Origin of the sequence: Paenibacillus sp. OK003 (assembly GCF_900109515.1) — a bacterium.
Taxonomy (GTDB): Bacteria; Bacillota; Bacilli; order Paenibacillales; family Paenibacillaceae; genus Paenibacillus; species Paenibacillus marchantiae.
On record NZ_FOBD01000026.1, the window covers coordinates 1 to 57,671 of the forward strand.

The following is a 57,671-nucleotide window of genomic DNA, read 5'->3' on the forward strand; positions in this document are numbered from 1 at the left end:
TGCTGATGCCATTTTTTTCGGCTACTGATGCTTTTCCTAAGGAGAATTTCCAATTCAACACATTTAGGAGCTTGACATCATACCGCTGGACTTCTCAACATGTATTTTAGTATAGATAAGCTTTCAAAAAACATTTTAGAACGATCATTCTCAATATTACAAAAAAACAGTTAGATCTAACTTGCTATTTAGAATAGCATTTCTAGAACGAACAGTAAAGAATTATTTTCTGTCTATAAAATATGTTGTTGTGGGAATGAAGAACTATCGTTTTTCCAGACATGCGATACAAGTTCTTTATAACGTTAACAGAATAAGAACCTGTATCACTAAAACAAATCAGCCTTTGTGGAGACAACTCCCTCTTTGCCATCCAAGGTGTAACTCCACTTTCAATCTAAAACGGATAATGTCATATCCATAATATTTGTTAATTTTTGCTGATCCGTAGTGGTCTTAACCAACGTACGTATCCCCACCCATGCATTCATCAAATAATGAGAAATAACTACAGGATCAATGTCAGCCTTGATTTCACCCTTTTGCTGGCCTTCCAGAACAAGGTTTCTCAAGAATTCCTCTGTTCGCAAGTAACTCTCATTAACCAAGGATGCAACTTCAGGATCCAATACGCCCAGTTCTACGCCTGAGTTTACAAGAAAACATCCTAAAGGTTGTCCTTCATTTCTTATTGTTGACTCAAACAATGCTCGAATGATCTCTTTGATTGGTTTTTGTGTATCAATCAGAAAGCTCATTTTGTTGGTCTGCTTCGTTTCATATCGTTCAAGAGCTTTCATAAACAGAGCATGCTTATCCCCAAATGTATCATAGATACTTCTGCGGTGAATGCCCATAAATCCAACCAAATCCTGCATTGAAGTTTTCTCATATCCTTGGGCCCAGAACAATTGTATGGCTTTATCTAATACTTCATTAACTTCAAATTCTTTGGATCTTGCCATCCTCATCACCTCGAATCATCATTATACATTGGAGTGAACCATCGGCATACTAAAAATGAACAAGTGCATAGATTACAGGGATGACATGCGCAAAAGAAGATTTATTTTTTCACAACGTCATCCATGGCTTGAACAGCTAATTCGAATGCCTTGATTCTTCTTCTTAAAAGCGTCTTTTGAGGGCTGCCCGCTTTGGACTTATTATAACTGTTCTCAAGTGATGGGAATAATCCAATCAGAACATTTCGAGCTTCTGCTAACTCTTCCTTGGTGTACTGATGAGCTTCTTGATTCCAAACCGTTTCCAGCATTGCCAAACCAATGTTTAAGGCATTGAGTCGTTTATTTAATAAAGTAGTGTTATTCCCTTTCTGAGTCAAATTAGTCAAGGCGTTTTCGGATTTGCGTATGGTCGATTGGAAAGCTTGAATGGATAGCAATTTTTCTTCTTCTGATACATTTTCCATGTAGTGCTAACCTCTCCTTTTCTCATGCATACAACTAATTTACATTTCCCGCGAGGTGCGATCAATAATATAACGGGCAAAAACTACCGCAGGTTTCAATGTTAACTGTCTTTTTCACCGTAGCAGATGGATAAATTAAAAATCCCGCCCTAGACATTTTGTCCAGAACGGGACGTACATGTTAAATTAATCGTTTGCGTTTTCCTTGGTCAACAGCTTCAATTCAGCAGGGATTGATTTTTCTACCTGCTTGCCGCTCAGCACATCCAGAGCAGCTTGCACCGCCAGCTGGCCAATCAGTACGGGCTGCTGAGCGACTGTTGCTGTCAACTTTCCGTCCTTAATGGATTTGATCGCATCATCATTGCCGTCAAATCCAATCACGGGAATGTCTTTACCAGAACTTTGGATCGCTTCGATCGCCCCCAATGCCATCTCGTCGTTATGGGCAAATACCGCCTGCACGTCAGGATTGCCCTGCAGCAGATTCTCCATCACATTCAAACCTTTGGAACGATCAAAATCGGCAGACTGCTTCGCAACCACATTAAGTTTTTGGTCAGCAATCTCGTGGAAACCTTTCCCCCGCTCTCTTGTTGCGGAAGCTCCGGGTACACCCTCAAGTTCAATCACTTTTGCTCCCTCGCCAAGCTGTTTTACGAAATATTCCGCCGCCATTTGTCCACCTTTGACGTTATCGGATGCGACCAATGCTGCCACGTCGCCTTTGTCTGCGGAACGGTCCAATGTAATTACTGGAATACCCACGCTATTGGCCGATTGAACAGCCGTTGAGATTGCCGCGGAATCCGCAGGGTTAATCAGCAGAGCATCCACGCCCTGTTGAATCAGGTCGTCCACATCATTGGTTTGTTTGGCTGAATCATTCTGAGCGTCAACCACGATGACCTGAATTCCTTGTTTTTTGGCTTCCGCAACGACTCCGTCCTTGAGGGAAACAAAGAATGGATTATTCAACGTGGAAACTGACAGGCCGATTTTTTTCTGTCCATTGCTTCCGGCAGAGTCGGGCTTAGCCCAACCCGGAGGCTCCAGAGAGCATCCTGCCAGAACGATCATCATTACGCTTACAAGCAATATGGTTAGTTTTTTCATGTTCGCTTCTCTCCTTAAGCCGTTTTCTTGCGGTCCAGCAGGACAGCGATGGCAATAACGACACCTTTTACAACCATTTGATAAAACGAGTTCACTCCGAGCAGGTTCAAACCATTGTTCAACACGCCGATAATCAGCACCCCAATCAGTGTGCCTACGATCCGTCCTCTACCACCTGATAGGCTTGTTCCACCCAGAACAACAGCAGCAATAGCATCCAGTTCATATGAAGTACCAGCCGTTGGCTGTGCCGAATTCAGACGAGAAGTCAGGATCGCGCCTGCCAGCGCTGACAGCATACCTACCAGGGAGTAAATCATGATTTTTACGCGATGCACTTTAATGCCTGAGATGATAGATGCTTTCTCATTGCCACCAAGCGCGTACGTTTTACGGCCGAAAGAAGTTTTGTGCAAAATCGTCCACAGAATGACGAAAGTAATGAGCATTGTGATTGCTGGAACCGGTATGCCTAGCATATAACCACGACCGAACAGTTGGAACAGCAGGCTATCACCCAATCCGGTAATCGGATTACCGTTCGTATATACCAGCGTCAATCCACGGAACACCGTCATCGTCGCCAATGTAGCAATAAATGGAGCCATCTTGCCTTTTGTTATCATAAGTCCGTTCACCATACCCATGACACCGCCGAGCGCAACCCCGATAATGATCGACAGAATCGGATCCAGGCCAGATAGCATCATATTGGCTACAAAGGCGCTAGATAAAGCCAGAATGGAGCCCACCGACAAGTCGATGCCACCTGTCAGAATGACAAATGTCATGCCAAAGGCAATCAGAGCGTTAATCGAAACCTGACGCAATAGATTTAATATATTAAGCGGTTCCAAAAAGCTTGGATTCAATACCGACACGATGATAATCAGAATGATCAGTCCGAGCAACGGACCTAATTTCTGTGTTAGATTCGTCAAGCGGAAACCGCTTTTGGCGGGTTGGTTTTCCTGCAAAGTTGTCATATCATTGTCCCCCTGTAGCCAATGTCATAATGTTTTCCTGTGTTGCCTCTTCTTTTGCCAGTTCACCGCTAATGCGTCCCTCATGCACAACCGCGATTCGATCGCTCATGCCAAGCACTTCAGGCAGCTCGGAAGATACCATAATGATGGCAACTCCGCGGTCAGTCAGCTCGTTCATTAACTGATAAATCTCTCGTTTGGCACCAACGTCCACGCCCCGTGTCGGCTCATCCAGGATGAGCACACTTGGGCCAATGCCGACCCATTTGGCGATAACCACCTTCTGCTGGTTGCCCCCTGACAGGTTTCGTGCTGCCGTCTCAGAGGACTGCGTCTTGATTTGCAAACGTTTGATGAGCGTATCTACGAATTCCTGTTCTTTCTGAGTCGAGATGAACCCCTTACTTGAGAAGCTGAACAGATTGGGTAAAGCCATGTTCTCGCGAATGGAGAAATCTAATACCAAACCTTCATCTTTCCGGTCTTCCGTAATAAATCCAATTCCATGTTTAACCGCGTCGGCAGGCTTCCGAATATGAGCCTTTTTGCCTCGAATCATAATTTCGCCACCGTCCAGAGGCTCCAAACCGAAAATCGACCGCATGATCTCTGTCCGTCCCGAACCCATCAGCCCGGAGAACCCGAGGATCTCGCCTGCTCTCACCGTAAAGTTGATATTTTGGAACAATCCTTTGCTGCTTGCGTTCCTTACTTCCAGGACCACTTCACCATACGAAGGATTGCGTGCCGGATATCGTTCCGTAAGTTCCCGTCCGACCATCTTCCGCACCACTTCGTCAAAACTGGTCTCCGGGATCGCCTTGGTATCTACCGTTTTACCGTCACGCATGATCGTAATCCGGTCGCAAATGGTGAAAATCTCCTCCATCCGGTGCGAGATATATACGATGGAAACACCGTTTTCCTTAAGCGAAGTGATCACGCCGAACAACTTCTGAATCTCCCGCTCCGTAAGCGCCGCCGTGGGCTCATCCATGATGATTACTTTGGCGTCGGTCATCAGTGCTTTGGCAATTTCAATCATTTGCTGCTGACCGACAGAACATTCCCCGGCAGGACGATCCAGCGGAATCTGTACGGAAAGCTTGGCAAACTGCTCAGTGGCAAGCGCTCTCATTTGTCTTGAATTAAGCAATCCAAAAGACGAAGTTATTTCCTTACCTATGAAGAGATTATCAAGCACCGTCATTTCCGGCCAAACGTTTAACTCTTGGTGGATAAAAGCAAGCCCCATCTTCTCAGCTTCCTTCGGATTGGCAAAATAGGTTTCTTTGCCGTCAATGGAGATGGTTCCCTGATCCCGCCCATGAAGACCGATCAAAATGTTCATTAGCGTGGATTTTCCAGCCCCGTTCTCTCCCATCAGGGCATGAACCTCGCCTTCTTTCAGTTCGAAATCAACCCCGCTTAGCACTTGGTTGGTGCCAAACGCTTTATATATGTCTTGCATCTGAATAAGCATGATACCGTCCCCCTTTTAACCGAAAATGACGCCCGATTGTAAAATGCAATTGGCATACGGCGTAGCTTCGCCCGTACGAATGACGACTTTGGCATTCCGGGTCAACGCCTTGAATTGTTCATGACTGATGGAAACGTCAATGGCTTCATCGCCAAATTTCTCGGTCATATATTGCAAAGCTTCTGGATTCCCTGCCTGGATCTCTGCTGCCAGAATCACTTTCTCAACGACCATATCGTCCGCAATAAGCTCCACGATTTCTTGAAAACTGGGTGTCCCCAGTTTCAGGGACAAATCGATTTTGAGCACCCCTTCTGGAACCGGAAGGCCAGCATCCGCGATGACAATCATGTCCGTGTGACCCAGATCAGATAATACCTTGGAGATGTGACTGTTCAATATACCCTGCTTCTTCATTTAAGGCTTTCCTCCACTTCATCCCGTGTTGGCATGCCTCCTTGTGCGCCGAACTTGGTCACAGATAGCGATGCAGCCCGGTTGGCGAATCTAATGCTGTCTTGTAGCGGTTTTCCTTCCGCCAGAGCGACCGCAAATGCGGCGTTAAACGTATCACCTGCTCCGGTTGTATCCACTGGTTCCACTTTATAAGTAGGTACAACGATCTCCTGTTCGCCGTCAAAATATCTAACTCCGTTGCTGCCCTCCGTAATAAACAACTTGTTTGGATATTTGCGCAGCGCCTCTGCCGGAGTCATGCCCTGAAACAATATCTCGGCCTCATGCTCGTTCGGCGTGATATAAGCAGCTTTGTCGATGACCTCATCCGGTACTTTTCTCGCTGGCGCTGGATTCAATAACAGCGGAGTTCCGCTTTGGGAGCAAATCTCGCTGACACGAACAACGGTTTCCTCCGGGATTTCCTGCTGAATCAGTACGATATCTGCACGTTGGATCACTTCTGCCGCTTCATCGACATAGGCTGGTGTAACTTCACGATTTGCCGCTTCAACCACCACGATACTATTATCACCTTCAGCCAGCACGATATGAGCCGTACCGCTCTCCATATGTGTAACCGGTTTCACATTCTGCGTATTTACACGATTTGCTTTGAAATTATTTAAAATGGCTGTACCAAAAGTGTCATCGCCCACCCGGCCGATCATGGAAACGTCGGCCCCCAGCCTTGCGGCAGCAACTGCCTGATTGGCTCCTTTGCCGCCAGGAACTGTTTTGAAGCTGTCGCCAAGGACGGTTTCACCCGCCCCAGGCCGTTTTGAGGAAGTGACAACCAGATCCATGGAGCTGCTGCCAATTACGCATATTTTAGCCATCTGAATTCACCTTTCTTGTTGTGCCCCGTTCAATGAAACTGACTGGAAGCTGTATGTGTTTGTTTTCGATTGGAGCTTGTTCCACCAGTTTGATAAGCAAACCGGCAGCTTCCCTTCCCATCTCGTATGCCGGTTGGCGAATGGTCGACAATGCCGGTGATAGCAGGCTGCTCATCGGGATATCGTCGAAGCCGATAATTTGCATATCCTCCGGAACTTTTTTACCGATTCGCAATGCCTCGTGCAATACCGCCATAGCTGCGATGTCATTACTTGCAATGACTCCGTCGGTATCGCCGTACTTGCTAAAAAGCTCATCCGCCCATAACCCAACATCGTTAAAGGAAAAGGATGTCGTTTGGATTACGCGGTAATCCAGACCAGCCTGACGTATGCTCTCGATTGCGCCTTCAAAACGATCCTGTGCAGGTTTGATATGTGCCGGTCCCTGCATAACCGTAATTCGGCGACTTCCACGCTTGATAATCTCCCGTGCAGCCAGACGTCCACCCTCTCTGCCATCCGCAAATACGGAGGGACTGTCCAGAGGTGTTCTGTCCAGAAACACCACAGGGATCTTCAAGTTCTCATATATTGAAGAATGAGGGTAATTCGTTGAAGAGATTACGCCGACTACATTATTCTGGATAAAAGTCTGGATGTAATCCTTTTCCTTCTGTTCATCCTCATCACTATTTCCGAAAATCAATCTGAAATCCTGCTCCTGCATCCGGTCCTCTACGCCGCGTGCAAGCTGCGGAAAGTAAGGGTTTGCAATATCGGGTAACAGCAGGCCAATCAATTTGGACTTACGCTTGTATAAAGAGCGGGCCACCTCATTGGGAGAGAAGTTAAGCTGCTTGACCGCCTCCTCCACTTTCTTGCGAGTGTCCGCATGAACATAACCTCTTTCATTAATGACCCTTGATACAGTGGCTACTGAAACGCCAGCCAAATTAGCTACATCTTTAATTGTTGTCATGAACGTTCACTCCTATGTGTGTAACCGGTTACAGATATGAAAATATCATATTTTTTTCAGTTTGACAATCCTTTTATTACTGGAAATTTATCCAAGTCACCAGAAAGAGACCAGATTAAAGTTGCATTATTATGCCCTAGCATCTTCACGAGCTGATCAATATATTCCATCAAAATTAAACAACTTCCTTCGACGGTGGACTGTAACCTGGATACTAAATCAATGCGCGGCATGGTTATAATAGAACTTTAAGATACATGTTCTAGCTGAGCACTGCTTGCTATAAATTCGACCTATCCATTAGAGTAGATATTGGAGGTGTACATCATTGAAATTTAACGAGTATATTATAGGCAAGTCCTATAGAACCCATTCTATTCAATTGTCAAAGAAGGATATTATTGATTTTGCGAAAATTTATGATCCTCAATATATGCATCTAGATGAAGCCAAAGCCAAAGAAGGCCGGTTCGGCAGCCTCATTGCTTCGGGTATGCAGACGATGAGCACATCCTTCAAGCTTTGGGTGGAACTCGGGATATACGGAGAAGATGTTGTCGCAGGAACGGGTATGAATAATATAAAGTTTATCAAACCTGTGTTTCCAGATGATGAAATTAGTGTTCTAGCCGAAGTAATTGAATTGTCTTCAAGAAGGAGCAGTGGTGGAATTGTTACCGTGCTGCTGACTACTTTTAATCAAAACGATGAAAAGGTCTTTCAAGCAGAATTGAGTGCTCTGATTAGTAATTGAATTTGGGCCAGCTACTTAAATGAGTGATCCTCATTACACATGAGCCTGTTGTGTCCAGCGATTCACTGGCTTACTTAGGCCCAAATGCTGCCGCAGCGGATCACCACCATATTCAGAACGAATAACCGGAAGAACCGATCCACTTGGCAAAACCTTCTACGGTCATCTGCTCGGTACGCGCCTTGTTCAGCATAGAAGCAAAACGCTCCTTGCGCTCAATCTGGTCCAAAATGTCAGGAAACGGATCACTCAGCTTATGCTGTGACCAGTTTGACGGATTCAATAAATTGCTCGGCTTTCTGATATCGGTCCGTATGACTGAGCAAACGGAAGCGGTTCGTAAAATTGTTCGATTGCCCGTCACTCGTCGAAGTCACTACGTTCCAGGCCGCACGGCCACCACTGATATGATCCAAAGTGGCAAGTGTGCGGGAAACATGAGGATGTTTGAACATTTTCCAATCAACAGGGCTGGCGTCCTGCTTCGGATTGAAGCGCCACCCCGCATAGTGGCAGCCTTTAGGTTCAAGAAATAACGCCAAATGCATGGATTTGGTCACGTAATAATCACTCCTTTTGCTCTGCTTTTTTCCAACTAATTTATATGCAGTAGAAAAGGTTTATAGATCAATCAATATAATTGATGGCATTGATGGACACTTTCCCTAAAAATATCGTTATTTCGTGAAACTTCCTCCAAAGAAATTCCATGAATTTCCGAGGGCTTGAATATCCGCCAAACCTTTCTGTATCAGCCTTTGTCAGACGTCTTGAAAGAGCTTCGGAACCTTCAACGAAGGCAGCGCTTACAACCATCCAAAAAAAGGGTTGATAAATGAGAAACCATCCACTATGATATTGTCATCAGTCCGGATAATAAAGTTAAAGCACTTTAACTTTCAATTACATAACATCATATGAAACCTTTTATTTATGGGAAACTAAACTTTGAAAGTTAAAGCGTTATAACTTTAAATTCAATAGAAAGGTTGGTGTTTATGTGACCCATCGCGAAAGCCGGCGGCAGACATTTTACATGTACCTCTTTATCTCTCCATGGCTTATCGGTTTCTTCGTGTTTGCCTTGTATCCGATTCTGTCATCCCTTTATTACAGCTTCACGGACTATGACATTATCCACCCGCCGAAATATGTCGGACTCGCGAATTACAAAGAAATGTTTCAAAATGACCTGTTTTGGAAATCTGTTGTCGTAACGGTGCGCTATACCTTTATCAGTGTACCGATCCAGCTGCTGCTGGCACTTGGATTTGCTCTCCTGCTCAATGCGAAAATACCGTTCCGCGGATTTTTCCGCACGGCCATGTATTTTCCGAGCATGGTATCCGGCGTCGCCATGTCCTTGCTGTGGTACTGGATTTTCAACCCATCTATCGGTCTGTTCAATTACGTGCTGTCCTGGTTCGGCATTAGTGGCCCAGCCTGGCTCATGAGCCCCGATTATGCGCTTTACGCTCTGATGATTATGTCCTTCTGGACGGTGGGCTCAGGCATGATTTTGTTCCTTGCGGGACTTCAGGGCGTTCCTTCAAGCCTCGTGGAAGCCGCCAGGCTTGACGGTGCGGGACGCTTCCGCATTTTCCTGAACGTTACGCTGCCCATGATTTCACCGGTACTTTTGTTCCAGCTGATTATGGGCGTCATTGATTCCTTCCAAGTATTTACGCAGGCGTATGTAATGACCCAAGGGGGTCCAAACTACTCGACCTGGTTCTACGTTTACAACCTGTACACCAGCGCCTTCAAGGAATACAGAGCGGGCTACTCCTCGGCACTCGCTTGGGTACTGCTGATCGTCGTCATGGCGTTTACAGCGCTTATTATCAAACTCTCGAACCGTTATGTTCACTATGAAGGAGGCGGACGCAAATGAGTACGATTCCGACTGCCGGCCCAGGGGCTTCACCTTCTGTGAATAAACGCCGGCGCAAAATCGATGCGGTTAGCATTGCCAGCTTCATTGCCCTGGTGGTCACCACCTTTCTCATGCTCCTCCCTTTGTTTTTCATGGTCTCTACCTCACTGAAATCGAAGAAGGAACTGCTGACGTTTCCTCCGACCTTTCTGCCGGAGTCCTGGCAGTGGAGTAACTACAGAGAAATTTTCAACACGCTGAACTTCGGTCAAATGTATATGAACAGTCTCATTATCGGCATTTTGACTGTTGTCGGCACCCTGTTTTCGTCGGCGCTTGCAGGCTATGGCTTCGCCAGATATCGGGGCAAGGGCAGCAACTTGTGGTTCATGCTCATGCTCAGCACCATGATGCTTCCATATCCAGCGATTATGATTCCACAGTTCATTCTCTTTTCCAAGCTGAACTGGATCGATACCTTCCTGCCGCTGATTGTCCCTGCGTTTTTCGGTTCAGCATACAACATCTTTTTGCTGCGACAGTTCTTTACCACGCTGCCGGATGAGCTGTTTGACGCCGGACGTATCGATGGCTGCAGCGAGTTCCGGATGTGGCGACAGATTGCTTTGCCTCTGTCTGGTCCAGCACTTGCAACCGTTGCGATCTTTGCCTTCATCTACAGCTGGAATGACCTTTTGACACCTGTGCTCTATTTAAGCTCATCAGATAAGTTTACGCTTCCGGTCGGTATGTCTTCCTTCACATCTTCGCGTTTTCGAATTCCGCCGTGGCATCTGCTCATGGTCGCCTCCGTACTCGCCATGCTGCCGATCGTGACCCTGTTTGCGATAGCCCAGAAGCGGTTTGTGGAAGGAATTGTACTTACAGGCATCAAGTAAAGACTCCGCCGCAGGGGCGGCAAAAAACTTGAATATATGGGGGACTGTAGTTCATGAAAACGATAAGGATCAAAAAGTCTTTTACACTTTTGCTTGCGACCAGCATGCTCGTCGTATTGGCTTTGTCCGGCTGTAGCGGCGGCAAATCAGCGGGAGATGTCGTACCTGGTAACGATGGCGATAGCGCTAACTCAGGTGGGCAAGTAACCATAACGCACTACACCATCGATTCCGAGGATCGCACCTTTATTGAAAAGCTCGTTCCGGATTTTGAAGCCCAACATCCGAATATTAAGGTGAAAATCGAGAAAGCTCCTTACGAGCAGTTCGACAGTAAACTTCAAACGCTGATTGCCGGGGGCAAATCACCTGATGTCACAAGTCACTATGGTTACGGCGGTTTTGCGGAGTATTACAACAAAGACATGCTGCTCGACATGAACGACATTATCAAGGAAGACGGGTTTAAAGCTTCCGACTACAGCATCCCGGATGACCTCATGAAAATCTATACCGTCAAAGACCATGTCTACGGTATCCCGGTCAACATGTACGTCTCTCTGATGCTCTATAACAAAGACATGTTCGACGCTGCCAACGTTCCTTATCCTCCAAGCGATTACGAGGACAAGAGCTGGACGTTTGACAAAATGGTCCAAGACGCGAAGCAAATGACGCATGTATCCATTGATATTGCCAAAACCCAATATGGCGTTGACTTCACATGGTCCGAGCGCGATATGCGCCCGCTTTATTTTGGAGCCGAACCCTACTCCGAGGATACCTGGACCAACGGCGGTGTACCATCCGAGACTCATTTCGATTCGCCGGAAGTCATCGCAGCCTATAACAAGCTGTTCAACTTGATCCTCAAAGATAAAGTGTCTCCGACAACGGAATGGAGCAAAAGCGTAGCGGGGCAAAACGGCGATGCCTTCGTAACCGGCAAGGTCGGTATGACCGTCAGCGGCTCATGGAGCCTTGCGGGCTCCAATGATTTCCCTTTCAAGGTTGGCGTTGCTGCAGTGCCTGCTGGCGGCAATGACAAGGTACGCAGCGTGCTGTTCGTCGATCCGCTCTTGATTCTGAAGGGCTCCAAGCATCCGAAAGAAGCTTTTGAATGGATCAAATATCTCGTCAGCGACGAAATTCAGGAAAAATCCATCGAACTGAGCGGTGGCAACCCTCCTGTAAATACGAAGGCAGCCGAATCCTATTACAAGCATTTTGATGGTATCGATCCAGCAGATGTGAAGAAGGTTTACGAAGGTGCTGTAAAATACGGATTTGAATCCTATAACCACCTGATCACCCACTATTCTCAGATCAACGACATGTTCATCAACGAGATGCAGCCGATTGATACCGGACACAACACCGTTGAAGAAGTGATGCCGACGATTCAGAAAAAGGTCATGGAAATTATCAATCGTTAACGCTAGAGTTGTGCCGTCCCGCAAGGGGCGGTGCATCTATCAAATTAGCTTCGCGGCTAAGCCTCCGTACATGTATACTAATGTTAAGTCAATATAAAGTACGGAAAATCTGCCGCAAGGAGAGTAAACAATGAAGGTTAGTATATTTGATGTTGCAAAGAAATCAGGTTTATCCGTTGTAACGGTTTCTCGGGTACTCAATGGTGCTGAATCCGTTCGTGAGAAAAATAGACAAAAGGTGCTCGACGCGATTAAGGAGCTCGATTATTATCCCAACGCTGCTGCGCGCAGTTTAGCTCGCGGCAAAACAGGAATCGTCGGATTGATTATGACCACGCTTCAGGACTCCTTCTTCGACACCGTCGTTAAAGAGCTGAACGAAGTGCTTTCACTTCACGGCTATTTTCTTGCCGTTTCGGTCTCTACGGGCATTGGCTCGGATGGAAGTCATTACCTGATTCAAGAGGACCGGGTGGACGGACTTATTCTGCTCTCACCGATAGAAGAGGATAACTACATTGTGGAACTGAAGCGACGCAATATTCCTTATGTGCTGATCGACAATCAGAAACCGGAGAACGATGCTTTTTCGGTAACTATCGATAACTACAAAGGCGGCTATGCCGCTACGAAGCACCTGCTTGATCTCGGCCATACCTCCATTGCGCACATCAGCGGAGACGACATGTTCCGCAGTACGAAAGAGCGCCGCAACGGTTTCCTGGAGGCACTTAAGGAAAAAGACCTTACTCCGTTCGACATGATTACAGGCGATTTCGAAATCGATTTTGGTTATGACATCTGCCGCAAATGGCTGAGGGAAGGACGTCTTCCCTCCGCAGTGTTCGCGGGCGATGACCATATCGCGCTTGGGGTCGTGAACGCCCTTATGGAAAAAGGCATCAAGGTGCCTGAACAGGTAGCTATCGTCGGCTATGACGATCAGTATATTTCATCCAAGCTGCACCCCCATCTGACAACGGTCCGGCAGCCTGCCGACCGCATTGGGGTCGCCGCTGCGGATATGCTGTTGAAACGCATGGACGGTACGATGAAACGCGGGGCTAATGTAAGGATCGATCCTGAACTCATCGTGAGAGAATCTACTGGATCACCAACAAAAGGTACGACCGGATAAAAAATATAACCTTATATATAGGAGTGACGACCATTGGCTTACTACTTGGGAATCGATGGGGGAGGAACAAAAACATACGCCCTGCTGACCGATGACTTCGGCAATGTGCTTGGCAAAGGCATGGGCGGCAACGGCAATCACCAGATTGACCGCGCCTTGGCCGCACAAAGCATACGGGAAGCTGCAGAAGGAGCTCTAAACGAGGCAGGACTGCGGATTCATGAAATCTCCCACACCTATTTCGGACTTGCGGGCGCAGACCGGAAGGTAGATTACCGAATCCTGCACCCTCTGGTTCAAGGAATCGGATTCACCCAGAACTACTCGATTAACTGTGACACGATGATCGGTCTGCGCGCAGGCACGAACCGGCCTTACGGGGTCGCGCTGATCTGCGGCACAGGCACCAACTCCGCAGGCCGCAATCCGGCAGGAGAACATATACAGGTCGGCGGTTTTGATTATATGTACGGTGATTTCGGCGGTGGCGGTTCCCTCAATATTGAGGTGTTCCGCTCTGTCATCCGTTCTTGGGACGGCCGTGAGCAGCCAACGCTCCTGACTCCCCTGCTGCTTAACTTCCTTGGATACGACAGTGTCAGCGATATGTTCGATGACTTTCAGGATCACGGCAAGCATGTGCCTGTCCATGTAGCAAAGCTGCTATTTGAAGCTGCCGCAGAGGACGATGCCGTAGCTCTGGAAATTCTGAACCGTCAAGGCGTAGAGCTTGGCAAATCAGCGGCTGCGGTGATCCACAAACTTGGAATGGAAAAGGACGCCTTTGACGTTATACTGGCAGGAAGTCTGCTAACAAGGGGAGATCGTGGCTGGATTCGCAGCAAAATTGAACAGACTGTTGCAACCATCGCTCCGAATGCGACCATCGTAACGTTGGCCACCGAGCCTGTTGTCGGTGCCTTATGGTCTGCTATGGATGCGGCTGGACATGCGGTAAGCCAGGATGTATATGACAAAATGCGGGCCTTCCGTGACTTCGAACATATCAAGCAAACCACAAGATAAACGTCTATAAACACTATCATTACAAAAAATTCATAAAAGACTGGAGTGTGCAAAATGGCATACGAACAAGGACTGAAAATAGCGGTAATCGGCGGTGGATCTTCCTATACTCCGGAGCTCGTTGAGGGGTTCATCCTTCACCATGCCGAGCTTCCGGTACGTGAGCTGTGGTTGGTCGATATTGAGCCGGGACAGCGCAAACTGAATATTGTCGGCAACTTGGCCAAACGCATGGTGGAGAAATCGGGTCTGCCCATTGAAGTACATCTGACGTTTGACCGCCGCGAAGCCATCAAGGGTGCGGACTTCGTAAGCACTCAAATGCGTGTCGGTATGCTTGACGCCCGTGGCCGCGATGAATCCATTCCCCTGAAATACGGCGTGATCGGTCAGGAAACCACGGGTCCCGGAGGCATGATGAAGGCGCTGCGGACGATTCCGGTCCTGCTTGATATCTGCCGTGATATTGAAGAACTCGCTCCTAATGCCTGGCTGCTGAACTTTACGAATCCGGCGGGTATGGTCACGGAAGCCATTCTGAAGTATTCCAACGTTAAAAGCATTGGTCTCTGTAATGCACCGATCGGCCTAATCAAGCAAACCTCAGCCAAATACGGAGTAGAAGCGGACCGCGTCTATGCCGAGTTTGTTGGCCTGAACCATCTCCACTGGATTACGCGTATTGATGTGAACGGAGAAGACAAACTGGATGACATGCTGGCTGATACAGCCGGTTACAGCGCGAAGAACGTGCCTGCACGGGAGTGGAATCCGGAATTCCTGCAATCCCTGCATGCCCTTCCTTCTTATTATCTGAAATACTTTTATATGACCGACGCCATGCTTGAAGAGCAGCTGGAATCCTTACAAACAGGCGGCAACCGTGCGGAAGTGGTTAAACGCGTTGAAGAAGAACTGTTCGAGCTTTACAATGACCCGGACCTGAAAGATAAACCGAAACAGCTGGAACAGCGGGGGGGCGCCTTCTATTCCGAAGCAGCCGTAAACCTGATGCGCTCACTCTACAACGGAACGAATGACATTCAGACGTTGAACGTAGCCAATCAAGGCATCATTAATTTCCTGCCAGACGATGCCAGCATTGAAGTCAACTGCGTGGTCACCAAAACCGGTCCACTGCCCCTGCCGTTGACCAAGGTTCCTCCAATGGCAGTTGGACTGATCCATGCGGTTAAAACCTATGAGCGCCTCGCCATCGATGCTGCCGTGACCGGCGATCGTGGATTGGCCATACAGGCATTGGCTCATCATCCTTTGGTCCCTTCGGTCGAAGTGGCGATTCAGATGCTGGATGAAATGCTCGAAGCCAACAAGGAATATTTGCCGCAGTTCTTTACTGAATCTGCAGCTAAAGCATAATTCGGCTATCATCCATTCGTCCTGATACCATAAGAAAAACGTCTATCGACGTACTTTCACATTAAACGAAACCGCCATATCCCAGGATTTCCTGAGCTATGGCGGTTTGTTGTTTCTAGGCATTTTCCATCTATAAGGCTTTCTTAAATCAATCATTAAATACATTCTCCTAGCTCTCTATCCATAAAAAAAGCAGGCCGGGAGCTAATCTCCCGGCCTGCTTGCATATGAGCAATCTTCGGATTATAAGTTGCTTAGTATGTCCACCAGTTGCCGGACATCACGATCATAGAGAACAGCTTGATGCTATCTTCATAGTAGCCTTCATTGGAGCTGCCGGCCGTTTTGGTCCAGACGGAATTCAGCCAGTTTTGGTTCACGGACGAGGTCATAGCGCTGACACCAAACGGTGCATAGAACGCGCCGCTGCCGCCGGAACCTGTAACCGTGCCGTTGAGTTTATAACCATCCTTTACGTTGCTAGGATTACCGCTTACTTTGGTTGAGATCCAGCTATTCATTTGATTGAGCTGACTGAGTGCCCGGCTGTCACCAGTCATCAGGTAATCCGTTGCGATCCGCCAAGGCGTACGACACGAATTGTAATCGTAGCTGCCGTCGTTCGCCCCTTCCAGAAAATCGGCTGAAGCTGGCTTGTACGTCGAGCCCGACAGAACGACGAAGTCTGGAAGCAATCCGGTTGATGAGCTGTACCCGTTGTATAAGGAGTTGACAATGGTATAGGTTTTGTCGATCACGTTCGCCCATCTGGCATCACCCGTTGCTGCCTGGAACGCCTTCAAGTGATTCAGCATAAAGTCCGATGGACGGGTAGCATTTTTGAACGTATTATCCGTTGCCCAGTCGCCAAGACGCAGCGTCCATTGGGACTGATTTACGTCACTTTGCATGATGGCATTGATAATGTCCTTGCCGGCCTGAAGGTAGTTGATACTGCCGCTGCTACCCCACTGCTTGTCCGCAAGCAGGAGCGAATAAGCAATGTCCATGTCTCCATCCGTGGCCGAGTCGGCGCCTTCAATGTTCTGGAAGCTGCTGTTTTGTTTCCATGCCATCAATTTCGAATTATTGGCGCTCGGATGCGCTTTATAATATTGATAAAGTCCGTCGAAATAGGTCTGCGCATTGCCGTCATAACCGGCCATTATAACCGTTGCCAGCATTCCGTACCCGTGTGCCTCAGATACGGTATCCCCGTTGGACTGATACTTCACATAATACTTGCCTGTGCCCGCCGTTTTCAGATAAGCCGATTTCCAGCTGTCCCATTTCGCTTTCACGGAGCTATCCATCGCACTTTGCGTAACATGGTTAGGCTTGATCGAGCCGTTGGTATATGTTGTGTGCTGCGGGAACGGCTTGTTCGGAGCGGCGAGAGCGAAACCCGCCGGAATCAGTAGAAAAGCGAGACAACACATCGTAACAGCCTTGCTGCTAAACGAAAATTTCCTGTTTTTTCTCATAAAATTACGCTCCTTTTAGGTCCAAATGGGTCTAGATCCATGACATAACCTTTAAGCCGATAGTGTGTTGCAGCATCTTGATGGTGAAACAATAATTCGTTATTGGCCTAGCGAGTCACAATCACCCCCTCGCTTAAAGTTAAAGCGCTTTAACTTTTAAAACGCTTACATTTATTTTAATTGTTCTTCTAATATTTGTAAATGGGTTTTTCCGAGGCAGCTTCACATTTTCTAGGCGACTCTGGTCTTCTCTTGTTAATGAAATGGGACTTATATTTTTTTATTACAGCTACTTAGCAGTTTGTGATATGGTCAAGTGAGGTGCGATCAGCCCGTACACATATACATATCATGCGAGGAGAAGATTGAAAGTGAATGAGATAAAAGCAATGGAGAAATCGAACAAGTTTAGCGATCCCTTATTTGTAACGCTAGTTGCAAGTATATGTTGCTTATTATGGGGAAGTGCCTACCCGTTTATTAAGCTTGGATATCGTGCTTTTGACATCCTGGCGGAAGATATTCCATCCAAATTTGTATTTGCGGGTTATCGATTTATTTTGGCGGGATTACTGCTCCTATTTCTGTTTCGTGTCATTAGTAAACGGAAATTTGAACTGTCTGGACGACAATTATCAAGCTTAATATTGCTTGGCATGTTCCAGACGGGTCTGCAGTATATGTTTTTTTATGTGGGTGTAGCCAATACAACAGGTGTCAAAGGTTCGATTATGAATGCGACAACGACCTTTTTCAGTGTTGTTCTAGCTCATTTTTTATATAAAAATGATAAACTGAGCAAAAATAAAATAGTCGGCTGTTTGCTAGGATTTATCGGCGTAATTATTGTTAATTTTCACTCCAATCTGCTGGAATTCTCTTTCTCTCTCACAGGTGAAGGTTTCGTTATTATGGCGGCTCTTATTTTTTCCATTACGGCCATTTATGCAAAACACTTAACTGGCTCCATCGACGTCCTGGTTATTACCGGAGTTAGCCTGTTTGTCGGCGGATTGGCACTCACCCTATTGGGACTCCTGCTTGGCGGTCGGGTTACGCATTTTACACTTGAATCAACAGGCATCTTGATGTATTTAGTTTTACTTTCATCAGCCGCATTTTGCTTGTGGAATCTGCTTCTGAAATACAACAAAGTGGGGAAAGTATCTGTGTATAACTTCCTTATCCCTGTCTTTGGTGCGTTGCTATCGGCGTTGTTTTTGGGAGAAACGATTATGGAACTCAAAAATCTAATCGCATTGCTGTTCGTGTCGATTGGTATTTATATGGTCAATCGCGTAAGCTCTCGAAAGTTCTCAAATACCCTCGAATCGTAGTTCAAAAAGAAAAGAAAAAAATAATAACAGGGGCGCGACATCAGTCGCGTTCCTGTTTGTTTTCAATTGTACGAAGACTCAACATCATGTCAGTGAATTAAACAATAAACAAAATGCATCGTCAGATTCCACTCCCTTCTTACAAACAGGAGTAAACGACATTACGCAAACGGCGCTGAATGTAAGGTTCCTGACTGTTGAGCAAATGCTGCGCATACATGACAGTGAGTTCGGAATCTGGATCAATGATGGCCATGCAGCCAGCAGCCCCACTCCATCCAAATTCACCAAGCGGGCTTAACGAGCCGCTGCCCGCCTTGGAGACATGCGTACGTACACCCAGCCCGTAACCATACCCGCCCATATGATCCCATGAGTAATCACCACGGGTCAGATCGTTCAGATGGTCAGTCCGCATAAGCTCCACAGAAGCCTGTGACAGAATGCGCACGCCTTGCGGACTCGTCCCGCGTCCAGTCAGCGCGTTTAGGAACAGTGCATAATCGCTAACGGTGGACAACAACCCGGCACCGCCGCTCTCCAAATCCGTACCTACCCGGAATCCGTTTCCGTCCATGCGTACGGCTTTTTCAAGCTCATCATTGTAAGCATACTGCGGAATCAGACGGGTCTTCTGTTCATCGTTCAGATCGAATGCCGTATCATTCATACCTAGCGGTCCGATAATTTCTTCTTGCAGATACGTACCAAAGCGTCTGCTACTCACAACCTCCACCAAAGCTCCGAGCACATCGTGACACATGCTATAGTTCCAATGCGTACCTGGCTCAAACAGAAGTGGTTCCTTGGCGAGTGCTTTCGCGAAGTCTCGTGTCGGTAATGTTCCGTTGGTGCTCTGCACAGCTTCCTGAATGCTTGGCGAGCCAATATCGTAGGTGAATCCGGCAGTCATCGTAAACAAGTCGCGTACCGTAATCGCCCTTGTCGCTTTTTCCAGTCTGACCTCGCCATTCGCTAATGTTTTCTTCACCGTCATCTCAGCATATTCCGGCAGATAGTCGGACACCGGATCGCTCAGCAGCATTTGCCCTCTCTCTACAAGTTGAAGCGCTGCCACACAGGTCATGATTTTTGTCATGGAGTAGAGATTGAAGATCGCCCCATCGCCGATGGGAGTTTGCTCCTCCAGATTGGCGTAACCATTGCGGTAACGGAAAACGGTATCATTTTGATGCATCACAAGAACCTCTGCCCAAGGAATTCTCCATGATGTGATGCGGTCAATAAATGAAGCAAGCGGTTTAAAGTCCATATTTCCCCGTCCTTCTATGTAGAATCGTTATCAATGCACATCGTGGATTTGTGTTCCTGCACATAACCCACATAGTATTAATATACGACCATTCACATGCATTGACCATATCTAACCGAAAGCAACTTTAAACAATATGTCCCTCAAATTCTCCTTGGACGGACTATTTAAGCAGTCTTTCTTTGTATTCTGTGGGACTAAATCCCGTGTATTCCTTAAATACCTTGGAGAAATAATGCTGATCACTGAATGATAGCACATCCGATAACTCCTTAAACTTCATCTCGGGTTGGCATTCCATCAGTCTGCAGGCTTCCTTAATTCTAAGGTTTGTATAATACTGAACAAACGTAACTTGTGTTGCGTTTTTAATGACTCTGCTAACGTAAGAGGGGCTGACATGAAACTTCATTGCAATGTCATTGATGGATATCTGGGTATACTTGTTCCGTCGGATATACTCATCCATTTGCTCAAACAAAGCCTCTCTGCTTTTCCGACCATAGGATTGAAGCACTTCAAAACATTGTCCGATCCATTCCGTTAATTCACGGCAAAAATCGCCATATGTCTCTTCATCAAATATCTTTTTTGCTCTAAGTTCCAGCCCAAGCCGAATTCCCGCCCCCTGCTCTTCAACCAAATGTGCGAATGTATCCACTATTAGTCCGATAAAACGTTCCAATTCTTTTACATGCACGTTTTCCTCTGACCATCGATTCATCAATTCGGAAAGTTTAATAGCAAACTGTTCCTTCTGATGAGCTTGTATCATGTGGACAAAAGCAGATTCTAATGCAGAATCCAGGCAGCCTGACTCAGTTCTTGCTATGGAGACGGGATTTCCGATATCCAGCACCAATCCATTATTCAATCGCTGATGCATTGATAACATGGACGATATTTGGTGATAAAGCTCAGACAGATTAACGGATTCCGACCATCGCAGCTGCCCACCAATGGTTGTGTCCATACCTTGTGCAACCAAATGACGGCGCAGCGATTCCAGACATTCATGTACAGAAGAATACAAATCAAGAATTCCCCTGTTTACAAAAACGATGAATTGCTGCGGAGTTTGGCTCAGAAACACTTTACAGGAACGTGGAGCAAAAAAATCCTCCAATGAATCCTTTAGCGTCTTTTGTCCCCACCGTTCCCGTTCCGGGGTGAAAGGCTGCCTGCGCAGGATAATCATCATTTGGGCCAGAAAAGCAGCATGTTCTCCTGGCTTAAGTTCAGCATAACTATGGGGATCAACGATCTCCTGCAGCTCATGAAAGTTTCTGGACCTCGATTGATCGAGCTGCTTAATAACTCTGCCCATGACTTCCTCCAGAGCATCAGGTTCCACGGGCTTCAGCAAATAGTCGAACACCTGCAAATTCAATGCTTTTCGTGTATATTCAAAATCGCTATACCCGCTAATTAAAATAACCTTCAACTCCGGCTGGGCAAGCTTCGCCTGTTCAATTAGGGATAAGCCATCCATCTTGGGCATTCGTATGTCTGTCAACAAAAGATCGATTGGCTGCTTCCGAAGTGCTTCCAGCGCCTCTTCCCCATTCGTGGCTGTAACTGCCACGTGAACGGGAAAGTTCAGCTTATCCAACAGCATTTTAATATTGCGCAATATAGGTTTGCTATCCTCAACAATCATGATTTTGTACATGGTCTATCCCTCCTGTGCTCAGTAAAAATCGCTCGTCATCGATCCGATGATTTGAATGGTTGCTCCTTTTTCCTCGTCAGAATGATTGTTGTAGATGTTAAATAAAAGCCGATTGCTATACATCAGTTTTAGCCGATTGACGCTATTGACGATCCCCATGTTGCCAAGAGCTGTCTGGCGATCAGAGGGTTGATTCATTCCGGAGCCGGACTTATGAATATTGGACAAAATCTCTTCAATTTTGTTTGGCAGGAAGCCCTCTCCGTTATCTTTGATCTCTAGAGCCCATAATCCGTTATACTGCTTTACGGTGATTTGGATACGCCATGGAGGCGTGGTGTTGAAGAAAGCATGCTCAATGCAGTTTTCAACGAAAGGCTGAATGACCAGCCGCGGCAGCCGGATTTCGCTCGTCAGATCATCAGCATCGATGCTCCACTCCAAATCTTCTTCATACTTTTGCTTTACCAAAGACAAATAATGTCTCGTATGCTCAAGCTCATCCGTCATCGTCACATGTGCATAAGGGGATGAAACAATATAACGTAAACTGTCTGACAGATGTTTGCACATATCAGACACGACCCGAGTTCTCCCCTCTTGAGCAGCAATACTGATCAAATATAGGACGTTATGAAGGAAATGGGGAGCAATCTGAGCTTGTAATGCGGAATTCCGCGCAGTGACTTCCTCATGTAACGCCTTTTTCTCACGGTCAATAGACTCCTGTAATCTCTCCATCAAGTCCTGAAAAGCTTCATTCAACAGCAGCAGGTCATTATTTTTGGGCCGATCATCCACTTTCAGTTTCATATTGCTGTAGTTAATGCGCCAAATCTGGCTGCGAAGCTTGCGAATAGGAAGCAACAGGTTGCGTGTGGAGAAGAAAATGTACACGAATGAGATGAGCATTAAAGCTGTAATTAGCAAAATGGACATGCTTTGTACGGAACGGATCGAGCCTAAAACCGAATCTTTCGGCGTTATTATAAAAGTTATCCAACCCGTCTGGTGAGATGTAGAATGCGTAACATAATTATTTTGTTCATCAACAACCAGTCCTTCCTCGGATAATGGCTCTTTCCATGACAAAGCGTTCTTTCTTGCATCCGAGCCAGTCATTTGTTCACCTTGCTCGTTCAAAATAAATACATTCCCTGCTGTAATTCCTTCCGTAAGGTTTTGAATGTAAGCTTGATCCATTTGAATACTAAGATATCCGTATAGCTTGCCATTTTGATCGTTGACCGTGCGGACAAAAGAGATGGTATCTGCCTCACGCAGCAGGATAAAACCGTTCCCGGTCCACTCTCGTCCACTCCTGCTTTTTTCCGTCAGGGTACTCAGGATCGCTGGAGGATATCCTGAACCCAGATACGATGTGAGCAGCACACCTTGTTTGTCATAAATGGACATGTCCTTGATGTTCATGCTGGGGCCAATAGCCTGAAACATGATATCTTTTAGTTTCCGAATCTGCTTCAGTCGTTCATAATTGCTTGGGGCTGAAGAACTCTTGTCCATCGTTGTGAAGATGTCCTTATTGGACAATATGCGCTGGGACATCTGGTTTTGCTGCTCTACGTACAGGTCAACCTGTTCTCGTACCTTGGTGGCCGTGATCAGTGTATCCTCCTCCGTTTTTTGTGTAAGCGGGCGGATAACGACCAGGTTCACATAAACGATAAAACAGCCCAACACGAACAAAAGAAGGGCCAGAAATGTCAAAAATACTTTAGTCTGCAAGCTGAATTGTGTAGCTCTATGTATAAGTTTAGCCATGCTTCGCGAAGCCTCCTGTCTTGTCATGCTGTGCAACTCGTCTGGATCATGTCTTAATGTAGCATGGGTTTGAATGAAATGATAGCGATTTCAAGTTCAGGATTTTACACATAAATATTCAAGCACAGACATGTACCGGAGAAGAAGTGGATTTTATAATTGGACTTGTAAACGGATTCATTAGATGTTTCAGAGGGGGATTTGCGTTGAAAATGTATAAAAGAAAAAAAGCAGCATCCATTCTACTGGCAAGCTTGTTGTCCATTTCACTGACCGCTTGCGGATCAGGTGGCACTGATTCTGGCACGTCTGCAAGCAATGGAAATAAGAACGCCAAGGTCACACTGGAATTGGCCATTTCCAAGAGTTCACAGGATTCTGCCTTTATCCAGCAGGATATTCTCGATGAGTTTGAAAAACAGACAAATATTTCTGTCAATCTGCAGCTCATTCCGGCTGAGCAAACAACGACTGTGCTGCAAACCAAGCTGGCTGTGGATGAAACGCCCGACATCATTCAATACAATTTGGCCAGTGCAATTACGGATTTGAATCTTGAGCGCAATTTCGAAATTTTGGATAACGAGTCCTGGGCCAGCAGAATTGTAAACAAAGACGTACTCTCCGCTGCCGGCCATATCTACAGCTTTCATGTCAGTCAGGACACGGGCATGCAAGGCGTCGTGTACAACAAACAGATTTTTGCTGACCTGGGTCTGTCCATCCCTACAAGTTACGAACAATTTTTGGCTATTTGTGAAAAAATTAAAGCTGGCGGCATTACTCCGGTATTCATGCCCTATAAAGATGCTTGGGCTGCGAACATCTGGCCTGCGGCAGCATTTGCCGATTTTGTAGCCAAAAATGATCCGTCTTTTTTCGATGAGCTCAACAGCAACAAGAAAAAATGGTCCGATATTCCCGAGTTTAAAACGTTTTTGGAGCAGCAATACGAAGTGTATACCAAGGGGTATACCAATACGGATGTGCTGAGCGACAGCTACGACATGGCGGTTGGCAAATTCCTGAACAAGGAAGTCGCCATGATGTTTATGGGAGATTGGTTAATTGAAGGCGTAGCAGAGCAGGATCCAAGCATGGAACTTGGCGTATTCCCAATTCCGTCTTCCGATGATGCCAAACTGGGTGCAAGTCCGCTTGGAGGACAGCTGTTCATTCCCAAAAAGGCTAAGCATTTGGACGAAGCCAAACAGTTCCTGGACTTTATCGCCTCCAAGGAAATTGCTCAACAGATCGTCGACTCCAAAGGCTATGTATCCAATTTTAGCGATGTTACTACACCGGAGTTGCCTGCTTACAAACAGGATATCGTTGACAATTACATTCTCCCTAAGAAAACCGTATTGACCACCGATGCTTACATGCTGGTTGATCGCAGTGAGCTGTATAGGCTGTTACAGGATCAATTCGCTGGCGGTTTGACACCGGAGGAAGTATTAAAATCCTGGGATGAGAAGTTCAGTCAACTGATGCAGGATAAAGGCGTTGCCGGCTTCTAAGAAGTGAAATACAGGGCAGCATGTCATTCCTGAATGATGTGCTGCCTAGCCATAACGGAGTGTGAGACATGAAAAAGGCAAAAAATTTATATTCGTATTACATGGTATTTCCGGCACTGCTTATCTACTCCATCTTTTTTGTCGTTCCAGCGATTGCTGCTTTCTATTACTCTTTTACGGATTGGCGGCTGGATCGGATTGATCTAAAGTTTATTGGATGGGATAATTTCGAGAAAATTTTCTCGGACAAAACACTTATTTTGGCACTTAAAAACACAGCCATTTTTGCCGTTGTTACGGTTGCTGGCAAAAATATTATTGGTCTGCTGCTTGCCGTGGCCCTAAACATGAGATTAAAAACGAAGAACCTGCTTCGCGCGATTTTCTACTCCCCTTCCATTCTAAGCATTCTGGTCATCAGCATCCTGTTCACACCAATGCTGCGCACGGAGGGCACAATTAATCGCTTATTGGAAGCAGTCGGATTGCATTCATTAAGTCAGGCTTGGTTGACTAATCCTTCCCTTGTCATCTGGACGATTGCCATTGTGTCCATCTGGCAAAGTGCCGGATTTCAAATGGCCATTTATCTGGCTGGTTTGCAATCCATTTCTCAAGAATATTATGAAGCCGCCACAATTGATGGAGCAAGCTCCTGGAAAAGTTTTTTCAAAATTACGCTGCCTCTGCTGCTGCCAGCCATCAATATTAATCTGATGTTGACGCTGATTGGCGGACTGAAAGTATTCTCGGAAGTGTATGTCATGACCGGCGGAGGCCCAGGCAACGCTTCACAAGTTGTGGGTACAATCATTCTTCGTTCCTTCGGCGAAGGAAACTGGGGACTTGGTACCGCAGTCAACACACTTCTGTTTGTGGTTGTTACGATTATTGCTATACCGCTATTGATCTTCATGCGGCGCAAGGAGGTTAAGGAATAAGATGGGATATATTCGCAAACTCGCTATTCGCAACTATGTTGTTGAAGGATTTCTGCTCCTCGCCTCTCTGCTCATTCTGTTGCCTCTGGTAATTCTAATTCTGGGTTCGTTCAAAACGAGTGCTGAAGTGCTCAGCTTTTCCTTAAGTTTGCCGGATAAATGGCAATTTTCAAACTATGTCCGGGTATTTGAAGAAGGGGGTCTGTCCCGAGCATTCCTGAACAGTATCTGGATTACGGGAATATCGTCCATCATCAACATTGTCGCTTCCTCAGCAGCGTCCTTCATTCTGGCACGCCGGGACACCAAACTTTCAAACACAATATATATGTATTTCTTCATGGGGTTGATTGCACCAATGTCGATCATTACGACGATTCGGGTTGTGCAGGGCTTGGGGTTTTACGGCAGCATATCAAGTGTCATCCTGATCTACGCGGCGCTGAATACCGCTTTTAGCGTATTTTTGTACAGTGGATTTATCAAAACCATTCCGAAAGCACTGGACGAGGTTGCATTTCTGGAAGGTGCCAGCGTATTCGGCGTATTTTTCCGTATCGTTACACCGCTTATTCTGCCCGTTAACGCAACGGTAGCGATCATGGTGTTTATGTCGGTATGGAATGATATTACGATTCCGGTGTACTTCCTTACGAATAGCTCAACGTGGACGATGCCGCTTTCGATCTATAATTTTTACGGCAAATACAGCCGCGATTGGAATTTGATTTTTGCGAATCTTGTACTGACTTCACTTCCTGTGTTTATCCTCTACCTGTTTGGACAGAAATATATCGTTAGTGGACTTACTGCGGGAGCGGTCAAAGGGTGACCATTGGTATTTAAATAGAAATAAACATAGGACGCTTTTGGGAAATCAACTCCCAAAGCGTTTTTTGTTCATGCTCTCTTAACGTTTATTGACAACACACACCTCTCTGTTTATTACTGAACAAATTCAATGAATCTAACAATTGATTATACACTTCTCTCTTATATAATAATAGATAGATGTTTATTATTGTATGAATGTAAATTTAATATTAGCCGATGATTTATCTCGGACCGTTCATTTTGAATGGATAAGAGTCGAACCAATGGAACGTAGCGGATTGTGGATGACTTATCGAGTAGAAGGAAATTCTAAATAACTCTCAACCGAATAACGAATGGAGGATCACTTAGCTATGGAAAAAAAACAAACTGCTGGCCGAGATATATTGGGAGAGTTTGCCCCGAAATTTGCAGAGTTGAATGATGATATTCTGTTTGGCGAGGTATGGTCAAGAGTAGAAGAATTATCTAGTCGTGATCGCAGTATGATTACCGTCTCTGCACTTATTGCCGGTGGAAATTTCGAACAATTAACCCCACACCTTCATAAAGCAAAGGAAAATGGAGTAACTCGTATTGAAGTATCTGAAATAATTACTCATCTTTCCTTCTATGTGGGCTGGCCGAAGGCTTGGTCTGCGTTCAATATTGCAAAAGATATTTATAAATAAAATAGAAAGCAGGGAACCATTATGACAAACGAACATTTGAGTAACAGTACCATCTTCCCACTGGGAAAAAAAGTTGAATCCAATTTCATTGGAGACGCCTATCTGGAGATGGTCTTTACAGATGAAACTCCACTTAACGCTAGCATTGGAAATGTCACTTTCGCGCCAGCAGCACGCAATAATTGGCATTCACACGCTGTAGGTCAAGTGCTGCTGGTTACAGGTGGTGAAGGCTGGTACCAGGAAGAAGGTAAACCCGCACAATTGCTTAAAACCGGAGATGTTGTAAATATTCCTCCGAACGTTAAGCACTGGCATGGGGCAACAGCCGATAGCTGGTTTGTGCATCTGGCTATGACACCTGGACAAACGGAATGGTTAGAACCTGTGAACGATGAGTGGTACAACGCGCTCTGAGACGGAAAGATTTAAATGAAAGGAATGAAACTGAATATGTCTAATATTGAGGGTAAAGTTGTAATTCTTACAGGAGCATCCAGTGGAATTGGAGAAGCTACCGCAAAAGTTCTTGCTTCCTATTGCAGCAGTTCTTCCGTACATGAGAGAACAGAAATTGGGTCATATTTTGAACCTTTCCTCTGTTGCTGGACATAACATATATCCGGGTGGAACGGTATACTGTGGAACAAAGCATGCCGTTACAGCCATCTCCGAAGGCTTGCGCCAGGAAGAAGCCATGAGCGGCACCAATATCAGAGTCACCAATATTTCTCCAGGCGCTGTCAGCAGCAAGTTACTGGAAACGACAAGTGTTCCTGAGTCCAAAGCAGGCCTAGATGAGTTCTACAAATCCGCTATTGATGCCGATAACATCGCACGTGCAATCGCATTTGCAATTGAGCAGCCATCAGATGTAGCGATCCACAGGGAAATGGCACTCTATGTCCATAAAACCTGTCGCGCTTAATATGTTGTTCATTTCTTCTCGCAACAATGCTCTGTACGGTGTGCTATTATGTTTTGTTTTAAACGATTCTGCCCGTTAGTTGATAAAATGCCTTTTTTTTAATTATATCCAGAAGTCCAAGCATACTAGTAACCTTTGAATATATTATCCTATCCCACTCATTAGGAGGTAGATTCAATGACAACGTTTCTTGATGCAAGAACATCGCAAAACGCCAGTTTGGCTAACTCGATTGCTATTCCGATCCTGGTAATTGACACACCACAATTGTTTGGTCAAATTGGTCTTCAAACCGCAGGTGCAGGTACTAACCCTAGAGTTCAATTTAAAGGAACCATTTCTGTACAATTACCATTAGCTCTTGTCGGAATTACGATTACTATTGTAAGAGGTACCCTGTCAACTGACCCCGTAATTTACTCAGCAACTTCCACATTTGATTTGAGTATTTTGGCTCCTCAGATCATTACGTTCTCTGCTGACGATTTCAATCCGCCAATTACCCCTCAATTGACATACACTGCATTCGTAAGCTCCAACTTGCTGGGTACGATCCGTGTAGGCCCTGAGAACTTTGATGGATTCGTCGTTTCAGATTAATACAACAGCTCCTCTTTCTAGTGCTTTCCTTCAGTCTCCTTCATCATAAAAGAAGAAAATCCAATCGCAATGTAATGAGCGATTGGATTTTCTTCTTTCTAGATATAAATCAAATGGTAAATGTCTTTACCGACAACTTTAAAACAATTTAAATTGTGCTAGTGTCAATTACGAATCTGTACTTCACATCAGAAGCTAATACACGTTTGTATGCTTCGTCAATTTGGTCAGCTGAAATGACTTCGATCATAGGAACAATACTATGTTCTGCACAGAAATCAAGCATTTCCTGAGTCTCACGGATGCCACCGATCATTGAACCAGCAAATGAACGACGGTGACCGATGAGGGACATCACATTTACTGCCAACGGCTCCCCAGGAGCACCTACATTAACCAGTGTGCCATCCAGAGTCAGCAGTGAGAAGTAAGCATTGATGTCGATATTCGCACTTACCGTGTTGATAATCAGATCAAAAGACCCGGCGAGTTTTTCGAACGTTTCTGGTTCGCTTGTGGCGTAGTAATGATCTGCCCCGAATTGCAAACCATCCTCTTTTTTCTTCAATGATTGTGAAAGAACCGTTACCTCTGCACCCATGGCATGTGCAATTTTTACAGCCATATGTCCCAGACCACCCATACCTACAACCGCTACTTTTTTACCTGGTCCGGCTCCCCAATGATTTAGCGGCGAGTATGTTGTAATACCTGCGCAAAGTAGAGGTGCAGCGACATCCAGCTCGATGTTGTCCGGAATACGGACGATGAACTCCTCGGTTACGACGATGTGAGTGGAGTACCCGCCTTGTGTAGGTTCGCCGTACTTATCAACACCCGCGTAGGTGGGAACATTTCCTTTGAGACAGTACTGCTCTTCTCCTTGGCGGCAGTTTTCACATTTGCCACAGGAGTCAACCATGCATCCGACCCCTACTCGGTCACCAACTTTGTACTTTGAAACTTCGGCTCCTACATCGGTGACAATTCCTGCGATCTCATGTCCAGGTACGAGCGGATAGTTTACGGGACCCCATTCACCGTGAGCTGTATGGATGTCAGAGTGGCATATGCCAGCATATTTAATTTCGATCAGGACATCGTGCAAATCAAGATCGCGTCGTTTAATCTCAGCCGCCCGGAACGATTGGTCCGGACCGTCAACAGCTCGTGCTTTAGCAGTTATCATAGTAAAACCTCCTAAAATTATCATTCTTCCTTTTCTCTTGCAAAACTATCTTAATCCCTCTAGTTAACTCTAGGTCAACTCTCTTTTGAAACTTTGACATCCTACATCCAGCATGATAAAATTTCCGAAAGATCCTAGAGTTAGCTCGAAGTCTATACCAGCATGAAAAGGGGAAAATAAATGACATATTCAATTAGCGAAGTTGCTAAAGAATTGAATCTAACGGTGTATACCTTGCGATACTACGACAAGGAAGGACTTATGCCCTTTGTAGAACGTTCCCCTGGCGGAGCACGAAACTTTAAAGAATCAGACATCGATTTTTTAAAGATCATTCAATGTTTGAAATCTACCGGGATGCCGATCAAGGATATCAAAGATTTTATTGCATGGTGTTCCGAGGGGGATTCCACCTTGCAGGAGCGATATGACATGTTCACGGAACGCAAGGCGAGTGTAGAAGCGCAAATGGAAGAACTTAGAAAGACCATGGAAGTCATTGAACATAAACGTGCTTATTACAGGACTGCTCTCGATGCTGGAACGGAAGAGATTCATCAAAGCAAGAGAATGGGAAATTTCATTGCAAATATTTAACTCACAAAAAAAGAGCCTAAACGTCTATAGACGTTTAGGCTCTTTTTGCTCAATCCACTTCAGCAATGACGTTTTCCTGTTAATAACCCATATCCTTTAATATTTTGGATAATGTGCGCAAACGCTCGCCAATCATTTCATCGTCATCACTCAGAGCTTGGCTGAACAGCTTAATATCTTCATTTATTCTCTCATTGTCCGTACAGATCTCCACGGACATTGCATCCCCTTGCAGGCCAACACGATCGATGACAGGCTGCTCTGGGTCATATAAATTCTCATATCTATAGGCCTCGCGAAAATGTTCCAAAGACCGACAGATCAGAATGGACAAATCCAGCACGCGATGGAGAGGCAGTTCCTCAGATTGTCTGGACCACTTTTCTCCAGTGTATCTCCATACTTTCGCTGAAATATCAACCTTTCCTCTATCGTTCCACTGGGCCAATCCTAGGGAAAGACCTTTTGCGTCCGTGTTTCCGGCCATTCGGCCATCAACCTTTTCATAATTATCCGAGACGATAACAGGTTTATGTTTTAACGTTGTAGGTATTTTCAATTACATTCCCTCATTCCGTTTACCTTTTTACTAATTTACTAAACGACGGTTTCATCTTATCTTGATTTTCACTGTTAGTCAAATTCGTTTCCTGTTACATTATTTTAATTCTGTGGAGGTCTATTATAGCCCTTGTCTCCGTAAGGTTGTAACTTCTGAAGCCACGGCTTCAGGATTTGTTTTTGTTCCCAACGTATATCCGTCACCTTATCGATGTCCTTCTGTTCCAGTACTTCATAAGTGAATGCGTCTTCTCCGAATTCTCTCCACTCTTTTTGTAACTCGGCATTTGCAAATCTTCCTTGATCCAGTTGCATCTGCAGCGTAAACCATTTGTTTTTCAAGTTGGGATAGCTGTCGATATAGATTTTACCGTTTACTTTGTTTTTAATTTGGGCTACACCCATATACGTCTTGATCTGCTTATATTCCTCCAGCAGCTCCCTGCGCTTGTTCATATCCATGTGTCTCTCTCCTTATCGTTTCGATTCCCTTTCCGTCATGATGATGGAGTTTCCTCGGCTTTACTTCTCCTTTCAATGACTATAGGGAGCAATAATAACGCACCGATTATCACAAAAACACCACTTGCTATAAATACACTAAACAGGGAAAACGTATCTTTGAGATATCCGGAGGTAAGCATACCAATCACCATCATTCCCATAAAAATCGGCATGATCGCTCCAGATACCCGGCCAATAAATGCCCCTTCCGTATTCCGCACAAGAAGCGTCTGAATTCCCCCCTGAATACACGGGAAGAACAAACCGCTGATGACGAGCAGAATAATGGTTAACCAAATTTGTGTTGATGCGCCCATTCCAACCGTACAGATCGCACTGACAAGTAAGCCGACTAAAAGCAATAACTGTGGCTTTACTTTTTTAGCGATCGCCATGATCACAGCACCTCCGACCAACATGGCCGCCCCATTCGCCATCACCAGCCATTGTAAGAACTCTTTGTCCTGACCCAAATTTTCAATGACAAGAAAGAGCTGAAGCGGTTGAGTTAGTCCTGATGCCAAACCAACTGCCGAGAAGGTTAATCCAAGTGTTCTTAAGGATTTATTCGCCCCGATATAACGCAGGCCATCCGTGAGCTCTTTAAGGAAGCCGCCACTATTACCTGATTTCTCCTCCTCTACATCTCGGGGAAGCGATAATAATACGAGCGAAGAGCCCAGAAACATAACTGCTGTCAGGATGAGGGATACGCTAATGCCAAACTTAATGAAAATAAACGTGCCGATGACCGGCCCCAAAACCATAAAAACAGCAACAAGCGTTTGCGACATGGCCATGACACCCTGCAATTGTTCGGCTGGTACATGCCGTTTGTACAGTTTCATCGCCGAAGGCTGAGAAAACTGTGACAAGCTGGCAGAAACGAATGATCCAATCAGAAGTGCAATCCATCCACCATTCATGACCGCAAGCAATACAACACCAACGGACAAACCTGAGAATAAATCGCTCCATACCATTGTTTTTTTCGGCCGCCATCGGTCGGCAAAGGTACCGCCAATCAGGCCAAATATAAAGATCGGTGAGAATTCCGCTACGGAAATCAGTGAAATATCAACGGGATTATTATGCGTCAATTCTGAAACATAAAGAAGAACGGCATAATTCCGGATCCAGATTCCGAGCTGCAATAGAACTCGGGAAAGGATAATTGTTCGAACATATGGATTGGCAAACATTTTAATACCCCATATCCTTTAAGATTTTTGCTAACGCGCGCAGCCGTTCCCTATTCATTCCATCATAAAGCAACGGCTTCTTTCATTTTCCCCCTCCTATCCATCAACTTTTCATTTAGTAATTTACTAAATTACTAATTTACTAAATTACGGCTTCATTCTATACAGAATATCTCCCTTCGTCAACCGTTTTTTGAATACTTTCTTTTCCCTTCTGTTTTTGAACAAAAAAGTAAGCCATGGGAAAAAGGCGCTGTTTAGCTTATTTTCACTGTGATTTTTGTACAAGAAATGTATTCGAAAACACAAAAAAGCCGCTAAATTAGCGGCTTTCCGTGCTCGAACATGTATGATTATGTCGTTTCAATTTGCTACCTCAATGAAAATTCACACTTATAGAGCGAAGAAGCAGCCTTCAGGATTTACTAATTGGTACTTGGAATCGAGTAGTCTTCTATAGGAGCGGTGGCTGCTTCCGGTTTCAATTGAATGGATCGCTGGCAGATCGCTGTAATCCCAAAAGCCATCAGAGCTAGGATCACAGCTACTGGTGGTACCCACTTCACACCACCTAAACTGACAGCAAGTCCGCCAACTCCGGAACCGAGGGCTATCCCCACGTTTGCCGCCACGGGCAGCAGCGTGGACGCGAACGGTCTGGAATTCGGCGCGATCGCTCCGGAGACGTCGAACAGATAGAGCTGGGACGCTGCACTCATGGATGATGACAGGCAACCTATCAGGAACAGGAACGCCAAGCCCAGCCACAGGTGAGACACGGAGAAGCTTAGACCCAGAAAGACTGCAGCTTGAATGACGAAAAGCCATTTAAGCTTGGGCAAGAAATCGCCTTTGGCTATTTTGGCACCAATCCAATTGCTTAGTATGCTGCAGGCACCGTATATGAGGAGTACAGCGCTAATCCAACGTGCAGGTATACCCATGGACTGTCCCAGTAACGGAGTGATATACGTAAAGATTACAAAAATACAACTATTTCCAAGAACTGGAATCAAGCAGGCCAGCAATATACGCGGCTTTATAAATAGCGCCATCTGATCACTGAATGAACCGGCAATGGTCGTTGTTTGTCGCCGAAGAATCCGGAACATGAATATAAATGGCACGACCCCGATGCATGCCGTAACAACAAACGTCATGGACCAGTTCAGATGCTGTCCGATGAAGGTTCCGAGCGGGACGCCAAGCACATTGGCAATGGAAAAGCCACCCAGTATCCACGCGATCGCTTCCCCTCTCCGTTCCCGGTTAACTGCATCGCTTGCAATCGAGATCGAAAGCGATATCGTAAGTCCGCATGCAACAGCTGAAACGATCCGAATAACCATCAATGAAAAGAACGTCGTTGAGAACATGGTAAGTACGTTTAAGGCAAGCACGACTGCAAACCCAATTAAAATGGAGTTTCTTCGAGGAATTTTGGCCAAGTAAGCAACGGCTTGAGGGTCAGCGTTCGTTCACGATTGATGGGACAAAGCACTCCGCTCAAAAGGGAGATGTGCTTGTATATAACAAAGGAACACTTCACGAGGAAAAATCGGACCCGGAACTCCCTTTATCCACCTTTTATTGCGGCTTTCGTTTCAAAGATGGCACCCGTGCCAACAACGATTGGGTTGTTCCTCCCGGAAGTGAGCCAGTCCTTCGTGCCAATCGTTATTCCGAAGAGATCCGTTCGTTAATGCAGACCATGTTCAATGAATTTTCAATCCGGGAAGAAGGATACAACTCTATCTCTCATCATCTGTTGAATGCCGTTCTGCTGATTATCGATCGCATGTCTCAGCATCAGCGCGCAGCCAATGAGATCGTTCGGAGTAATACCCTCGCTGAAAGTATCAAAGACTATTTGGATACGAACTATCGTCAAAATATTAAGCTGAAGGACTTGGCGGACCAATTCCATATCGACTTCTACTACTTGATCCATATGTATAAAAATTGCTACGGCACCTCCCCCTATCATTACCTCATTCAGCGAAGAATGGGAGAAGCGACCCGATTGTTGGTTTCGACCAAGAAAAAAAGTATGGGAAATCTCCAAGTTGGTCGGGTACGAGAACCCAAACTACTTTACCATTTTATTTACCAAAACGGTCGGTGAATCTCCGAGAAGTTTCCGCAAAAGAAACCAAAAAGACATGTTCAGTGATTCTTTCAACTAAAAAACAGGTAGCCGGAGGGCTACCTGTTCTGTCATACGTCAAGAAGAGTATGCCATGTGTACTGGCAAGTCCTTATATTTGCCACTCAAGTTTTATCATTGAAGTGCTTCGTTAGGGGCTTCATCCGAGTCTGGTTCAACATGAACATGAACTGTGTACACCTCATGTTCTCTTAACAATTCATCTTCTACATTTGTTGAAATATCATGTGCTTTCTGCAGATCCAAATCCGATCGTACAAGAATTACCACATCGACAACGGCATTATTACCATAATTCCGGGCTCTTAAATCTTTAACCGCCTCCACGCCATCTACATTGGCAATTGTACTCCTATATTCCTTGATTAGCTTTTCGTCAAATCCATCTGTAAGATGGTGTGTAGCTTCACGAAAAATGTCCCAGGCGGTTTTACATATTAGAATACCTACCGCTACAGCTGTTAATGGGTCGAGCCATGGCAGGCCGAATTGTGAACCAATAATCCCTATAACTGTCCCTATACTAACCCAGGCATCCGAGATATTGTCTTTTGCAGCTGCCATAACCGCCTGGCTCTTGATCTTCAAAGCAAGTCTTTTGTTATATCTGTATACCAGATACATCACAGCGGCACAGAAAATGCCTGTCCAGGCTGCAAAGATGTCCGGAGATTCGCTTTTCCCCTCGAATACGGATGTAATCGCTCCATAAAGCACTTGTAACCCAACTACCATCATTATGAAAGACGCAACCAGTGAGGCAACCGTCTCAGCTTTCCAATGTCCGTATGTATGATCTTGATCAGCAGGCCGTTGAGCAAGTCTCAAACCGATAAGAACCGCGATCGAAGCTATAATATCGGTAGCATTGTTTAACCCGTCGGCTTTTAAAGCTTCGGAATTAGACATATAACCGATCATCATTTTAATTGCAGTCAAACCAATATAAGCAATAATACTGATGATTGCTCCCTTTTCACCCAATTTTAAGTTGTCGTACTTTATTTGCTCCACGAAACGTAATCCCCCTGATTCCAACTGTTTTCTAGCACTTGTACGATGGTATCATCACGATGTCGTGTGGGTCTAGAGAAACGTTTTGAACCAAGTAAAACAATGTCTGTACAACGAAAGAGTTTGACCTCGGCCAAAAAAAGTTGCGATAAGTAAACTTAATTCAGGAATTGTGACTCCTCCACATTTGACTCTGGTATCGTACCAGGGTAACTTCTAGCCTCAAAACAAAAAGCCGCTAAATTTAGCGACTTTTTGTATGTTAAATCCTTTTCTCCACGACAGTAACTCATGCACGTTTTAGTGTTTAGTGAATATCTTTCTTTTTGAAATTGCCGCCCTTCACTTCGGCTACATCGTAAACTACGATAAAAGCATTGGGATCAATTTCGTGAATGATATCCTTGATTTTGCTTTCTTCCATACGGTTGATTACACAGGTGATCTCTTTGAATTGTTCATTGGTATAACCGCCGTAGGCATCGGTATAAGTTGCTCCACGACCTAACCGGTCACGAATGGTTTCGACCATGACCTCCGGTTGATTGGTGATAATTTTAAAGGTTTTGGAGCCGCTCAAACCTTCTTCAACAATATGTATCACTTTGGAAGCGATGTAATAAGCAAGTGCGGACAGGATCGCCCCTTGAAGACCAAATACAGTTGACACGACAATAAAGACAAACATGTTCAAGAATAAGATTAGATCACTGGTTCCAAAAGGTAATTTTCGTGAAAGCAGGACAGCCAACATATCGATTCCATCCAATGCCCCACCATTACGCAACGCCAAACCCATACCAAAACCGATGATAATCCCGCCCACAACGGTAATTAACAGTGTATCCCCTTGAATAATCGTTGGTACATGGTGCATAAGGCTTGTACCGACAGCTAGCGAGGCAATACCGATAATGGAATAAATAGCAAAGCTCTTACCTATTTGTTTGTAGCCTAACCATACAAATGGAATGTTGATGATACCAATCAGCATCCCTAACGGTAACCCAAACAATTGTGAGCCAACGATACTAAGACCTGTCACACCACCGTCTGATACATTATTTGGAATTAATACAGCTTCCAGACCATATGAGGTGATAAAAGCCCCAATCATAATCAATAACACTTTGGAGATAATTTTCAGTTTGTTAGACTTCTGCACGTTCCTTTGATTCATTCCTTTTCCCCCTTGATGAACAACCATAAAAAATAGTCTATAACAAAATTCACTATGTTGGCAATAGATCGTCATATAGGCAACCACTAAATTCGCTCTGCTCGTTTTTCAGTCAGATTACATTATTTCCCGATTAATGCTCGATATGCCGTAATTTTATTCTCCAGCATCTGATCTGCTGCGTGAAGTGTTTGCATCTGCTGTTGAATCGCCTCTTTATGCTCTTCCAGCAATTTCAGGCGCTCTGCAGCCGTATGCTCACCTTCCTGAAATAACGATGCGTACTTTTTGATGATAGCGATCGGCATTTGAGTCTCTTTTAGTTTGATTACAAAATGCAGCCATTTCAGATGCGATTCGTTGTATCGTCTATCTCCACTGGCATCACGAAGCGGTATGATAATCTGCTCCTTCTCATAATAACGCAATGTGTGGGTACTGATACCGAGTAGTTCAGCCACTTCACCGATTGTATGCATGGTGATCCTCCTTATATATTCCGCTTGACTTAGAGTAAGCTCTAATCAGTATAATCAACTCGTAGTCATATCACAATAAATAATGAACTGAAATCCAGGAGGAATATCCATGAAGTATACAGTGATTACCGGTGCCAGTTCGGGCATTGGCTATGAAGCAGCTTTGGCTTTTGCGGCTCGCGGCAAACATTTGATCCTGGCTGCACGCAGAACCGACGAACTGGAGAAGTTAAAATCAAAAGTAACTGAAATTGATCCTGATTTGGACATCGTCATTCGCACGGTGGATCTGTCCATCGCTGCCAATGTCCATGCATTTTATGAAAGTCTCCATCATTACTCAATCGAGACATGGATTAACAACGCAGGGTTCGGAAATTTTGCTTCGGTTGGTGAACAACATCTACCTAAAATCGAACAGATGCTTCATCTGAATATAGAAGCATTAACCATTCTTTCTTCCCTCTATGTACGTGATTACGCAGAGGTTGAGGGCACACAGATTATTAACATCTCCTCTGGAGGTGGATATACGATCGTGCCGGATGCAGTAACCTACTGTGCAACAAAGTTCTATGTAAGTGCCTTTACGGAAGGGCTCGCCCATGAATTAAAAGGCAAGCATGCTGCAATGCAAGCGAAAGTGCTCGCGCCCGCTGCAACGGAAACGGAATTTGCAGAACGTGCTTTTGATCTGGACCAGTTCGAATATGAGGGCCGTGTTCCCCAATTCCATACAGCAGAACAAATGGCTGGATTCTTGCTTGAATTATATGACAGCGAAAGCGTCGTCGGTATTGTAAATGGATTGACCTATGCGTTTGAATTGAAAGAACCGATCTTTCCGTATGCCGCGAGAGCAGCCTCGAAACCCAACGATTAATCATAAACACAACCGTTAACCCCATCCTATGTGAAACGTCAAAAGGGAACCTGTGATCAGGTTCCCTTTTGCTCTTGCTATATCTATAAAAGTATTAAGCCAATCTCATTTTGAAGTCCTGATAGCCGAACTCGCGAACCACTTCGCAATCGCCATCTTTTCTTTTCACTGCAATGGCTGGCAGCGGCATGCCGTTAAATGTATTGGTTTTGACCATGGAGTAGATCGCCATGTCCTCAAATACCAATCTGTCACCCGTTTTGAGCGGTTGATCAAATGAATAATCTCCGATCACATCACCTGACAGGCAAGTTTGTCCCCCCAGACGATACAGATGGGCTTTCTCCCCTGCTTCTCCCGAACCGATAAGCGGCGGGCGATACGGCATTTCCAGCACGTCCGGCATGTGGCATGTGGCCGAGGTATCCAGAATGGCAATGTCCATACCGTTCTTGTGGAAATCGAGCACAGACGTCACCAGGAAGCCCGCGTTCAGCGCAACCGCTTCGCCCGGCTCCAGATATACCTCCAGGCCATATTTTTCCTGCATGCGTTTGATGCAGGCTTCCAGTCTTGGAATGTCGTAATCCTCGCGTGTAATGTGGTGTCCACCGCCGAAGTTGATCCATTCCATTTGTGGCAGCCATTGTCCAAACTTCTCTTCCACCGCATTCAGCGTCGTTTCCAGATCATCTGAATTTTGCTGGCACAACGTATGGAAATGCAGTCCGGAGACACCTTCCAGCAGCTCCGCACGGAAATCTTCATGCTTTGCGCCGAACCTAGAACCAGGAGAACATGGATCGTAAATCTCATGCCCCTCCTGAGTCGAGCATTCAGGGTTAATACGCAGGCCTACTTTTCGACCAGCCTGGAGCGCTTTGCCCTTGAATTTCTCCAGTTGGGAGAATGAATTGAAGATAATATGATCGGTAATCGAAAGAATTTCATCGATCTCATCTTCGCGATAGGCCGGGGCAAAGACATGGTTCTCTTTGCCCATCTCCTCATGACCGAGGCGGGCTTCATACAGCCCGCTTGCCGTTGCACCGCTCAGGTATTCTCCAATGAGCGGATACATCGTGGTCATGGAAAATGCTTTCTGAGCCAGCACGATTTTGGCTCCTGTACGCTGCATGACACCGTTCAGGATTTTGAGATTTCTTTCGATAAGTCCTTCGTCAACAACAAAACATGGTGTTGGTAATTGCTCAAACCGCATCTTAACGAACGAGCTCCGATTCTTTGACTTCTTCTGGCAGTTCGTCAACGAGTACTGGATTGAAATCTTCAACCCATGGGAGACCCCATTTGTTCAACTCTTCCATGAATGGATCTGGGTTGAACTCTTCCACGTTGTATACGCCTGGTTTGTTCCATTTGCCTGTCATCACCATTGCTGCACCAATCATGGCTGGAACACCTGTTGTGTAAGAGATAGCTTGGGAACCAACTTCTTTATAGCATTCTTGGTGATCACAAATGTTGTAAACGTAGTACGTTTTATCTTTGCCGTCTTTTTTACCTTTGAAAATGCAGCCGATGTTCGTTTTGCCCACAGTACGTGGTCCAAGGGACGCCGGATCTGGCAGTACCGCCTTCAGGAATTGCAGCGGAATAATTTGTTTGCCTTCGTATTCGATAGGTTCGATCGAAGTCATGCCCACATTTTCAAGGGCTTTCAAGTGCGTGAGGTAGCTTTGACCAAATGTCATGAAGAAACGAATGCGTTTCAGACCAGGCATGTTTTTAGCCAGGGACTCCAGCTCTTCATGATAAAGCAGATACATGTCTTTCTCGCCAACTTCTTTGAAGTCATAGACACGTTTAATTTCCATTGGTTTCGTTTCGATCCATTCACCTTTTTCCCAGTATCTTCCGTTAGCCGAAACCTCGCGGATGTTGATTTCAGGGTTGAAGTTGGTTGCGAACGGATAGCCGTGATCCCCACCGTTGCAGTCCAGAATGTCAATATATTCGATCTCATCAAAGTAATGCTTCAGGGCGTAAGCAGAGAATACACCCGTAACACCTGGGTCAAATCCACTGCCTAGCAGAGCGGTAATTCCCGCTTTTTCAAAACGCTCTTTGTAATCCCATTGCCATTTGTATTCAAATTTTGCCGTATCTTCAGGCTCATAGTTCGCTGTATCCATGTAGTTCGTTTTCGTTGCAAGGCAAGCATCCATGATTGTCAGGTCTTGGTAAGGCAATGCCAGGTTCATGACGATATCCGGTTTAACTTCGTTGATGAGGGCGATCAGTTCGTCAACGTTGTCCGCATCCACTTGAGCTGTCGTAATTTTTGTTTTACCGCCGTCCAGCTTGGCTTTAAGATCGTCACATTTGGATTTCGTACGACTTGCGATGCAGATTTCCTCGAATACTTCGCTGTTTTGAACGCATTTATGAACTGCTACTGAAGCTACGCCGCCGGCGCCGATGATTAGTGCTTTTCCCATTTTCCATTCTCCTAACCCAATATGAATTTTTTTTAAATTTAACTTCGTTATTTTTCTCATTTTTCAACTTTTCGCCCGTTTTGAACCAACAAAAAAAGCAAGGTGAAAAATGCCCCAAACGCGCATCATCACACTTGCTTGTCGATATACATCATTAAAAAGACGCAAAGTTCCCATAACTAAAAAAGTTCAAAAGAACTCCTCTAGCGGAAAGCTTCTTCATGTATATCAATATCAGATCAGAGTCTATATAGCAAATAATTCGCCTTTACCACTCTTATTGACCGTTTCACAAGTTGATGTGCAGATGCACTGGTTGTAAAGTAACCAACTTATAAAATTTGAGCTTTTAACTCAATCAATAAGGCAACATAAGTTGCCAATCGGCGTTTGACCCGGCTGTCCGTATGGCCTTAACTTCCTTAAGAGAAGTGGTCAAAAATTATCTGCTGGAAAGACCTAATTTATATTGATATATCTGCTTTCCAAAATCACAGGTCTTACGATATCAGATACATTGAAAAAAATCAAGCAATCATTAAAAATTATTTTATTCATCATTTTGGAACACACACTTCGCCCTTAGGCATATCTGATTATAATGGCAAATCTTTAAATAGTTACTGCCTAATGTATCCACCTCTTTCTCAATTTTCAAACTGACATGTCAGCGATAACGATGTGTAACATGGAAGTTGGATTATCCTAAAATAGATTGATTAGGTAGAATAATCCTTTAGTTTTGTATGTCGAATATAAGTTATTACGCGAAGTTTAGAAAAAATATAAAGCTCCCAAAAATATTTTCTTTCCACTTGAAATTTTATACAATTTTGATAGGTAGATATGATATATTTGGTATGTAATTTAAAATATATCCCAGAAAAGAGGAGCTTATGAAAAAAACCGTTTTGCTATTTGCTGCAATTTTCATGTTTTTGCTCCCCATCGCTCCTTCAGCGTCTGCAGCTGGAGACCGCCTCATTTATGACATCATGTATAACAATTCGATTCCACTCGTATCCAACAACGTCAGGTTTTCACTGCAATACAGCGTCTACGGCGACCTACAGCTCTGGGATAACCGCACACACACGATGTTATGGAACACCAAGACCAATGACACGAGAATAAATCATTTCAAGATTGATTATTGGAGTGGAAAACTAGTGCTCCAGGATCCCCAAAACACACCTTACTGGACGTCTGACAACAAGGCATGGTCTACATCGTACTATGGAGCGGACAATCTGCCACCCAATCTCAGGGGTAACGTGCTCATCGTTCAAAACGACGGCAATTTGGTGCTGTACAATACAGAAACACCGAGTGCAGGCTGGTATCCTGTCTGGGCTTCCAATACAGGAGGCCATTAGGGTCTGTTGTACTGGAGCACAAGTTGTTTAATCAAAGCTCATTTGATTGATGCTTGTCCTCATTCATTTTCGGGTTTTAAACTAAAAATACACTCACACAGTGTAAACGTGTGCGAGTGTATTTTTTGGTATGGCGAATGTTTAAACTGGCATGACTTTCATTCACATCCGTGTATATCTTATTCTCTTACCCTTCGGCTTCTCCGATCATTTGCCGCTCTATCTTTTTCAACTCATAAAAATAACCTTTTTGCTCCATTAACTCTGCATAGGAGCCTGTTTCCACTATCGTTCCCTGTTCCATCACCACAATGCGATCCATCTCTTCCAGGCCAGTAAGCCGATGACAGATCAGTAGAAGCGTATCCTCGGCTGCTTGTGCATAGAGATGTTTCATCACTCGTTCTTCTGTAACGTAATCCATGGAGGAAGTTGGTTCGTCGAGAAGCCATAATCGTCCCTTACGAAGCATGGCCCGTGCCAAAGCCAGCCTCTGCTTCTCGCCGTCCGACAGGTTTTCCCCTTTTTCATAGACTACATCGGTCAAAGATGTATGGGGCAGTTGTACTTTGGCCAGCACATCTACCAGTTGTTCATCCGAATATTCTTCCGAATGTTCTTCATCATTCAACAAAAGGTTATCCCGGATCGTTCCCCGGAAGAAATGACTTTGCTGCAACACGACATTAGCCGTCTGCCATATGCTCGCCTCATCCAGTTCCTTCACCGAAATGTCATTCAATCGGATCTCCCCAGTAGTAGGTGTTCGCAGTTTAAGCAGCAGTTCAATAATCGTTGATTTGCCTGATCCGCTCGGTCCGACAATCGCCGTTTTGGAGCCGGGTACAATATGCAGCGAAATGTCCTTTAACGCCGCTCTCCACTCCCCTTCATATTGAAACGTAACATCGGAGAGATCTAGTGAAACAGCCTGATTGCCAGATAACGCGCCTTTTGGCTGCGTAGACACAGACTGCCTATCAGAGGTCTGTATGGTTTCCGTCAGCCGTTTAGCGGCGTGTTCACTATCTTGCTTATATAAAGGTAACGTAGCCATTGCGGCAGCTTCTTCGAACACGGTCTGCGTGGCTAGGATTAGCATGGCGAGGAATACACCAGCAAAGACTCCATTCATAATTAAGAAAGCGCTCAGTGCCAGCACCCCCCATGTAACGAGATACGTCACAAATACGTGCATGGATTGTCCGCTCAGCAAGTGTAAAGCAGCTCGTTTCTGTTCCGTTGCCAATGCAGCGGAAGCCCGCTGAAGCTGTTGTTCGCGCTGTTCCAATTGGTTGTATATTTTCAAATCCCGGAAACCATACAACACTTCGGTTACCTCCGTGGACAGCAAGGCCCGTTGCTGACGGAGACGTCCGTGTATTTTTCGCTGCCCTAGCAAGACAATACCCGGTACAACAAATGCCGTGATTAGCATGCCCAGTACTAACAAGCACGCAATCCAGATTGAAAAGGCAGAAGTAAACAGCATTGTAGCCAAAAACACCATAATGACAATGATCGGTGGATACGCGACGCGCAAAAAATAGTTTTGCAAACTTTCCACATCGCCCACGATCCGCGCAAGCAGATCCCCGCTTCGATTTTTGTTCAATATACCAGGCGTTATCGGAATTAGCTTGGCAAAAAAAGAAGTCCGCAAACGACTCAGCATAGAGAACGTCGCTCTGTGGGAATACAAACGTTCTCCGTAGCGACTCGCCGCTCGAAGGAAACCGAGCAGTTTGACCATCGAGGTGAGTACAATTAAGGTGTATAGTGGTGGCGCAAATACCGTTTGCGAAATCATGTACCCACTCGCGGAAAAGAGAGCCACACCTGCTATGCCTGCGATGAATCCACCCAATATCGACAGCAGGATATCCTTGCGCTCCTGAATCATCGCCTTTGACAGAATCGTCAGATCATTCATGCTAATCCTCCTTTCCGTTGGACATTTACCATCTCGGCATACTGGGGTAGGCGCGCCATAAGCTCTTCATGCCGTCCCGAATCCGCTAGCACACCGTTGTCCATAAACAATATACAATCGGCATGTTGAATGGTATATAACCGGTGAGCCACTGTAATCATCGTCGCCTTGTCAGCCAATCTGGCAATCGAACGTTGCAATATCTGCTCCGTGCGCAGATCCAATCCCACCGTGGGTTCATCAAACAAGATGATGGATGGCCGCTTCAAGAAAGCACGTGCCAAGGCCAGTCGCTGCTTTTCCCCACCAGACAGACCTCGTCCCCCTTCTCCAACCAAGGTATCGAAGCCATGCTCCAATTGGGCAGCAAGTTCGGCAAGCCCGGCATCCTCTGCCGCCTGCTCAATTTCCGTCCTGGACACGGTCCGAACCGCTCCGATCGCAATGTTCTCAGCAAATGTACCTGCAAAAATATACGGATGCTGTGTAATGTAGCTAACCTGTTCGAACCATGCAGCCTCATCATAATCGGAAAGCGGTTGTCCATCTACCAGAACCTCTCCTGATGCTGGTTTCAGCAAGCCCGCAATGAGATGGAGCAACGTCGTTTTCCCTGAGCCGCTTTTGCCGACAATGGCAATATGTTCTCCCGGATCAAGCTGTACCCGGCTAGTCTCAAGTTCAAATGATTCAGGCGTGTATCGAAAACGGAGATGGTTCAATATGATGGACAGCGGCATGGAACTGTCATTGGAAATGTCATTGAAACGATCGATTTGCAATGCCCCTATCCCGTTCTCCCTTTCCATCCGCTCCATGTTATCCACCTTATCAATTCCATCGGATGTACCTACTCCTTCTTTGCTATCTACCAATTTGCTCTCCCCAGCCGTTTTCTCAAGCATCTGCTCTACCTTACGAACCGCTCCCATACTTGTGCGCCCGCTGTGAAAAGCCGTTCCCGTATTTTTCAACAAACTGTAAAACTCGGGAACAAGCAGCAATACGAGAAACGCGGTGTGGAACGACATCGATTTGAATACAAGCAGCTGGATTGCAAGCTCAAGAGCGACGATACCGATGCTTAGCATTACAATTGATTCCAGCATGAATGTATTGGTAAACGCAATCCGCAAAATGCCCATCGTGGCATCGCGGTAACCGATGCTGGCGCGTTCAATCTCCTGCTGCTGACGGTGAGCCCGTCCAAATATTTTCAACGAAACCAGCCCTTGAAGAGAATCCAGAAACGTACCGGAAAACTCGGCCAGCTGCGCATATTTCTCCTCTGATTTGTTCTTCGTCTTCAGTCCCACCAAAATCATGAACAAGGGGATAAACGGGGCCGTAAACAGCATAATGAAGCCTGAATTGGCATGCTGCATAAACGTTACCACCAAAATCAGAATCGGAATGATGGCAGCCTCCATCATACGCGGCATATATTGACTGAAATAACTATCAGCCTCATCCACAGCATCCAGAGCAACACTGACCTTACCGCCTGTTTGTCCGCTAAGGGTTGATGGGATTGACGCATGGGTCAAATGTTGCAGCACGGCTGCCCGCATATTCGTCTTGGCACTGGAAGCCATATGCAAACCAACTTTTCCGTTCCCATAAGACAACCCTGTACGAACGACCATGACAGCCAGGAGTATCCCGAGCAGCATGACGACCGACGAAACGGAAGCCTTCTCCACGAAGATCCGTTGTACTGCTTCAGCCAGTAGCGCAGCCTGACTTACAATCGCTGCACCCAGCGCAAGTGAAATCACTGCAAGGAGCATGAGACGTTTTCGTTGCCCAGACATTTGTTGAGAGATCAGGCTTGTTTTCCTCTTCATGTAAGCTCTCCTCCTTTCTATGAACCTGTGAGTTTACTCCCTTACATCGCATAATGAATTCAATTTATTTTTTTCCCTTTACATAATCCGCATCAAATAGAAACAGTTTGAAAACCAGAATCAAGGAAGGAATCAACATACACATGCCACCGATAAAGACAACAACCAGTGCGAAGCCCATCGCTGGTGAGGTTACACTGTTCTGAATTGTAATGAACGGATCAAGGATATAAGGATATTGACCAATTCCGTAAGCGAAAAAGGCACAGAAAAATTGCAGCATGATACATATAAACGCTAATCCGTAGCGGCGTCCGTTATAGATCAGCCACATCGCAATCATGAAGAAGGCAACGGAAAGTGCAAGCAGCCACCATAAATCCATCATATTTTGAGAATGTCGCTCATTGTGCTGTCCCAAATAAATAAATGCAGTCAGTGCGATGATAATCGTCGGTGTGCTCCAGAACAGGGCATAGGTCCGTACCAGCTTCAATGCAGAATGATCCTCTGCCCGCGACGCATAGAAGGCCAGAAATGAGCTGCTAATGAACAATACGGACACAATCGCCAGTGCAACGATGCTCCATGATAACGGATTGGTAAACAGCGTCCAGTAATCCAGCGAAACCGTCGAACCCTGCTTCACGATAAAACCACCTTCAGACAGCGTTAGCGCCACTGATAGCGAAGCGGGAATAAGCAATCCCGAAGCTCCATATAGAAACAGGTACACGATATTATTTTTGGAACCATAGTTCTCAAAGGCATAAAACGACCCACGAATGGCGAGCAAAATGACAGCAATACTTCCCGGTACGAGCAGCGCTGATCCGTAATAATAAGCCGTGTCGGGAAAGAATCCAACGATGCCAATGTAGAAAAAGACAAAAAATACATTCGTAATCTCCCATACCGGTGATAAATAACGGGAGATCAGACGATTAATCAGGTGATCCTTTTTCGTCAGGCGTGCATAAAAGGCAAAGAAACCCGCCCCGAAATCAATGGAGGCTACTATTAAATAGCCATACAAGAACAGCCAGAGCACCGAGATGCCAATCAGTTCGTAACTCATGTACGCTCACCCTTTTCTGTAGACGGATTGCGCTTCTCCTTCATCCATTTCTCCATCTCGACTTCTGCCGGATTATTGTTGAATAAACGTCTTAGTACGAGAACACACATCACTCCCAGAACGATGTAGAGAAGCAGGAAGAAGAAAAAGATCATTCTGATGTTGGGTGATGAAGTGGCAGCTTCCTCCACACGCATATATCCCCGAATAATCCACGGCTGTCGTCCCAGTTCAGCATAGAACCAGCCCAGCTCAACCCCGAGAAAAGCCATCGGTGCGCCTAGCGCTATGATCCCAAGCAGCCACTTATTCAGCTCATTACGCTTTTTCCAGAACACAAACAGGAAGTACAGAACTGAGATAGCCAGCAGCGTAAATCCGATTCCGGCCATTAAATCAAACAGGTAGTGAACGAGCAGCGGCGGCCATTCGTCCTCCGGAAACTCCTCCAGTCCGGTTACTTCGGCATTAAAGTCACTAAAGGCCAGGAAACTGAGCAGTTTCGGCAGGTGAAGGGCTCCTATAATTTCATGCTCCGCATTCAGCCATCCCAATAAAATCAAATCTGCGCCGCTCTCCGTCTCAAAATGCCATTCTGCTGCTGCAAGTTTCTCCGGCTGATGCTCGGCCAAAAACTTGGCGGACACATCTCCCGCTAACGTGTTCAGTAAGCCGAACAGCAAAACCACCGCCATCATGAGATTCAAGGCTTTTTTGTGGTAGGCAGATGCCCCTTTTCTCAGCATTGCAAAGGCTGCAATTCCGGCTAACAGGGCAGCTCCTGTCAAATATGCTGAGCTTAATACATGAAACACCTTGGAGAATGTCGCCGTATTGAGCATCGCCTGCACAGGGTTAACCGCTGTGAATTGGCCTGCTTCCATGACAAAGCCTCCAGGCTGGTTCATGAAGCCGTTCACCGTTGTAATAAACACAGCCGACATGCCTGCACCGGTGACGATGGGAATCGTCAGCAGCCAGTGAATGTATGGATTTTTGAATCGATCCCACGTATACAAATAAATGCCCAGGAAGATGGCTTCAAAAAAGAATGCGAATACTTCCATAAATAACGGAAGTGCAATGACATTCCCTGCCAGTTTCATGAAATTCGGCCACACCAGGGCCAGCTGCAGTGAAATCGCTGTACCGGTCACCACACCAACCGCCACAGAAATGACAAACCCTCTTGACCACCTCTTCGCCATCAGTGTGTAATGGGGGTCCTTCTTGCGAATCCCCATGAACTCAGCAATTGCGATCATTAGGGGTATACCGACGCCCAGTGTCGCAAAAATAACATGGAACCCCAGCGTCATGCCTGTCACCAGCTTGCTCCACATCACCGTATCGATTGCCATTGTTTACTGCCTCCTTTCAAACTCTGTTCGATTTTCATACGGATTTGAATCTTTTAATTATTAGGTCAGTCAGCCCTCGGACTACGTTCTATATCAGGTTGAGAGAGGTCCCACGAGATAGGTTCAGAGTTTATCTATAAACCGTTCCTCCATCGTTGTATGTACAAAGAGAATTTTTTCACAAAGTAAGAGACGAAGGAGCTTTACCACACCATCATTGTGTATTGCTACACAAAGTTACTGGACTGAGCATGGGTTGGCGAGCTATGTTTTACCTGATACTGAAGGGCCAAAGTGCTTAACGGGACCTAATAGTTAAAATTATTATATCTTTGTGAATTAGCAATTCAATCGCTGACACGTCTTCGTCCCTAAATGTTCAAGAAAGGATCAACTCTTTCTGACAACTCGGTGAAAAGTGTAAAAAGTAGCCAAAGGGGCTATTGATTCATTAGGCACAACCGTGGTATTGCGATTTCAATTCCACTATGCGTGCAAGAAGTTCGGGAAAACCGTTCGCGGTTGCCTGGACTTTTATAGCAGCTTATAAATAAAGCAAAAGAAGCCGCTCATATAGCGACTTCTCGACTTGTTTTGTTCATAAGCATAAGTCTAGCAAAGCTTCAATTCTTTTGCTGTATGGTCTGCTCCAGCCATTGCTGCAAGGGAGTATCTTTGGTCAACTCACCGAGCAGAATGTGACTGAATATGCCTTCCTGATCTATGATCATGGTCGCTGGCAACCCGGTGATGCGATACAGACCGGAGACCTTTCCGGTCACATCAATGATAATAGGGAAATCGAATTGCTGTTTCTCCATAAATTCACGAATGGTGCCCTTCGCTTCGCCCACGTTGACAAACAAGGTCTCTACATCGTTTTGAAATGTCTGAGCGATCTGATTAATCATCGGCATTTCCCTCACACAGGGGGTGCACCATGAAGCCCAGAAGTTAATCATGACGACTTTGCCCCGATAATCGGAGAGCTTTACCTGTTCTCCCGCTGAGTTAACCGCAGTGAATTCAGGAGCAATTGCACCGTCTTCAATGGCACCGGTTCTTTTGGGCTCGGATGATGAAGTCCCCTGATAAATGGCCCACGCCGCAACCAGCACAGCAGCCATTCCAATCAGGATAGTAATCAAACGTATCATTTTCGAATTCATTTTTGCACTATTTTTCTTCAATAAATTCACCTTCATTTTAAGCCAAGACTATGATGAAATGCAGCATGAAGCGACCCGAACTGCTCTCGAAACTCCTCAGTAGAGCCATCTCCCACATTACGTCCTTGGTTCATAAAAACAATGTGATCGGCAACATCATCTGCGATTTCAAGCTGGTGGGTGGAGAACACGACCATATGTCCCTCTTCCTTGATCTGTTTTATCAGATTTGCAAATTCCTGCATCCAGAAGGGGTCCAGTCCATTCGTTGGCTCATCCATGATTAGCAGCGGAGGCTTGGCCAGCAGAGCCTGGGCAAATAATACACGCTGCCGCATACCTTTGGAAAAGGTCGTGACCCGTTTCTTTTTTTGATCGGCCAAGCCTACCATGGTTAGCACTTCCGTTACTCGCGCTTTGGGCACTTTCCTTAGCGCCGCCCAGAACTGGAGCACTTCCTCTGCCGTAAGGCCCTGATTAAAATGATAGTCATCTGGCATATATCCGATCTGTTCCGAATATGGCTTTCGTTCTTTGGACCAGCGCATCTTGTTTACAATGATTTCACCCGAGGTAGGTTGAAGAATACCTGCAAGCATACGCAGAACGGTGCTTTTTCCGGCCCCATTTCCACCGCATAGGGCAAGCACATGACCGGAAGAAATGCGAAAGGATATATCTTCAACGATCTGTTGTTTTTTTATGGATTTACATAGTCCAACAATCTCTGCTTCCACGTTATCCATGGGAACGCCCCCTTTCCCATATCCCGTATACTGCCACGATCGAACATGTAATCCACAGCAGGCATATCCCCGTAAAGATCCAGCTCCCGCTGGACGGTTGTACCCAATCTACCCATTGATAATATTCAGGTCCCAGTATGGAGCCCCCACCAAGCTTGATCACCACAAACAAACGTACCAGCTCAGCCGGATTTATGAAGGTTAATACAATGAGTAAGGGTTTTACCCACAGATAAGGCATGAGACCCAATACGGAGATTAGAAGCGTGGGCCACCCAATTACAGCAAAAAACCAAACGGATACCGATATCGTTAACGCTTGCCACCGATTTTTGGATAACGAACCGATGAACAGTGCAATCGTCAGAAATAGCAGGACCAGTCCACAGGAGAATACCAGAAATAAAAGGTACGTCATAACATCCAAAGGACTGCCCACAAATCCGCTAAGGATTCCCATCAAGCCATATCCAAATGTAACAATGGTCATTAATACAACCGAGAGACCCAGATATTTTCCAACAATAAATGACATCGTGCCTATGGGGTACGTAGACAGCAGCTGCCAGCTGCCCTCTTCCTTTTCAGAAGTCAACGAGAACGAGCCCAGAAAAAGGGTCATGAGCGGCAATAGATAAAGAATAAGATTTAACATGGAACCTGTCGTGCCAGAGTAACCTGCTACAAAATTCTGAGAATTAATGATTAGCAAACTCAGGCTAAATACGCAGAAAAGTATTAGAAATGAATAGGCCCATGGGTTGCGAAACCCCATTTTTACTTCTCGTCGGGCTACCTGTATCATATCTACCATCATTGATCACCATTTTCATAGGTCTTTACTTGTGGCCTGAATCTGTCGTCGCTTCACTTTCCTCATGTGTTTCTTCGTGCATGCCTTCACTCATTCCCTCTTCGGGATGCCCATGCTCACCCTCACCCATCATATCCATCATTTCTGTATTTTGCTTCCAGTCGTGGGAGGCAAGGTCTTCAGCGGTCATGATCGTTCCTACACCCTGCTCAGCTACAAAAGCTTCCGCAGAGGCTTTATCCTTGAAATTGAGGATGCCGTAAGCCATGGGTGTACGCAGTGAAGCGTCATATACATAAGTGGCTTTGCTATACTCAATCCATTCCTTATCGTTATAATCACGAACAAAATCCATCCCGATGTTATCTGTTCCGTTCTCTTCTTTCCACTGATGCATACAACCAATGTCATCAAATTTATAATTTTTACCGTCTTTCGTGGTAAGCTGTGTGGCATAGGCATCATCTTTCACCTGCATTTTGCAAATGGCACAGATATCCACGTCTTCATTGATAGGCAATGCCTCGTATTTTTTTCCGCAAGCTGTTAATAACAGCACCCCAAAGAGAAGCACCATCACTGTTTTCCAATATGTTTTCATTTTCATTTTCGTAATACCCCCATATTGATCATAATTAAAGTGGCCATGCCCAGCAGAATGCATCCAATGATCCAAACCCCAGATGTCTCTTTGACCACTTGTGTACCTGTCTTCGTCGTCTGTGATTCCGCTTCCATACTCATTAACGGCGATCTGTCGCTTGTCCACTCTGCCTTGCCTTCCGTAAACAAGTTGCTCATAAAGATCATGCCCGGAGATTGAAAGAAAAGCTGATAAGCCGAATTTCGGTTGACCACTTGCTCGTAAAAAGGGTTGATCGCATAGGAAAGCTCACTAATGCCATCATTGTTCAGGTCCAGACCCTGAAAGGAATCCCAGTAATTTTCCTTCATCTCATTGTGAGGGCTGTCCATCGACGAGGCTTCAATCACATTCGAAATAAATTGGTTTTTAGTAAACTGATTATCCTCCGCAAGAACGAGCTGAATTCCGATGAAATTTCGGAGCACCGCATTGCCGCGAATTTCATTTCCTGAAGATTCAGCAATGTTCATGCCCACACGATTGCCTTCAACAACATTGTTACGAATGGTGGATTGATGTACGTCATACAACAAAATCCCTTGTGAGTGCACATTTTCGCTCTGTTTGCGAAAGGAATTTCCCGATACAACTGTATTCTTGACGCCCATGACCATGGCTCCAGTACTGTTGTTCTCCCCCATATTGTCCACAACGGAAGAACCGTCAATATACATACAATGAATTCCATACCTCGTATACAACAGTGTGTTGCCCTTGACCGTAAGGTCGCGACTGTTCTCCAGATAAATACCGTCCCGCATACTCGTAATTTCGTTATCGACGATGGAGTTACGATGCGAATTGTACAGATCAATGCCGTTCCCCTTTTGACTACTGGAAGCAGACTCTGGTCCAGCCCAGGAAATGGTATTGTTTTGTATTAGCCCGTCGCTTGAACCTCGCAGCATAATGCCGAAGCTGGCGCTTTGAATATCCAGGCCCGTGATTTCTGCACGATTCCCTTCAACCTGAATTGCGGCAGTGGACTCATTTGTAAAGTGCTGAACCGTAAACCCCTGCAAAGTGACTCCAGCTGAACGAATGGTAATCGCAGATTCGGCTCTGGTGTTCAATACGGTTACCGATGAGTCGCCTCGAATAGACATGGGCTTGTCGATCCTTACAGGACCCGAATATAGACCAGGCTCAAGCACAAGAACTTCTCCTGATTTCGTGCCATCAATGATCGGTTGAAGCGGAGTAGCATCTTGTGTTCCAGAAGCAGCGTACATCGGAAATGATAGCGGGCTTCCCAATATCCCCATAAGAATCAGCATGCCAAAGACAATCCATTTTTTGAAGTCGTGGTGAGCGGATGATCTTCTTCGTTGTTTACGCGACATCATAACCTCCTTCATTTGAAACAAACCGCCCGGAGCCTCCATCCTCATGAAATGACAAAACCCTCTGATTTCATTGGAAAACATGGTAATATTATTTATTTTTCCATAAAGCGCTATCAACACACTGTTCATAGTGTACATAAAAACATATTTTTTCCATATAGCTCATTCTGGCTATAGAACTGGAAGTTTTGTGTCTAATTTGTGAGAGCCGTATGTATGTTCTTGGTTAGTCCATCCTGCAGGATTTGGTAAGCCACCTCGCGGCTCAACCTTTAACATAATCAAAAGGCATGACTCCATAGAGCCATGCCTTTAATAATCTATCTCTGAATTGTAGACAATGTATGAACGATTATGTCCAGGCTTATTTCTTGCCAGTGACGGCTGCTACCACATCGTCTGCCACCTTGCCGTCTGCAATTGGGCCGGACATCATCCAATGTCTGGCTGACACTTTGAACACATGGTTGTCCTTCACAGCAGGCATCGTTTTCCATACATGAAGTTTCTCAACTTCCGTTGCAACGGTACTGTTCTCATTGAACTCTTCTTCCGTGCTAATCGATCCTCCGTAGATGGCAAACACATAATCAGCTCCAATAGAAGGCAGCTTCTCTAGAGATGTCGTGACTCCCCAATCGTCCTTAGTATCCTTCTGGAATGCTGCAACGCTTTCGTCTGGATTTAACCCCAATTCAGTGTAGATAAGTGGAGCGAAGCTCGGAAAGAACACCTGCAGATCCTTGTCCGATGGACGCATGAAGACAACTGTTTTGTCCGGGCCCACAGCCGAAATGATATCTTCCTTGGCCTGTTTCAGTTTGTCGGTGTTCGCCTGAAGCACCTCCTGTGCTTTATCTTCCAAGCCCGTTGCCTTGCCTATTTCCACAATGGTTTTCTCCCAATCATCCGGTGAATAGGCAATGGTTGGCGCAATCTTGCTCAGTTCCTCATACGCTTTGTCATCAATGGCGTTTCGCTGAACCACGATAAGATCGGGCTGGGTTGCCAAGATGGCTTCCAGATTCGGATTGAAATCCGCATTTCCAGCGAGCGGAATGTTCAGTGCTTTGAGCTGGTCATCCAAGTAGTAGCCATCAAAGTCGTATGCATAGACCATCGGTACGCCCAGGGACAATGTAAGATCCTCCAGACCAAATACGGCAACACGTTTTGGATGTAGCGGAACTTCCGTTTTGCCCATGGCATGTTCGATGACCTGAGTCTGAGGCTCTTCGGCAGTTTGAGTCGCTGCGCTTGCGTTTGTCTTGGTCGTTTCTGTTGTGGCTTGCTCTCCTGCTGTATTTGTTTTATTTCCGCAGGCAACAACCATAAGTGAAAGAACCAATAGCAGGAGCATCAATCCTGCAAATCCGCGTTTCCTTCCATGTGTAGCCTTTTTTGAACGATCTCTTCTAAAGAGATCATTATTTTCTGTGTGAGACATGAGTTCCCCTCCGCATTTCTGTATTGAGAATGATTATCACATGATGATTATACAGATGTTCCTCAGCGAAGAAAATAGAAGAAGATGTCTACTTTCGCCCTTTACCGGGCACTAAATAGCAAGTTTACTTCCTGAAGCAGAAGTTCATGCCGATTGGCTGTATGTTCCAGGATCGGTTCGCTTAACCAATGTCCTCCCTGTGTCAGATAGACTTGTCGGTTTCGTACGGCATGCAGCTGTTTCCAGCTTTCCGCATGTTGAAGCCTCTCCCACACCATCAGGGAATGATGGTCCTTCATAACACTAACGATGATGACGTCCGCATCGAATGCAGCAAGCTGTTCGGCTTCCACGTATCTGGTAAATTCGATCTGATCCACACCCGAAGCCGCGGCAATCTTCAAATCGTCATAAAATACGGTTCCTGCTCTTCTACCCCAGATCTGAATGCCCCGGGGAGACACACTTAATGCGATTAGCTTACCTTGTTGAAACGAATGAGGAATATAATGAAGAACCGTTTCCACCTTTTCCTCATATCGAAGAAGCCATCTTTCACTTTCATTCTCCCGATCCAAAAAACGGGCCGTTCGCCGCAGATGTTGCCGCCAATCCTCTCCGTGCCAACTTAGAAACAACACCGGTGCGATGTGCCGCAGCTTCTCTTTCTCCTCTTCGGGGATCATCTCGTCCAATGCAACAATCCGGTCTGGCCTGGCCCGCATCAATGCTTTGAGGTTGAAATCATAGTCGTGGCTGAGTGCTACCTTGACATCATAACGATATTTCCGACGGTAATCATCTGTCCAAAACTGATCAATGGGCGCTGCGAAGGGGATGATTTGTAGGGTCAGCAAATGCCCGATATTGGGCCAGCTGTACGCGGCTGTTTTGCATTTCCTGTTCGCCATATATGTACGAGGCGGTAATCCGACCTGCTTTTTGAATTGGCTGCTGAAATAGTGTTGGTCCTTGAAACCTGCCAACAGAGCAATGTCCTTCAGTGGTTGTCCTGCTTCCATCAGACGTTTGGCCTCGTTGGTGCGAATCTCTGCCAGATAGTCCATCGAACTCTGACCGAATTTCTCTTTGAATGATCTCATGAAATAATAGCGGCTCATGCCTGCTTCATCGGCCAGGTTCTCGACTGTGATTGTATCCTGATAGTGATGCAGCATGTATCTCCGTGCTCTCTCGAGTGCGTTCTCGTGCTGGTTCTGCTTCTTGAACAGCAGATACAGCAGGTCCTGGAAACCTGCTTGGCTTGCGAAACGATCTGTTGAATCACCGGTATGCCAGTAACCGACGATTTTTTCGCAAAGTTGCTGCACCTGTGCATCTGGAAACGTGATTGACCTACCAAGCTCCGTCAACAAATGCTCAGAGGACACCTTCTGTCCTTCATATGGAATGATGCCGATATGAATCCGGTATATGATCTGCTCTCCATCCGTTAAATAAACGGTCTCGACCCGTTGGCCTGGTAATACGAAATGGGCACTATTTGGAACGAACGGATGCGGTATGCCATCAATGACGATTTTGCCGTGACAATTTGCAGCAACAAGAATGACATGGTCAGGTGTTTCTTCGTATATCAAGCGATAGGCCTTGTCGACCGAATCCTTGAATACGTTCTTTAAGCCATACCATGCGAGATCTGCTGCTGTCTTTCCTTCCCCCTGCGGGTGATTTTGTTGTAATTGTGTCATCATAGCGCATCCCTCTTTTCAAATCTTCTTCAAAATTCTAAATGATAACAATTCTCAATGTCAATCATAATTCTCTCATGCACCAAATATCGTGTCTTCGAATATGGATATCTACTAAGCCACAAATTTTTTAAACCTAGTAATAGAGCCCATTCATCCGGTTTTTCACAAAATGGATACCGATAAGCATTTGACAAAGCTATATATTGATATAAAATTAAGAAATAGATCTATATATAGTGTTTGTTTTTGATCACCTTTCATTTGTCAAGGAGGATATGATAGTGCTAATTGTGTATGATTCTATAACCGGGAATGTTAAGAGGTTTATTTCCAAGCTTCAACTGCCGGCTGTTCAGATTCAGAATCAAATGACGATTGATGAACCGTACGTACTTGTGACATATACAACAGGTTTTGGACAGATACCTGATAAGGTGTCTTCTTTTTTGCAAAAAAACTCTGCATACCTGATTGGCGTGGCCGCCAGCGGTAACCGTAACTGGGGTGAGCGTTTTGCCAAAAGTGCAGATTTAATATCTGCATCTTATAACGTCCCGGTTATTAGTAAATTTGAATTATCGGGCTCCAAGAGAGATGTGGAGTATTTTGAACAGGAGGTGAGCCGCATTGCGTCATATTGAATTAAATAACATGCTGCTAAAGCGCGACTCTGATGGCTTCTTCCAGTTACATAAGGATAAAGAGGCTGCAGAGGAGTTTATGAAAGAAATCAAAGATAGAAGTATGGCGTTTGCCAACATTGATGATCAAGTCAAATTCATGATTGAACATGATTATTACGAGGATTTCTATGCTTCCTATACAGCTGACCAAGTTAGAACCGTATTTGAAATTACGCGTGGCTATCAATATAACTTTCCTTCCTATATGGCAGCTTCTAAATTCTATACTGATTATGCATTGAGAACATATGACCGCAAAACATACCTTGAGCAATATGCGGATCGAGTAGCAGCCGTAGCACTTCATCTGGGTCAAGGACACTTTGATACGGCTTGTTTGCTGTCTCGTTCTATGATGGAACAGCGTCTTCAACCGGCAACCCCTACTTTTCTAAATGCGGGAAAAAGTCGGCGCGGTGAACTGGTT

55 protein-coding genes and 1 pseudogene (1 of these 56 running past the window's edge) are annotated in these 57,671 nt (G+C 45.5%); 21 read left to right on the forward strand and 35 right to left on the reverse strand.

The annotated features are described in order from the left end of the window. Positions 1-392: 392 nt before the first annotated feature. The 8 genes from BMW94_RS27555 to BMW94_RS27590 form a co-directional block, all read right to left on the reverse strand. Positions 393-965, reverse strand: a complete 573-nt coding sequence (locus BMW94_RS27555; RefSeq protein ID WP_063562746.1) for a TetR/AcrR family transcriptional regulator — start codon at positions 963-965, stop codon at positions 393-395. 101 nt (positions 966-1,066) lie between these two features. Then, positions 1,067-1,432 carry a hypothetical protein gene (locus BMW94_RS27560; protein ID WP_091001877.1) on the reverse strand — a complete coding sequence of 122 codons (366 nt, stop codon included), beginning with the start codon at positions 1,430-1,432 and terminating at the stop codon, positions 1,067-1,069. 186 nt (positions 1,433-1,618) lie between these two features. Continuing rightward, positions 1,619-2,548 carry a ribose ABC transporter substrate-binding protein RbsB gene (gene rbsB / locus BMW94_RS27565; RefSeq protein ID WP_091001878.1) on the reverse strand — a complete coding sequence of 310 codons (930 nt, stop codon included), beginning with the start codon at positions 2,546-2,548 and terminating at the stop codon, positions 1,619-1,621. A gap of 14 nt (positions 2,549-2,562) precedes the next feature. Beyond that, positions 2,563-3,534, reverse strand: a complete 972-nt coding sequence (rbsC, locus tag BMW94_RS27570) for an ABC transporter permease subunit (protein WP_063562749.1) — start codon at positions 3,532-3,534, stop codon at positions 2,563-2,565. A 1-nt stretch (position 3,535) separates the two neighbouring features. Beyond that, on the reverse strand, positions 3,536-5,017 hold the full coding sequence (locus BMW94_RS27575) for a sugar ABC transporter ATP-binding protein (RefSeq protein WP_091001879.1): 1,482 nt from the start codon (positions 5,015-5,017) through the stop codon (positions 3,536-3,538). A 15-nt stretch (positions 5,018-5,032) separates the two neighbouring features. Next, positions 5,033-5,434 (reverse strand): D-ribose pyranase, encoded by a 402-nt coding sequence (gene rbsD / locus BMW94_RS27580; protein WP_091001880.1) that lies wholly within the window; start codon positions 5,432-5,434, stop codon positions 5,033-5,035. Then, positions 5,431-6,312, reverse strand: a complete 882-nt coding sequence (rbsK, locus tag BMW94_RS27585) for a ribokinase (RefSeq protein ID WP_091001881.1) — start codon at positions 6,310-6,312, stop codon at positions 5,431-5,433. Before rbsK ends, rbsD begins: the two co-directional genes overlap by 4 nt. Next, the gene (locus tag BMW94_RS27590; protein WP_091001882.1) at positions 6,305-7,294 is read right to left on the reverse strand and encodes a LacI family DNA-binding transcriptional regulator; all 990 of its coding nucleotides are present in this window, start codon (positions 7,292-7,294) and stop codon (positions 6,305-6,307) included. The genes rbsK and BMW94_RS27590 overlap by 8 nt, the downstream gene beginning before the upstream one ends. 328 nt (positions 7,295-7,622) lie before the next feature. Here BMW94_RS27590 and BMW94_RS27595 point away from each other — a divergent pair, with 328 nt between their 5' ends. After that, positions 7,623-8,048: a MaoC family dehydratase gene (locus BMW94_RS27595; RefSeq protein WP_091001883.1), complete on the forward strand. Its 426-nt coding sequence runs from the start codon at positions 7,623-7,625 to the stop codon at positions 8,046-8,048. A 112-nt stretch (positions 8,049-8,160) separates the two neighbouring features. Here the strand turns inward: BMW94_RS27595 and BMW94_RS30690 are convergent, their stop codons facing one another. Together BMW94_RS30690 and BMW94_RS27600 are read right to left on the reverse strand one after the other, a co-directional pair. Then, on the reverse strand, positions 8,161-8,331 hold the full coding sequence (locus BMW94_RS30690; RefSeq protein ID WP_175480873.1) for a hypothetical protein: 171 nt from the start codon (positions 8,329-8,331) through the stop codon (positions 8,161-8,163). Then, positions 8,303-8,608 carry an LLM class flavin-dependent oxidoreductase gene (locus BMW94_RS27600; protein WP_254790394.1) on the reverse strand — a complete coding sequence of 102 codons (306 nt, stop codon included), beginning with the start codon at positions 8,606-8,608 and terminating at the stop codon, positions 8,303-8,305. Before BMW94_RS27600 ends, BMW94_RS30690 begins: the two co-directional genes overlap by 29 nt. Before the next feature lie 440 nt (positions 8,609-9,048). Here BMW94_RS27600 and BMW94_RS27605 point away from each other — a divergent pair, with 440 nt between their 5' ends. From BMW94_RS27605 to BMW94_RS27630, 6 genes are all read left to right on the forward strand, one after another. After that, a complete protein-coding gene (locus tag BMW94_RS27605; RefSeq protein WP_091001884.1) occupies positions 9,049-9,942 on the forward strand; it encodes a carbohydrate ABC transporter permease in 894 nt (297 codons plus the stop codon). Continuing rightward, on the forward strand, positions 9,939-10,823 hold the full coding sequence (locus BMW94_RS27610; RefSeq protein ID WP_091001885.1) for a carbohydrate ABC transporter permease: 885 nt from the start codon (positions 9,939-9,941) through the stop codon (positions 10,821-10,823). The genes BMW94_RS27605 and BMW94_RS27610 overlap by 4 nt, the downstream gene beginning before the upstream one ends. A gap of 53 nt (positions 10,824-10,876) precedes the next feature. After that, complete coding sequence (locus BMW94_RS27615; protein ID WP_091001886.1) at positions 10,877-12,259, forward strand: ABC transporter substrate-binding protein; 1,383 nt, start codon at positions 10,877-10,879, stop codon at positions 12,257-12,259. A gap of 130 nt (positions 12,260-12,389) precedes the next feature. Further along, positions 12,390-13,397: a LacI family DNA-binding transcriptional regulator gene (locus tag BMW94_RS27620; RefSeq protein ID WP_091001887.1), complete on the forward strand. Its 1,008-nt coding sequence runs from the start codon at positions 12,390-12,392 to the stop codon at positions 13,395-13,397. 33 nt (positions 13,398-13,430) lie between these two features. Next, a complete protein-coding gene (locus tag BMW94_RS27625) occupies positions 13,431-14,423 on the forward strand; it encodes an N-acetylglucosamine kinase (RefSeq protein ID WP_091001888.1) in 993 nt (330 codons plus the stop codon). A 54-nt stretch (positions 14,424-14,477) separates the two neighbouring features. Then, positions 14,478-15,803, forward strand: coding sequence for a 6-phospho-beta-glucosidase (locus tag BMW94_RS27630; RefSeq protein WP_091001889.1), 1,326 nt, complete (start codon positions 14,478-14,480; stop codon positions 15,801-15,803). A gap of 254 nt (positions 15,804-16,057) precedes the next feature. Here BMW94_RS27630 and BMW94_RS27635 read toward each other — a convergent pair whose 3' ends face one another. Further along, a complete protein-coding gene (locus BMW94_RS27635; protein WP_091001890.1) occupies positions 16,058-17,287 on the reverse strand; it encodes a family 8 glycosyl hydrolase in 1,230 nt (409 codons plus the stop codon). Between the two features lie 371 nt (positions 17,288-17,658). Here BMW94_RS27635 and BMW94_RS27640 point away from each other — a divergent pair, with 371 nt between their 5' ends. After that, the gene (locus BMW94_RS27640; RefSeq protein WP_254790395.1) at positions 17,659-18,624 is read left to right on the forward strand and encodes a DMT family transporter; all 966 of its coding nucleotides are present in this window, start codon (positions 17,659-17,661) and stop codon (positions 18,622-18,624) included. Positions 18,625-18,763: 139 nt separating this feature from the next. On the opposite strand, the gene BMW94_RS27645 is transcribed toward BMW94_RS27640, so the two are convergent. From BMW94_RS27645 to BMW94_RS27655, 3 genes are all read right to left on the reverse strand, one after another. After that, positions 18,764-19,897, reverse strand: coding sequence for a serine hydrolase domain-containing protein (locus tag BMW94_RS27645; protein ID WP_091001891.1), 1,134 nt, complete (start codon positions 19,895-19,897; stop codon positions 18,764-18,766). Between the two features lie 163 nt (positions 19,898-20,060). Next, a complete protein-coding gene (locus tag BMW94_RS27650; protein ID WP_091001892.1) occupies positions 20,061-21,569 on the reverse strand; it encodes a response regulator transcription factor in 1,509 nt (502 codons plus the stop codon). Positions 21,570-21,587: 18 nt separating this feature from the next. Continuing rightward, positions 21,588-23,351 (reverse strand): cache domain-containing sensor histidine kinase, encoded by a 1,764-nt coding sequence (locus BMW94_RS27655; RefSeq protein ID WP_091001893.1) that lies wholly within the window; start codon positions 23,349-23,351, stop codon positions 21,588-21,590. Positions 23,352-23,563: 212 nt separating this feature from the next. On the opposite strand from BMW94_RS27655, the gene BMW94_RS27660 reads away from it, so the two are divergent. The 7 genes and pseudogenes from BMW94_RS27660 (at position 23,564) to BMW94_RS27690 (ending at position 28,845) form a co-directional block, all read left to right on the forward strand. Further along, a complete protein-coding gene (locus BMW94_RS27660; RefSeq protein ID WP_091001928.1) occupies positions 23,564-24,871 on the forward strand; it encodes an ABC transporter substrate-binding protein in 1,308 nt (435 codons plus the stop codon). A gap of 68 nt (positions 24,872-24,939) precedes the next feature. Then, positions 24,940-25,812: a carbohydrate ABC transporter permease gene (locus BMW94_RS27665; RefSeq protein ID WP_091001894.1), complete on the forward strand. Its 873-nt coding sequence runs from the start codon at positions 24,940-24,942 to the stop codon at positions 25,810-25,812. A gap of 1 nt (position 25,813) precedes the next feature. Continuing rightward, positions 25,814-26,644, forward strand: coding sequence for a carbohydrate ABC transporter permease (locus BMW94_RS27670; RefSeq protein WP_091001895.1), 831 nt, complete (start codon positions 25,814-25,816; stop codon positions 26,642-26,644). A gap of 355 nt (positions 26,645-26,999) precedes the next feature. Further along, positions 27,000-27,317 carry a carboxymuconolactone decarboxylase family protein gene (locus BMW94_RS27675; RefSeq protein WP_091001896.1) on the forward strand — a complete coding sequence of 106 codons (318 nt, stop codon included), beginning with the start codon at positions 27,000-27,002 and terminating at the stop codon, positions 27,315-27,317. Positions 27,318-27,338: 21 nt separating this feature from the next. Next, positions 27,339-27,734: a cupin domain-containing protein gene (locus tag BMW94_RS27680; RefSeq protein ID WP_091001897.1), complete on the forward strand. Its 396-nt coding sequence runs from the start codon at positions 27,339-27,341 to the stop codon at positions 27,732-27,734. 36 nt (positions 27,735-27,770) lie between these two features. Continuing rightward, a pseudogene (locus BMW94_RS27685) lies at positions 27,771-28,245 on the forward strand (SDR family oxidoreductase). 177 nt (positions 28,246-28,422) lie between these two features. Then, positions 28,423-28,845, forward strand: a complete 423-nt coding sequence (locus BMW94_RS27690) for a hypothetical protein (RefSeq protein WP_091001898.1) — start codon at positions 28,423-28,425, stop codon at positions 28,843-28,845. A gap of 148 nt (positions 28,846-28,993) precedes the next feature. Here BMW94_RS27690 and BMW94_RS27695 read toward each other — a convergent pair whose 3' ends face one another. Beyond that, a complete protein-coding gene (locus tag BMW94_RS27695) occupies positions 28,994-30,034 on the reverse strand; it encodes an NAD(P)-dependent alcohol dehydrogenase (RefSeq protein WP_091001899.1) in 1,041 nt (346 codons plus the stop codon). Between the two features lie 180 nt (positions 30,035-30,214). On the opposite strand from BMW94_RS27695, the gene BMW94_RS27700 reads away from it, so the two are divergent. Beyond that, entirely contained in the window at positions 30,215-30,631 is a 417-nt protein-coding gene (locus BMW94_RS27700; RefSeq protein WP_091001900.1) for a MerR family transcriptional regulator, read from the forward strand. 79 nt (positions 30,632-30,710) lie between these two features. On the opposite strand, the gene BMW94_RS27705 is transcribed toward BMW94_RS27700, so the two are convergent. From BMW94_RS27705 to BMW94_RS27720, 4 genes are all read right to left on the reverse strand, one after another. Continuing rightward, a complete protein-coding gene (locus BMW94_RS27705) occupies positions 30,711-31,190 on the reverse strand; it encodes a DUF6530 family protein (protein WP_063562767.1) in 480 nt (159 codons plus the stop codon). Between the two features lie 104 nt (positions 31,191-31,294). Next, entirely contained in the window at positions 31,295-31,654 is a 360-nt protein-coding gene (locus tag BMW94_RS27710) for a GIY-YIG nuclease family protein (RefSeq protein WP_064637265.1), read from the reverse strand. 35 nt (positions 31,655-31,689) lie between these two features. Next, positions 31,690-32,898: an MFS transporter gene (locus tag BMW94_RS27715; protein WP_090951114.1), complete on the reverse strand. Its 1,209-nt coding sequence runs from the start codon at positions 32,896-32,898 to the stop codon at positions 31,690-31,692. A gap of 425 nt (positions 32,899-33,323) precedes the next feature. Continuing rightward, positions 33,324-34,346: an MFS transporter gene (locus BMW94_RS27720; RefSeq protein ID WP_091001901.1), complete on the reverse strand. Its 1,023-nt coding sequence runs from the start codon at positions 34,344-34,346 to the stop codon at positions 33,324-33,326. Here BMW94_RS27720 and BMW94_RS27725 point away from each other — a divergent pair. Further along, positions 34,301-35,023, forward strand: coding sequence for an AraC family transcriptional regulator (locus tag BMW94_RS27725; protein WP_091001902.1), 723 nt, complete (start codon positions 34,301-34,303; stop codon positions 35,021-35,023). The genes BMW94_RS27720 and BMW94_RS27725 overlap by 46 nt on opposite strands. A gap of 156 nt (positions 35,024-35,179) precedes the next feature. Here the strand turns inward: BMW94_RS27725 and BMW94_RS27730 are convergent, their stop codons facing one another. The 3 genes from BMW94_RS27730 to BMW94_RS27740 all read right to left on the reverse strand — a co-directional run bounded on the left by BMW94_RS27730 (position 35,180) and on the right by BMW94_RS27740 (position 37,738). After that, entirely contained in the window at positions 35,180-36,079 is a 900-nt protein-coding gene (locus BMW94_RS27730; protein ID WP_091001903.1) for a cation diffusion facilitator family transporter, read from the reverse strand. Between the two features lie 307 nt (positions 36,080-36,386). Continuing rightward, positions 36,387-37,259, reverse strand: a complete 873-nt coding sequence (locus BMW94_RS27735) for a YitT family protein (protein WP_091001904.1) — start codon at positions 37,257-37,259, stop codon at positions 36,387-36,389. 122 nt (positions 37,260-37,381) lie between these two features. Next, positions 37,382-37,738 (reverse strand): MerR family transcriptional regulator, encoded by a 357-nt coding sequence (locus BMW94_RS27740; RefSeq protein WP_091001905.1) that lies wholly within the window; start codon positions 37,736-37,738, stop codon positions 37,382-37,384. A 109-nt stretch (positions 37,739-37,847) separates the two neighbouring features. Here BMW94_RS27740 and BMW94_RS27745 point away from each other — a divergent pair, with 109 nt between their 5' ends. After that, entirely contained in the window at positions 37,848-38,621 is a 774-nt protein-coding gene (locus BMW94_RS27745) for an SDR family NAD(P)-dependent oxidoreductase (protein WP_091001906.1), read from the forward strand. 94 nt (positions 38,622-38,715) lie between these two features. Here the strand turns inward: BMW94_RS27745 and nspC are convergent, their stop codons facing one another. Both nspC and BMW94_RS27755 read right to left on the reverse strand, forming a co-directional pair. Then, positions 38,716-39,843, reverse strand: coding sequence for a carboxynorspermidine decarboxylase (nspC, locus tag BMW94_RS27750; protein WP_091001907.1), 1,128 nt, complete (start codon positions 39,841-39,843; stop codon positions 38,716-38,718). Position 39,844: 1 nt separating this feature from the next. After that, positions 39,845-41,083, reverse strand: coding sequence for a saccharopine dehydrogenase family protein (locus BMW94_RS27755; RefSeq protein WP_091001908.1), 1,239 nt, complete (start codon positions 41,081-41,083; stop codon positions 39,845-39,847). A gap of 896 nt (positions 41,084-41,979) precedes the next feature. Here BMW94_RS27755 and BMW94_RS27760 point away from each other — a divergent pair. After that, complete coding sequence (locus BMW94_RS27760; RefSeq protein ID WP_091001909.1) at positions 41,980-42,459, forward strand: immunoglobulin domain-containing protein; 480 nt, start codon at positions 41,980-41,982, stop codon at positions 42,457-42,459. Between the two features lie 187 nt (positions 42,460-42,646). Here BMW94_RS27760 and cydC read toward each other — a convergent pair whose 3' ends face one another. The 11 genes from cydC to BMW94_RS27815 form a co-directional block, all read right to left on the reverse strand. Further along, on the reverse strand, positions 42,647-44,392 hold the full coding sequence (gene cydC / locus BMW94_RS27765; protein ID WP_091001910.1) for a thiol reductant ABC exporter subunit CydC: 1,746 nt from the start codon (positions 44,390-44,392) through the stop codon (positions 42,647-42,649). Continuing rightward, positions 44,389-46,239, reverse strand: a complete 1,851-nt coding sequence (gene cydD / locus BMW94_RS27770) for a thiol reductant ABC exporter subunit CydD (RefSeq protein ID WP_091001911.1) — start codon at positions 46,237-46,239, stop codon at positions 44,389-44,391. The genes cydC and cydD overlap by 4 nt, the downstream gene beginning before the upstream one ends. A 64-nt stretch (positions 46,240-46,303) precedes the next feature. Continuing rightward, entirely contained in the window at positions 46,304-47,317 is a 1,014-nt protein-coding gene (locus BMW94_RS27775) for a cytochrome d ubiquinol oxidase subunit II (protein WP_091001912.1), read from the reverse strand. Further along, positions 47,314-48,678 (reverse strand): cytochrome ubiquinol oxidase subunit I, encoded by a 1,365-nt coding sequence (locus tag BMW94_RS27780; protein WP_091001913.1) that lies wholly within the window; start codon positions 48,676-48,678, stop codon positions 47,314-47,316. The genes BMW94_RS27775 and BMW94_RS27780 overlap by 4 nt, the downstream gene beginning before the upstream one ends. A 623-nt stretch (positions 48,679-49,301) precedes the next feature. After that, the gene (locus BMW94_RS27785; protein WP_254790397.1) at positions 49,302-49,868 is read right to left on the reverse strand and encodes a TlpA family protein disulfide reductase; all 567 of its coding nucleotides are present in this window, start codon (positions 49,866-49,868) and stop codon (positions 49,302-49,304) included. 11 nt (positions 49,869-49,879) lie between these two features. Then, entirely contained in the window at positions 49,880-50,593 is a 714-nt protein-coding gene (gene ccmA / locus BMW94_RS27790) for a heme ABC exporter ATP-binding protein CcmA (RefSeq protein ID WP_091001914.1), read from the reverse strand. Further along, positions 50,586-51,407 carry an ABC transporter permease gene (locus BMW94_RS27795; protein ID WP_091001915.1) on the reverse strand — a complete coding sequence of 274 codons (822 nt, stop codon included), beginning with the start codon at positions 51,405-51,407 and terminating at the stop codon, positions 50,586-50,588. Before BMW94_RS27795 ends, ccmA begins: the two co-directional genes overlap by 8 nt. Before the next feature lie 25 nt (positions 51,408-51,432). Further along, positions 51,433-52,014, reverse strand: coding sequence for a nitrous oxide reductase accessory protein NosL (locus BMW94_RS27800; protein ID WP_254790398.1), 582 nt, complete (start codon positions 52,012-52,014; stop codon positions 51,433-51,435). Further along, positions 52,011-53,399, reverse strand: coding sequence for a right-handed parallel beta-helix repeat-containing protein (locus tag BMW94_RS27805; protein ID WP_254790399.1), 1,389 nt, complete (start codon positions 53,397-53,399; stop codon positions 52,011-52,013). The genes BMW94_RS27800 and BMW94_RS27805 overlap by 4 nt, the downstream gene beginning before the upstream one ends. A gap of 364 nt (positions 53,400-53,763) precedes the next feature. After that, positions 53,764-54,846: an ABC transporter substrate-binding protein gene (locus BMW94_RS27810; RefSeq protein ID WP_091001916.1), complete on the reverse strand. Its 1,083-nt coding sequence runs from the start codon at positions 54,844-54,846 to the stop codon at positions 53,764-53,766. A 101-nt stretch (positions 54,847-54,947) separates the two neighbouring features. Continuing rightward, entirely contained in the window at positions 54,948-56,561 is a 1,614-nt protein-coding gene (locus BMW94_RS27815; protein ID WP_091001917.1) for a helix-turn-helix domain-containing protein, read from the reverse strand. Positions 56,562-56,842: 281 nt separating this feature from the next. Here BMW94_RS27815 and nrdI point away from each other — a divergent pair, with 281 nt between their 5' ends. Then, positions 56,843-57,202 carry a class Ib ribonucleoside-diphosphate reductase assembly flavoprotein NrdI gene (gene nrdI, locus BMW94_RS27820; protein WP_063562791.1) on the forward strand — a complete coding sequence of 120 codons (360 nt, stop codon included), beginning with the start codon at positions 56,843-56,845 and terminating at the stop codon, positions 57,200-57,202. Continuing rightward, positions 57,189-57,671 carry the 5' end (the start) of a class 1b ribonucleoside-diphosphate reductase subunit alpha gene (gene nrdE, locus BMW94_RS27825; RefSeq protein ID WP_091001918.1) on the forward strand. Its footprint extends 1,602 nt past the window's final position, so 483 of the gene's 2,085 nt are visible here — the first part of the coding sequence; its start codon is at positions 57,189-57,191; the stop codon falls past the right edge of the window. Before nrdI ends, nrdE begins: the two co-directional genes overlap by 14 nt.

What these genes read in the sequence shown, in the direction of transcription:
- BMW94_RS27555 (WP_063562746.1), bottom strand. Translation starts at nt 965, where the DNA reads ATGGCAAGATCCAAAGAATTTGAAGTTAATGAAGTATTAGATAAAGCC.
- BMW94_RS27560 (WP_091001877.1), bottom strand. Translation starts at nt 1,432, where the DNA reads ATGGAAAATGTATCAGAAGAAGAAAAATTGCTATCCATTCAAGCTTTC.
- rbsB (WP_091001878.1), bottom strand. Translation starts at nt 2,548, where the DNA reads ATGAAAAAACTAACCATATTGCTTGTAAGCGTAATGATGATCGTTCTG.
- rbsC (WP_063562749.1), bottom strand. Translation starts at nt 3,534, where the DNA reads ATGACAACTTTGCAGGAAAACCAACCCGCCAAAAGCGGTTTCCGCTTG.
- BMW94_RS27575 (WP_091001879.1), bottom strand. Translation starts at nt 5,017, where the DNA reads ATGCTTATTCAGATGCAAGACATATATAAAGCGTTTGGCACCAACCAA.
- rbsD (WP_091001880.1), bottom strand. Translation starts at nt 5,434, where the DNA reads ATGAAGAAGCAGGGTATATTGAACAGTCACATCTCCAAGGTATTATCT.
- rbsK (WP_091001881.1), bottom strand. Translation starts at nt 6,312, where the DNA reads ATGGCTAAAATATGCGTAATTGGCAGCAGCTCCATGGATCTGGTTGTC.
- BMW94_RS27590 (WP_091001882.1), bottom strand. Translation starts at nt 7,294, where the DNA reads ATGACAACAATTAAAGATGTAGCTAATTTGGCTGGCGTTTCAGTAGCC.
- BMW94_RS27610 (WP_091001885.1), top strand. Translation starts at nt 9,939, where the DNA reads ATGAGTACGATTCCGACTGCCGGCCCAGGGGCTTCACCTTCTGTGAAT.
- BMW94_RS27615 (WP_091001886.1), top strand. Translation starts at nt 10,877, where the DNA reads ATGAAAACGATAAGGATCAAAAAGTCTTTTACACTTTTGCTTGCGACC.
- BMW94_RS27620 (WP_091001887.1), top strand. Translation starts at nt 12,390, where the DNA reads ATGAAGGTTAGTATATTTGATGTTGCAAAGAAATCAGGTTTATCCGTT.
- BMW94_RS27630 (WP_091001889.1), top strand. Translation starts at nt 14,478, where the DNA reads ATGGCATACGAACAAGGACTGAAAATAGCGGTAATCGGCGGTGGATCT.
- BMW94_RS27635 (WP_091001890.1), bottom strand. Translation starts at nt 17,287, where the DNA reads ATGAGAAAAAACAGGAAATTTTCGTTTAGCAGCAAGGCTGTTACGATG.
- BMW94_RS27645 (WP_091001891.1), bottom strand. Translation starts at nt 19,897, where the DNA reads ATGGACTTTAAACCGCTTGCTTCATTTATTGACCGCATCACATCATGG.
- BMW94_RS27650 (WP_091001892.1), bottom strand. Translation starts at nt 21,569, where the DNA reads ATGTACAAAATCATGATTGTTGAGGATAGCAAACCTATATTGCGCAAT.
- BMW94_RS27655 (WP_091001893.1), bottom strand. Translation starts at nt 23,351, where the DNA reads ATGGCTAAACTTATACATAGAGCTACACAATTCAGCTTGCAGACTAAA.
- BMW94_RS27660 (WP_091001928.1), top strand. Translation starts at nt 23,564, where the DNA reads ATGTATAAAAGAAAAAAAGCAGCATCCATTCTACTGGCAAGCTTGTTG.
- BMW94_RS27665 (WP_091001894.1), top strand. Translation starts at nt 24,940, where the DNA reads ATGAAAAAGGCAAAAAATTTATATTCGTATTACATGGTATTTCCGGCA.
- BMW94_RS27670 (WP_091001895.1), top strand. Translation starts at nt 25,814, where the DNA reads ATGGGATATATTCGCAAACTCGCTATTCGCAACTATGTTGTTGAAGGA.
- BMW94_RS27675 (WP_091001896.1), top strand. Translation starts at nt 27,000, where the DNA reads ATGGAAAAAAAACAAACTGCTGGCCGAGATATATTGGGAGAGTTTGCC.
- BMW94_RS27680 (WP_091001897.1), top strand. Translation starts at nt 27,339, where the DNA reads ATGACAAACGAACATTTGAGTAACAGTACCATCTTCCCACTGGGAAAA.
- BMW94_RS27690 (WP_091001898.1), top strand. Translation starts at nt 28,423, where the DNA reads ATGACAACGTTTCTTGATGCAAGAACATCGCAAAACGCCAGTTTGGCT.
- BMW94_RS27695 (WP_091001899.1), bottom strand. Translation starts at nt 30,034, where the DNA reads ATGATAACTGCTAAAGCACGAGCTGTTGACGGTCCGGACCAATCGTTC.
- BMW94_RS27700 (WP_091001900.1), top strand. Translation starts at nt 30,215, where the DNA reads ATGACATATTCAATTAGCGAAGTTGCTAAAGAATTGAATCTAACGGTG.
- BMW94_RS27710 (WP_064637265.1), bottom strand. Translation starts at nt 31,654, where the DNA reads ATGGATATGAACAAGCGCAGGGAGCTGCTGGAGGAATATAAGCAGATC.
- BMW94_RS27715 (WP_090951114.1), bottom strand. Translation starts at nt 32,898, where the DNA reads ATGTTTGCCAATCCATATGTTCGAACAATTATCCTTTCCCGAGTTCTA.
- BMW94_RS27735 (WP_091001904.1), bottom strand. Translation starts at nt 37,259, where the DNA reads ATGAATCAAAGGAACGTGCAGAAGTCTAACAAACTGAAAATTATCTCC.
- BMW94_RS27740 (WP_091001905.1), bottom strand. Translation starts at nt 37,738, where the DNA reads ATGCATACAATCGGTGAAGTGGCTGAACTACTCGGTATCAGTACCCAC.
- BMW94_RS27745 (WP_091001906.1), top strand. Translation starts at nt 37,848, where the DNA reads ATGAAGTATACAGTGATTACCGGTGCCAGTTCGGGCATTGGCTATGAA.
- nspC (WP_091001907.1), bottom strand. Translation starts at nt 39,843, where the DNA reads ATGCGGTTTGAGCAATTACCAACACCATGTTTTGTTGTTGACGAAGGA.
- BMW94_RS27755 (WP_091001908.1), bottom strand. Translation starts at nt 41,083, where the DNA reads ATGGGAAAAGCACTAATCATCGGCGCCGGCGGCGTAGCTTCAGTAGCA.
- BMW94_RS27760 (WP_091001909.1), top strand. Translation starts at nt 41,980, where the DNA reads ATGAAAAAAACCGTTTTGCTATTTGCTGCAATTTTCATGTTTTTGCTC.
- cydC (WP_091001910.1), bottom strand. Translation starts at nt 44,392, where the DNA reads ATGAATGATCTGACGATTCTGTCAAAGGCGATGATTCAGGAGCGCAAG.
- cydD (WP_091001911.1), bottom strand. Translation starts at nt 46,239, where the DNA reads ATGAAGAGGAAAACAAGCCTGATCTCTCAACAAATGTCTGGGCAACGA.
- BMW94_RS27775 (WP_091001912.1), bottom strand. Translation starts at nt 47,317, where the DNA reads ATGAGTTACGAACTGATTGGCATCTCGGTGCTCTGGCTGTTCTTGTAT.
- BMW94_RS27780 (WP_091001913.1), bottom strand. Translation starts at nt 48,678, where the DNA reads ATGGCAATCGATACGGTGATGTGGAGCAAGCTGGTGACAGGCATGACG.
- ccmA (WP_091001914.1), bottom strand. Translation starts at nt 50,593, where the DNA reads ATGGATAACGTGGAAGCAGAGATTGTTGGACTATGTAAATCCATAAAA.
- BMW94_RS27795 (WP_091001915.1), bottom strand. Translation starts at nt 51,407, where the DNA reads ATGGTAGATATGATACAGGTAGCCCGACGAGAAGTAAAAATGGGGTTT.
- BMW94_RS27800 (WP_254790398.1), bottom strand. Translation starts at nt 52,014, where the DNA reads ATGAAAATGAAAACATATTGGAAAACAGTGATGGTGCTTCTCTTTGGG.
- BMW94_RS27805 (WP_254790399.1), bottom strand. Translation starts at nt 53,399, where the DNA reads ATGATGTCGCGTAAACAACGAAGAAGATCATCCGCTCACCACGACTTC.
- BMW94_RS27810 (WP_091001916.1), bottom strand. Translation starts at nt 54,846, where the DNA reads ATGTCTCACACAGAAAATAATGATCTCTTTAGAAGAGATCGTTCAAAA.
- BMW94_RS27815 (WP_091001917.1), bottom strand. Translation starts at nt 56,561, where the DNA reads ATGATGACACAATTACAACAAAATCACCCGCAGGGGGAAGGAAAGACA.